Origin of the sequence: Mycobacterium scrofulaceum, assembly GCF_002086735.1 — a bacterium.
Lineage (GTDB): Bacteria > Actinomycetota > Actinomycetes > Mycobacteriales > Mycobacteriaceae > Mycobacterium > Mycobacterium scrofulaceum.
Genome location: NZ_MVIJ01000038.1, coordinates 1 through 55,388, shown reverse-complemented (window position 1 = coordinate 55,388; position 55,388 = coordinate 1). Strand labels below are relative to the sequence as shown.

Below are 55,388 nucleotides of genomic sequence, written 5' to 3'. Positions count from 1 at the left end.
GGCAACGACACACCCGGCAAAGGCCCGGCACCGTCACACCCCGATTCCGAAACCCCACCACCCCAGGGGACTTACCCCCCTCGGTGGGTTCCGCAATTGATGAACCGTGAAGCCGTAGCTCTCGAGAGGTTGAAACACCGCCGGTGCTCCTGCAATGGGCAGCGTTATGAACACGACCACCTCGGAGCCGGTGTTACCTTCGGCATACGTGCCGGTCATGTAAGGGTTCAGGTCATTCTCCAGAGAAGGTTCGGAAGGGTACGTACCGATGTAGATCGGAATTTCGCTCCCGGCCCCCGGCGCAGCGCCACGGCAGACCACCGGCTGGGTCATGCTGTTGCCGAGCATGCGTCCCCTTTTCACGGGCAGAGGGCCGTTCGTTGTGCAGACCGCATTAACCCAGTCATTCATGGTTCCCTTCAGGCGCTTCAGTGTCGTGGGTGACGATTCGGGTGACGACGACGAACAGCTCGCCAATATTGCAATGGCGAAGATGGCCACCAGGCTAAGCGCCTTGTTCACAGGTACCGCCTCCTCGTGCTTGTCGGGAGGCGTCAGCACCTGACCAAGACCATCGGCGTCTCGACTAGGTGCGGCTCAGCCGTCCTGCCGCACACATTGCTCTTGCACCCAACCGACCTGCAGAGGACTTTGGCCTTCCCGCAGCACGCCGTTGTGCTCAAATTGGCGCGGGGGATTGACTCACCCCCGCATCGACGGTGTGCTCCGCTGCATGAATGGCTGTTGGATCGTCCGGCTGCCGCCCTACGACGCCCAGATGCGTAAGGATGGCTGGCTGCGGACATGCCCAGCCACCCTGGCCGCGCCCACTCCCCGGCCGCCGGCCGCCAGCACTTGCGAGAGCGGCAACCGCGGAGAAAATCGCTCCGAGGAACCGAAGGTCGTATCTGGTCCTTCGGGTTCGGGGCATATCAGCAGCGCCCGATCACGGAGGCCGGAGCCCGCATGCCTCCAGCTGGCGACAGCAGAAGTACGCACGTATCTCAGATGGCAGAGTGGGCACCCATGGAACTTTGGCCACTGCTGACCGAGGATCTGTTGACCGGCGTGTACTCGGTGCGACGCCAATTGCGTCCCAGAATCAGGGCGGTCGTGGTCCGAGCTGACTCGGTTCAAGATTTCCGAGATGTAATCAACACGCTTTGCACCCGATGGGGCGGTGGGTTTTCACCGCTGGTCCCGCTCGATCCAGATGCCGCCGAGCTAGATGATCGGGTCGCAACGGTGTTGCTCAGCAGCAATATCGACGGGCTGGAGTGTCGCACGCTCCTTCCAAATGAGCTTGAGCGGCGCTACTCGGACCGATGGGCCGACGCTGCTCGATGGCTGTTGCGCCAGGTCGCTTATTTAAAGGATCGGCCCCGAGTTCAAACATGTCGTGGCGTAGCAGTGAGCAGTGCGTGGTATCCGGCTTATGTAGCGCTGTTCGGTGACGTACCCGATGTTCCGGACCAACAGCAAAACAGGCGGGAGGGCCTCCGGGACGACTTAGTGTTTGGCGATCTAGTGGACATCAGATCAGTAGACGGAGAACCCTCGCTACAAGACCTAATCTCCAGAATCCTCGATCTGCAATGGATCTCGGCAGTTGAATTGACGGCAGTTCGGCTGCCCATCCGGGTCATCGGCGGATACAACAAAGGATTGCCATCCACATCTAGATTCAGCTGGGGACAGTCATCCGCACTGGCCCGGTATGGCCCCAACGTTCTTATCGTTTACGGGCCCGACAGCACTCGGGACCTGACTCTACTTTGGAACCTGCGGGCGCGCTTCGCCCATCCCAATGCGCTTCCGCTCGCTATACCCCTGACCGATTCCACCCACGAAGACATCGTCGCGCTCGATCAGACACCCCAGGTGCAGCACTTCTTCGGCTTCGGTCACAACCTTGGTGTTACGTCGTTCTCACTGTCGCGAGGCGAGTTGCAAAAGCTCTGCGAAGGAACGGGATTCGAGGCCGTTGACCCATGGGATGTAGTCGGCGAAGTGTACGGTTGCTGCGTCGCTTCAACGGAAATGGCACAGTTTGCGGACGGAATAGCGAAGGTGCCCAGCTTCTCGCCGACAGACATCGAAACGCTCGGACAAGACTTCTTGGGAAGTAGCGAAGCCACCTGGCTGACACTTACCGCCATCGTATCGGAGAAGCGTCTACCTCCAAGCCCCACCATGAGGCGAACCCAGTGGCAGGAACCCGGGTATCTCCACGGCAAGATTGTTCACGTCGGGGAACTCGACAAGTTCGCAACCCTCCGACAACCAGCAGGACTGGAAGTACTCAGGGCGCTGGCACTCGATCACTCCTTGCAGGCACGAATAAGCACCCCGGGCAAGGCCGCCGAAAACCTCATACGCGCAGCTGAAGCCGATCTCTCGATGTTTGCGTACCCGGGCGTGACTGAATTGCTCGAACAGCTAGTCAGGCGAGGCCACGCGAGTTTAGTGAAGCGCCGCCTCAACCAGTTTCTCGAAGGCAGCGACGTCATCGCCGGATCTGAGAAGTACGAAGTCTTGATGTCGCGGTTGGATGAGGCTTTGGGTGCGCCCGACGTTGACGAAATCGATCACATCAACTTCAACAAGATCCGCGAAATTCTGGGACTTAACGTCAAGGCGCTCAACGCCAAGCAGACAGCAGTATGGATTGACTGGGCGGTGCGCCGTCGCCTGATCCTCCGAGGCGTACGAGCCACATGTCGGAACTGCAAGCACATTCAATGGCGGCCGCTGGGAGATGTGGTACCTGAGTTGCAGTGTCACGGCTGTGGCCTTCCGATCGACCCCCCCTTCGGCTCGCAGAAGATCGACTATCAATACCGCGCGAGCGAGATCCTGCTCAGGGCGGTCGAGCATGATGTGCTCCCGAGTGTGCTGGCGATCCGGCACATCAGCCGAATTCTGGATCAGGATGCCGTGTTCGGCGCGTACCCTGGCGTTGAGCTGCTCGAACTCGGTGCGGCGGACGTGGTCGCCGAACTCGACGTGGTCATCCTTCTCTCCAACGGACAATGGATTGTCGGGGAGTGCAAAGCCAGACAGCGCGGCCTCAACGACTCTGAGCTGCAAAAGCTCTGGACGGCAGCCGACCGCATCGAGGCTACGGCAACCTTCGCCGCCACGCTAGATGCCGGATCTGCATGCGCCGACTTATGGCGCGAGACTACCGGCCCTAACGGAAGACCGCATTTCGCATTGACCGCTGGACATTTATACGACCTTCCTGCCTATCCCACCGCATATGGGAACGACCTCTTCGGGTGGAGAGATGGCCTGGTCCAGCTAGCGCCTGACGCTCAGATGACCCAGGAAGAGTTCGTACGCAACGCATTCGGCGATTACCTGTTGCGTAGAACGGATGATCCCGGCAAGCGCGATCGTGCGCCTTGGGACATCGACCAGTCGTAACTCACTGCGGCCTTCCGGTGTCTCAAAATAGAGCACATTTGCGACACGCATCAATCCCGTCGAGGCGGCGGATGATTCCGCAGGTGGCGATGTCGCAGAAGTTCGTCTCAAAACCATGTGTCTCGTTACGGCCCTTAAGCACTAGCGAGACGCCTGCAGAGATCAACTGGTAGTGAGGTCGCCGCAACGGCATGGCTCGGCCAACGCCCATATATGCCATTCGCAGCTACCCCGTTTTCGCTCTGGCACGGTATCCCGCTTGGGTTGATGAATTTTGAGATTGACATCCCCCTCGATAGCCCCCCGGCAGTTTCGAATCGCCCTCTGCGGCGAAGGTCGTGGCCTCGTCAGACAAGCCGGCGACCGGCTTGCGGTCGTAATGGCAGCATTGGCGATAGTCGGCATCGCCGCGCCCCACCTGGCCGCACGGCTCGGCAATCGCCTTGCCTGGGCCGCGCCGTCGGCCGTCAGTCGCGGACTATGCACAGGGAGTCTTGTCGGTCGCGCCGTCGAAGAGGACTTCGGCCCAGGTGCCTCCGATTTGGGAGCGGAAGATACGCCTGACGGTGCCGACCGCCGAATTCGTGGTGGTCGTGCGCCAGCGTTCCCCGACCACCACCCTGTCACCGACCGTGCAGTAAGCGTCATTCGTCACGTTCTCCTCGTTCGACAGTGTATGAACCGATACGGGAGTCCCGGGAACGACGCGCTTATTAGCCCGGCATGAGACCTGCTGCGGCGGTTGATAATTCACGTTATGCACAAGTATTGCAAACATGAAAGGGAGGAGTCACCGTCCTGCTGTGAACAACGTCGGATCGGCCAGGACCACGCCTGGCGGGACATCACCAACCCGAGTAGCTACCAACGGCGTCGCCCACGCCGCTCCTTGATCGCCGCACTCGCTGGCCAACGCGGTTTGGGTCCCGACGCCTCGAAATGTGCCGTCGGGTTGAGGATCCCATGACCACGACAGTGTCGAATTCGCGGTGGGGCAATGACCGGGCGGCTGGAGGGTAGGCGATTGCCGCCAATGGCCGTCGACGAAACGAAGAACCCATTCAGCCCCTATGGACTTTTGGTGGTCAACAGCATCCAGCGTCACGCCGGTGGCTACGCATCCCTCCGCTGTACACAAGGAATGGAACGCCAACCAAACAGTCTTGTTTTTTGGAGGGTTGGTAATTGTTTGACCGTTCACCGTCTGGTTAACGAAATCGATGGTCATGCGATAGGTGCCGTCAAGGGTAGGCCCTGTAACCGTTGGGTTCGGCTTGTTTGGCGTCACGGTCATGGGGTTATCCACGGGAACGCTGGGTGGCACATCACCCGTCCGTCTCGCAATCCCCAACACTTGCATCACCCGTCCTTGGTCGCCGCAGTCCGGGGTCAGAATGGTCGCGGTCTCGACAACTCGCAGGGCACCGTCTGGTTCGGGTTCCATTGACCACGAAAGGCTTTGGGTGTCAGCGGATGCGCCGACCGTCCCGTCTGTGCCGAGGCACCGCTCGTGCCGCACTTGGAACTGTTGAGGCGTGGTCTGCCAATTGCTGCCAATAAAGTTGGCTTCGACGGTGCGCCCATCTGCTGACATCGCGGCGTGGTTATTTTCGTCCAACATGCGGCCTGTCGCGACGCACCCCGTTGGGCGACACGCTGAGCGGAACACGTACCAAGCGTCGGTGGCGTCATTGCTAGGGCGCGGGTCCGGCGCTCCGTTAATCGTCTCCTTTGCGAAATCGAACGTGAAGTGGTAAGCGCCGTCGAGCACAGCGATGGGTAAAGCTGTGGGCGAGGTGCCCGGCATCGAGTGCTTGTGGTTTAAACCCAGCCCGATCACCGCGCCGGACGTCGCAGTAGCGACACAAATAACTATCGCGGCCCAACGGACCACCGAACGCCACGACCGCTTATCGGCAACCGGCTCCTCTTCAGCCTCGGCATACGCCAACGGCGTAGCGTCAGAAGCTGGCTTTCCCGGCAAGATACCCGTATCGGCGGATGCAAGAACTGAACCGGTCTCTTCAGGAGCCGCGCCCGTGTCGGTGTCCGACAACGGAGAAAGTTCGGTGTCGTCTGTCGACATTGAAGGTCTGGCGGCCGAGGAGCCGACCGCGTCATCGTCAATATTCACCACAGCCTCCAATCCATCGGAACAACCGATCAGATCTAACAACGATCCTGAGCGGCGCGCAGCGCGTCGGAGATCACGTCCTTGGAGTGGTCTACCCCTGCGTCGGGACGGCAGCGAAGCTGTTGAACGGTTGGCCCATGTAAGTCCACTGAACGCCGTTGGAGGTTGAAGCCGCCGAGATTATCGGGGCGCGCGAGTAGGCAGACGGATGGGCGTTTACTGAAGGCGCACGCCGAGGCGACGCGGGGTGGACAGCACGATTCGCCGTCACCACTGAAGTCGACATCGCGTTCGTGGGGACCGCGTTAGTCGCCTTTGAGCACACGAAGGTGCTGCGGCTTCTCGGTCAGGTCTGGGTATCGTCCGAGGGCCGCATCCTCGATATTGCTGTGGACGCAGCCGAAGCTCTACCCGATGATTCGATGCGTGACCGCTGGAGAAGACGAGCGACGCGGTCCCCCCTCGGCGAAACCGAGCTGTCCAACATCGCGCAGCTACTCAAGGTCCAGCAAGAAAGCCAGGTCAAATTGGTCCGCGACGCCCTGCCTACGTTTACCGGCCTCGCTGAGATGCTCAAGGCAGAAGACGAGAAGCGGGCCAAGCTCATCCGAGACGCCATCCCCACCTTCACCGCCCTCGGTGACATCCTCAAGAACCAGCAGGACGAATGGGCGAAGTCCATCCGCAAAGCGACCGATGTGTCTGCTCTTGCCGACGTCCTGAAGGTTCAGCAAGAAGAGCAGGCCAAGATGATTCGCGACGCCGTGCCCGGTCTACGTGGAATCGCCGACATCCTCAAAGACCATCAGGCTCAGTGGACGAAGGTGGTACGCGATCCCATGCCTTCTTTCACAGCTCTCGCCGAGCGCCTCAAGACCCAGCAAGCCCATTGGGCCAAGGTGATCCGCGAAGCCACGTCCGGTCGCACCGGGATCGGCGACATCCTCAAGAAGCAACAGGGCTCTGTGTCTAGAACCGATAACGTCGCCGATGACGACCACGAGACAGTCACGGACTCGGATGGCAACGCGGACACGGATCGCGAGGAGGAACCCGGAACTGGCGACGGGGCTCGATGACGATGGGTTGTTGCGACTGCGGCACCTTATGGGCCACTAGTTGGCATCCAGGTCCTACCGAGTGTGGCGTTGTCTTGAAAACCTGTCTGAACACCCGGTGTCGGACGGGACTATGAGACAAGGGGCGGGTCGGTAGTGGCGATTATCGGATACGCATCGAATCGACCAGCGACCAGAACCCGTAGCTGCAACTCGACGCACTTGAGGCAGCCGGTGCGACACGCACCTTCACTGACCACGTGTCAGCGGCTCCACGGCTATTGGCGATACCGGATCGCCGCTCCGTCAAAGCATGAGGACTCGGGCACCATCACCCACTGGTGTCATCGGACGGCAAGCTTGCCCACTCTTGCCACCCAAGCTGAAGGATACGGAATACTGGTCACGAACCGGCGGACCCATAGGAGCCCGGTCCGCAGCAATCACGGGAGGCAGTTTCGATCGTGCTGGATGCCGTCCGAGCGCAGTGTCGCAAGCGGTATGCGAAAGAGGCAGCAAATTCTAGCGTCAACGACGCTGACCCGTTGGAAACGCATACTCAAGCCGAACGCAACGAACGACGATTGCAGGACGCGGTTGCCATCGTGATTTTGAGCGAGGTAAACAGATGGAATCGGCGACTCACGGAGACGCTAAGCCCGCATCATAGTCATCTCGCGCGGCGCGTGAAACATGAGATCCGAATCCCAACTGCAACAGATTTGGCGCATGCGGTGTTGCCAAGTCATGCGTTGCCAGCACCCGGCGAAAAATGTCGTCTTGTGATCCCAATCGCATTCCGGGAAAAGAATAAACTACTTTCGGGATTTACTATATCAAGCTCGCACGAGCCGATAAGCGTACTCAATTTTGGCGATGGCGAAGATTTTACAGGACGAATCCTTACGGCACTGCTCACAACTGCCGATCAAGGAGATAGAGCTTACCTACACGATGTCTCTTGGCGGCTTGCACGTGTTCTGAAGGACCGATACATACAGTACGTCGAGTTGGAAGCAACTCTGGGAGAGGTCGTTGCAATCGAATACGAAGTCCGTTTCCGCCACCATGAGGGTGTCCGGGACGAAGTGGCCGCTTGGCGACTAGCATTCGGTTGGAGACAGAACCGATTCTTATTTAAGAGCGATTTGCACCAGTACGCAGCTAGTTACCACTTTCACTTTGAAGTCCCCGACGGATACATACTTAAGAACATCACACTGGGACCGGATGATAAAAAATCCGTCCAAAATCACGTTTTCAGTGGAGCGGGGACTCCTGTAGGCCATATGTACGTTCCGACGCGAACGGGGCGAGACGGCTTAGACCCAGAACCGATCGACATATTCGTTGACTGCTTCGAGGCACCGCCTGGTAGCCAAGGCTATACCGCCATCATCGGAATGGTTATGACAGTGATACTTTTCGCCCTGATGGCTGCTCTAGAATACGGCTGGTTGCTAGATGCCCAAGGTAAATTTCAGGCTACCGGCGCGATTGCGCTTATTGCCGGAGGTCCCGCCGTCGTAGCTTCGCTGCTTCCACTGCGGGCAGAGCCTACATCCGCGATACGTACGCCCCTGACCGCCAGATTGGCACTATGGGCCAGCTTTGCAATGTCGGCCTTCGTGGCCCTAGCGTTGGCAACTCAAGGTTTCGGGTTAAACCTGCAATCCTTTAAGGATACAGGTATTGGTTTCACGTTTATAAGAGGTGCATTAATAACCGTATTCGTGTGCATTACCATAATACTTGCGATGCGCGGTTTCGCCGTAAAAAACTTCCGCGCGGGGATAACCTGGTCGGCCCTCTTGGCTACTATCCTCGGCTTCCTCATATTGCAACCAGAAGCCCCATCGTCCGAGGATGTGTTCTTCAGCGCATTTATACCGATATATATTCTTATATGGCTTCGATGCCTAGTTGGCTGGATCAAGTCCGTCTATCTCACTTCCGGGGCAAGCATCCGCTACATGAACCAAAGCGTGGTACAGTGAAAGCGCGCCACTAGAAGCATACAGATGGCATTTATGCGCATCTGGGAATGGGAGACGATGCCTGAGCTGGCTGGCAATCTCTTCGACTATCTCATGAGAAAGCTAGTCGAATCGCTCGACAGTGTCGTGGAGAGCCCGCCCCCAGACGAGCACGACACTGTCGTCGTCGTGACGGAGAAGATGCCCTCCCTCAACGTGCCGATTCCGGATGATCCAAGTCTCCGTATGGCGTTTTACGACGCTCTGGGTAGGAGTGTGGATCAGGGCCGAGTCCACGAGTTCCTTAACATGGTTTGGAACCACGACGCTCAACCAGAAACACCTGACCGCTCTGCGGCAGAGTTGGGGTCGACGTCCCGCTCGTCCGCTTCTGCCTAAGTCTCCCGCTTCTTTGTGCACGTACCAGCTGTCGCTTCGTCGTCCGCATGGGCTGTTGACGCTGGTCGCGCCGTTTACTGCGATTGCGTCCAGTGGGCGGGACCAAGCACGTAGTAAGGCAAGCTCTGGCAATGCGCCAGGCATTTTCAGCTGAGTTTTCGTTAGCCCCGCCTACTATCGCGGCATGACCGCGCCAGCTTGGAGCCTGCAACCCGGCGAGACCGTCATCCGAGAACAAATCCATGGTCAATATGGCGGCAATCCCCAAGCCGGAATTTCGAGATCGAGCTCGACGCCCAACGTGCTCGTCTACTCGGATCACGCCAAAGCGGCTGTCCACGGCTATGACTTCACGGGTGGGACTCTGAGAAGCGGATCTTCTACTACACCGGTGAAGGCCAGATAGGCAACCAGGTGATGATGCGCGGCAATCGCGCTATCGCCGAACACGACGTCGACGGCCATGCGTTGCGGCTTTTTGTTGCAGTTGGCAATCAACCCGGCTCCGGCATCCGCATCCACAGGTACGTCGGACAATTCAGCCTCGACCCCGACCTCCCTTATATCGTGCGGACTGCACCCGGTAGTGACGGTGTGCCGCGGCAGGTCTTCGTGTTCCGTCTACTGCCAGTCGGCGCAGTAGCTCAAGATGGTGGGCCCACCAGCACGATTTCGGGCGCTGGAGAGGCCGCGTCCGTTATGGCGGTGACCGTCGATGCCGTGCCACTTCAGGCCATCAACGCTGAGTCAGCCGAGGTGGAGAAGGTCGTCAGCGGCCCAATCATCCAAAAGGAAGTCCAACTGGTAGACCGCTTCCAGCAGTACCTAGAAAGTCACGATCGCGAGGTGAAGCGGTACAGGATCATTCCGGTCGGCTCAGCGCCGCTCTACAGCGATTTGGCGGATGTCACCACAAACATCCTGTATGAAGCCAAAGGGTCTGCCGACCGCATGAGTGTTCGGCTCGCGCTTGGTCAGGTACTGGACTATGGACGCTTCGTGAAGGGATCGCGCCTGGCCGTGCTCCTTCCGGCGACGCCGCCCGCCGATCTGGTTGAACTGCTCGAAAGCCACGATGTGGGTTGCATCGTCGAGACGACGCCGAGCAACTTCCTGGACATGACCAAACATGGTCGGTGTCCATAGCCAACATCGGGCCCCTCGACGAGTTGTCCATGCTTGGACAAGCGTGTTCTGGATCCCGTTGCCTTGCGCGGGGATGATTTTCCATATGCCCGCTCTGGCCCGCCACGGTACCGAAGTGAGATCGGTTTTCAGCCTGGTCGGATACGACGAGAACGATTTGACCGCTGCACTCGGTTTTGCGTTCGCGCGCTGCCCCTCGTTGCGGGAAGCCGTGTTGACGCGGGTGTGGCCAGCGGCGTTGATGGGTGCGCCGGAAGATCTCGGCCTAGCCCTAGAGGTCCGTGACGAAAATGGGCGGACAGATTTGGAAGTGCGGTCACCGAACGGATTGGTCATCTTTGAAGCAAAGCGTGGCTGGCTACTCCCGACGGTGTCGCAGCTCAAGAAGTACGCGGGCCGGATCTCTCGGCACCACAATGGCGGTGTTTTGGTCACCCTCTCCCAAGCATCGCATGCCTTGGCGAAGGCGAACCTACCCTCGCACGTTGACGGCATCCCGGTTATTCATCTGCCGTGGCGTGACGTTCTGGTCGACGTCGCGGGCGCGCGTCGCGCTTGTCGAGGACAAGAGAGGTTGTGGCTCAATGAATTACATGCGTATTTGAGGGGAGTGATACGAGTGCGCCCGGTGACCGATTGTCTGACTTACTGTGTCGTATTGAACAACGCCAAACCCGGGGACGGCGGTGCTCACACTTACCTTGAGTTCGTTACTGAGGAGCATTGCTACTTTCATCCCTACGGCGAGGGAGGCTGGCCGACCGACCCTCCAAATTTCATGGCTTTCCGGTGGGCCGGAGCGGTGCGGCGCATCCATCGCGTATGTAACGCGGAGGTCGTTCCGTCGCTACTTGATCGGTGGCCGGACATTCCTGCGACACCTCTCACCGCGCGACCGCATGCCGTCTACGACCTGGGGCCGCGGATACCGCCGTTCGATCCGATTCCAAACGGAGCGCAGTACCGTGCTTCTCGGCTGTGGGTCTTGCTCGACCAATTACAAACGTCGCCAACGCTTTCGGAAGCGATGAAGGGCACCAAGGCGCTGAGGGGTTAGGCACCGCCACCGCGCATCGGTATGCACCGAATGGCCCAACTGTCGCCGACTTCAGAAGATATGACCAACCACCGTCGGTCTGCCACGGACCGATCACTCCTAATTAGGGTTGATTCATGGGTGGCGAGTTCATCGAGATCCGGGTAACCCACCCCAGGGAACTCATCCAGCCAGCGCCTGAAGTCCTCCGCCCGCGGCTGCTGGACTGGCAGGTTGACGCCAAGGGTAGACACGTCGCCTGGCGTTACCGCATAACCCGCTACGAGCAAGATGGCCAACCGAGGTGGTGGTTGGACGGGACCGGCCAGCACCCCTGGACCAGCGACGACGTCGAGTACCTGAAGGACGTGGCAGAGGAGCACGCCGGTCGACTATTGCGCAGGCAGCGATGGCGGCCCAAGAGCATGTACAACGGCCAGGAGCCACCGCTGTGGATAGTTGGTCGAGGGTGGTCTTCATGACTCCCACCCTCACGAACATTTGGCGGCCGATACCACGCACGAGCCTCGTCATTGTCTTCGATTCGGCCTACCTGACCATTCCCCACCGCACCCGATCGCCTGGACCGACCATTGCTCAGCCCTACCGGCTCTTACCACCCGGAGATACCTGGCTATCCCACCATTGCCGCAGGTTTGCCCACCATGCCCGCACGTCTTCCCCGACCTGACCCAACGGTGTAGCACCCAGGCCCTGGGTCGGCTGAGCCTCTGCGGCGTGGTGGTCAGCAACGTACTTGCACTGCCAGCATTCAAAGGTCGGAGCCCCGACCGGGACATTCTGTACCGCGTTGCACCGAGGACAGGCGACGGCTTCTGTGCCCTCCGGTGGTGCTGGGAACGGTTGTGCCGATGGTTGGGCGCTGCGGGCCGCCATTGCCAGAGCTACCACCCAGCCAATGAACGTCCAACCCAAGAATAGGTTGACGATGAACACCGAGCCGAAGCTCGGCACCTTCCGCATCTTGGCGACGATCGAGGGTATGAAGTAGCCCAGTAGCAGCACCAGCATCAATCCGGTGAGTCCGTGGCTGTTGCCGTTGCCGTTGCCGTTGTCGGTGCGTGCGTCAGCCAGCGCGATAGGCGCGGTGACCGCCAAAACAAGCGCCAACACCGCAGATGAACCGGCGATGATCTTAGTTGGCGCGAGCATAAGCGAGAGGTTATGTCGCTGAGCCCAGCACCCTAAGGTGCACAAGTCCCCGAGTTGGCTGACCTAAGTCCTAGGTTCGCTGGCGCGGCCTGAGCGCGCGGACTTGGGGGCGTCAACCCCGCTGGCCGGGCGGGGTTTCGCGATCATCTCGATCGAGTAACCGGACGCAGAAAGTCGGAACGTCGAGGAGAAAGCAATGTGAACGCGCCTGACGATGCGCCACAAACTCACATTCCGGCGAGTTCCTGTGCCCGAGCTTTTGCAATCTGTCCAATCTTAAACGCAGTAACCGCGCCGTTGTAGATGTTCACAGCATTTCCTGCTAATTGCCGTTGCAAGCGATCTACGCCGACCTCGGTCTTCGTCTTTGCGCCCACGCGAGTCGCCCAAGTGCAATTGTGAACGAATCCACTCATCAAGCGGTACTGAAGCTCGACCTCAGTTGGATGGCTGAACTGGCCACGTTCGTGCATCATCACGCTAGCGCAAGAAATTATCTCGGTCTCATTGATGTTGCCGAACCCGTCGGGCTTGGGCAGCTTGGTTTTGCCAGTGCTGGCGAACATTCGGCAATATTCCTTGAAGATCATGTCGAGTCGGGCCGGAGCACTGGCGATCAGTTCCTCTGTCTTGTGCAGGGATTCCGCTCGCTCTGCTTCTTGCATCGCCGGATTGGCTGCGTACAGTTTTCCGAATGTCAGCTCTTGTTTCAGGTCGTAAAACGCCAACCGAAGCGCACGCATGCGTCGTGTTACTTCATCGCCACAAACCAGCCAATGAGTGGTGGACGCGCCAGCCAACGCCGAGCGAAGCAAAGAAAATTGCGAGAAAATCATTGGCCCATTCATTGATTCCAGGGTCCATGTGGCAAGCTGCAAGTGATCGAAAGTGCTGAATAGCCGGTTGACCACTAACTCCTGAAACGACGCGCCGAATCCAATCAAGTAGCGGTTGTCAGCGTCAAGCGCCGAGCCGCTCGTGGGCCATATGTCTTGCGTTTCTTGAAGCTCCTGCTGTACGCGGGTTCGCAAGCTGTAGTACTCGAACCGCTGCCAAGCCTGGCGGTCGACTGTGAAGGTGACCTCCCTCGCAGGCTCGCGGGGGTTTAGTGGCGATTCATCGTCGGCTGAGTGGTTGCCATTGTCAGCGGTTCGGGTCACCCATCCACGGTAATTCGACCCACTGACATTCCCACCGACAAAGACAGAGTGAGTGACTTAGCCGCCCTGCGCGCACCCAGTTGGACCCTCCATTCTGCTCTTGACGCCGTCAAGGCTCGAGAACGAAACCGCAGGTAACGAACGGGACCGAGCCGGAACGAGACGGAGCGAACATGCAGCTAGACCGGTATTTTGCCTGGTCCACGCAGGGGTTCGAGTCCCCTTAGCTCCACCGGGGACGTCTTACCCTAAGCGCTGTTCTCCTCGCGCGAGGCTTGCATAGCCAAGTTGTTGATCAACTGCCGGCCCTCGGCGGTGCGTAACACGGGCAGCATTGCGGAGACGACACCTGCGGCGGTGAGCGCAAGACGCACCAGACCGTCGGGCGCCGTGTCTGCTTCGCTGAGCACCTCGTACTCCGCGCTGGGATCTCGCGAGTGTTGTGCCATGGCCATCCGGGCCACGAGCCGGTTGTCGCGGTCGAGGCCGATCTCCTCGTCGGTGGCCGCCAAGGTGAAGGTTTCGCCGATCTCGGCGACTTCATCCGGTTCGCAGAGCTGAGCCACCAGTTGCCACAAGATCGAGATGGTGGCGCGGATCAGCTGTGGCAGCCGGTTGGCCGGGATGACTTCGTCGTCGACGATGACGCGCATGCCCGCTTCGTCGCCGCGCTCACCGTGCTGAATGAGTGCCAATGCGCGACGGAAGTCTGCCGCACCCACACTGTCGTCACCGCTCATGCTGTCTATCCTGCCGAATGGCTGCGAGCGCACCGAATGTGGTCAATTCACGGATGCAGGTTCCACTGGCCGCAATCGCCGGCGAGGACGTCGTTGACGTCGACTTGCAGCCCCCCGACTACCGGGCCAGGATTCGACGGCGTGCTCACCACGCGTTGGTAGAGAACTGCCGCAGGGTCGACCTTGCCGCCGGACCACGCCTTGGTTTGCCAGGCCCACCGGTGGCCGGGGGTACGTGAATTGCCGATCACGCCGTCGGCGGCGGCCCATCGGCACACGTCGATCCCGCCGTAGACGCCGGTGCGCTGCACTCCCAGTACCGAATTGATTCCGCGAAACCACTTGAGCGCCAAATTATTCCAGGTGTCGCGGTTGATGTCCTCGTCGACGCTGAAGAAGATCGGGGCGCTGTGACCGCCGCCCGCGGCGGTATGCAGCGCCCAGGCGGTGCGGGCGTCGGCTACGCCGCCCTCGAATCCGCGCCTGAAATCCGATGGCGCCGTCCCGCCCGGCTTGCCGTATTGGTAATTGCTGACGATCACGAGCCCGGCGGCGGTCAGCTGCTCGGCGTAAGGCCGCGTGATCGGCTTGGCGCCCATGGACGAGCCGGGCCGCGAGAGCGAGACGTAATTGACGACCCCGGAGTAGCCGGCGGCTCGAATGTGGTCCGCTGGAATTTGGCGCATGGCGAAATCGATCAGTTTGGGGGTCGCGCCGGCCGCGGTAGGGATGGCAGCCGCCGTCGGGACGGCAACGCTGGTCGATGCCGCATACAGCCCCGGTAGTGCGGGCATGGCAATCGCGTAGCGCAATAAGTCGCGCCGGGGAATGGGGCGCGGCCGACGCACATTCGCCGGCAAGTTCTGCATCGCGTGATGTTAAATTTGTGACTTTTGTCAACAGAAGTGGCGCGTAGCAGTCGATATCAAATCGGTTTCTGCGGTTGATCGTGTCGAGTCCATGGCTGAAGCGCCGGCGACGAGCGGCGAAATCTCAGAAACCTCGTACCGCCGGTACGCATAACCGGCGACCAGGGTGGGTACGCGGCCGAGTGAACGGTTGTTCGCAGCGAGTCGCGAGGGAGCTTTCGATGCCCGAGGTCCAACTTCATCACGATGGACACCCACGATATCGCCGGATGGTGCGATTTGACTGGTCCGAGACGCCACTGCACTGGGTGCCCGACGACCCTTTCGCAACGCACATGATGAACGTTCTGCATCTGCTGCTCCCCGAGGGCGAGCGGCACTTCATCAAGGCCGTCCTGGAAGCGTCGTCGCTGGTTGACGACCCCGAGCTGGAGGCGGCGATCAAACCGTTTATCCAACAGGAGTCCTGGCACGCGTGGGCGCACCAAGTGGTGCTCGACCACCTGGCCGAACAGGGCATCGACACCAAGCCGTACACCTCCCGGCTCCGGAAGATGCTGTCGGTTGCGCTGGGTGATCCGCCGAAATTTTTCCCGCCGGCGATGAAGCGCTGGTGGTTGTATCGCCGGTTGGCGGACGTCGCGGCGCTGGAGCATTACACCGCGATGTTGGGGCAATGGGTGCTACAGAACCGAGGGCTGGATTATGCGGGCACTGACCCGATGATGCTGGATCTGCTGCGCTGGCACGGCGCCGAGGAGGTCGAACATCGCTCGCTGGTGTTCGACGTCTACCAGCATGTGTGTGGCAACTACTTCATCAGGGCCTTCTCGATGGTGATGACCACCCCGCTGTTTTACGGGTGGTGGATCGCCGGAGCCAAATACCTGATGGCTCATGACCCGACCATCGATCAGAAATGGCGCTGGCGCGATTGGCTTCGTGCGGCCCGCGAGTACAAGTTGCCCGGTCCCTGGCAGCTGATGGTGACGCAACCCGCCAGGTACATGCGACCCCATCATCACCCGGGTCCCGAAGCGGTCACGGAGATGGCGGTCGAATACATCAAGAAGTCGCCGGCGGCAAAGGCCGCCCGCGAACGGGCCCAGCTAGAAGGAAAGGCCGCGGTTCGATGAAGGTTTCGGTCGACCTCGACACCTGCGACGGCAACGGCGTCTGTATGAGCCTGTGCCACGACGTTTTTGATGTGCGCGAGGATGGGTTGCACTTGCTCCAAGACGAGCCGCGACGGGAGCTACGCGGACCGTTGAAGGCTGCCGAAGTGTCCTGCCCCACCGGGGCGATCGTGGTGGAGGACTGACGCGATGCCCGGGCAACTGAACCAGGTCGTCGTCGTCGGTGCCGGCGTGGCCGGGATGGGTGCGGCGGAGACGCTACGACGGGACGGCTTTGACGGTGCCCTGACGATTGTCGGCGCCGAACGGCACGCCCCCTACCATCGACCGCCGCTGTCGAAGAAGTTGCTCAGCGGGCAGGTGCACCGAGCCGGCATCGACATGGCGCCGCAGTTCGACATGGATGCGCGGGTACTTCGAGGTGCCACGGCGGTCGGGCTCGACCTATCCGCGCGCACCGTCCGGGTCCGCGACGAGGGTCAGACCCTGTCCCTGGACTTCGACGGCGTCGTCATCGCCAGTGGCGCCGAGCCACGCCAGTGGCCCGGCCGAGCTCCCGAAGGCGTGTTCCTGCTGCGGACGGTCGAGGACTGTCTGAAGATTCGGGAACGACTCGGCTCGCGTCCCCGTGTCGTGGTGGTCGGAGGCGGATTCATCGGTAGTGAGGTCGCCGCGACCTGCCGATTGCTGGGGTTGGATGTGGTGCTCGTCGAGAAGGCATCCGGGCCGCTGGTTCAAGCATTGGGCGCGGAGCTCGCGCCGTGCTGGGCGAAATTGCATCGAGAGCACGGTGTGGACCTGCGCGTCGGCGTGGGCGTCGACGGATTCGTCGGCAACGGGCACGTGGAGGCCGTCCGACTCACCGACGGTTCCCAGGTGCCGGCCGATGTGGTCATCGTCGGCCTGGGCGTCACACCCGCCACCGGCTGGTTGGAAGGCTCGGGACTGCGCTTGGATGACGGAGTGGTCTGCGATGCGAAAGGTGTCGCCGAGGGCAACGACGGCGATGGCATTGTCGTCGCGGCCGGTGACGTCGCGCGCTGGTGGCACCCGCTGTACGAACGGCACCTGCGTACCGAGCACTGGGACGACGCGGGCCGTCAGGGCGCGGCCGCGGCGCGCACCCTGCTGGCCGAGCCCGAGCGCGCCGAAGTTTTCGACGAAGTGCCGTACTTCTGGTCCGACCACTACGACGTCAAGCTGCAGATGCTGGGCGTGCCGACCGATTACGACGCCGTTGAGGTCGTCGAGGGCGACCAGAACTCAGGGGAGTTCGTCGCCGCCTACGGGCGCGGCGGTCGCACGATCGCGGTGCTCGGGACGATGCCCGGTCGGGTGCATGCCTATCGCGAGGCCATAGAGAAGCGCGCCGAGTTTCCGCCGGGCCGACCGGATTAGGAAGTCCCGCCGGCGGGTGGCCGGCGGGACAAGTGGTGGACGGCGAAAGTCACTGTCCAGGAACGAGAATCGTCTTCCCCGGCAGCCGATTGGCGTCCGAGTCGTCGTGCACGGCGGCCACGTCGGTCAGCGGGCGGCGATCGGCGACGTCGATCACCAGCCGTCCGGCATCGACGCGGCTGACGAGTCCGGCCAATTCGCCGGCGTCGCTGCGGACGAACACGCGCTGCGCGCGCACCCGCCGTGCCGGGTCCTCCTCGCCCGACGTCATCGTGCCGACGTAGAACCCACCGTCGGCGACGAGGCCGACCAGGGCCGCGGTCTGCTCCGGCACGGTGCTGACCAGGTTGAACACCACGTCGAACGGCTGTCCGGCCACGGCGAGCGGGGTGGCCGCGTAGTCGATGTAGTCGATGATCCGGTCGGCGCCATGGCGGCGCAGCCGGGTCTCGCTTCGGGCCGAGGCGGTCGCGGTGACGACGGCTCCGGCCTGCTTGGCCAGCTGAACCGCGTAGCCGCCGACCGCTCCGCCGGCGCCGTTGATCAAAATGGACTGTCCCGCAGCCAGTTCGGCAACCTCGAACAGGGCCTGCCAGGCCGTCAAACCGACGGTCGGCAGCGCGGCGGCGTCGGCCAGCGGCACCGCCCTCGGCGCGGCGGTGAGCGCTGCGGCCGGCGCGAGCGCGTACTCGGCGGCGGCGCCGGGAGCGTCCAGCGGAAGCAACCCGACCACGGCGTCGCCGACTTTCCAGCCGCTCGTCTCAGGGCCGACTTCGGCGATCGTTCCCGCGACGTCGATTCCCGGCGTGTGCGGGAAGGAGATCGCGTACACCTCGGACAGGTAGCCGCCACGGATGCCCGCATCGACCGGGTTGAACGAGGTTCCGGCCACCTTCACCAAGACCTGGCCCGGGCCGGGCGCCGGCCGGCGGACCTCTTCGTACTGCAGCACGTCGCTGCCGCCGTAACGGTGGTATTGCACAGCCTTCATGATCTTCTCCGTTCGGTAAGTGCTTCGAGATCGAAGCAGTTGCGGTCGGTACAACTTGCTTCGAATTCGAAGTGATTCCGCTGCGCGGAGTGACAACCGCCACATTGCTTCGATGTCGAAGCTTATGATCGGGGCATGGCCGAAACCCTCCAGCCGCAGCAGATGCGCGCCTACTTCGCCCTGATGGAGGCGGTCAGCCTGCTGCAGTACGCCGTGCAACGGCAGCTACGGACCGAGGGCGATCTCAGCTACGTGCAGTTCGAGATCCTGGCCAAACTCGCCGATGCCCAGCGCGAATTGACCATGACCGAGCTGGCCGACGGCGTGGTGTACAGCCGCAGTGGCCTGACGCATCAGGCAGGTCTGCTGGAGGGGGCGGGCCTCATCGCCCGCGAGGCCAGCGACGCCGACCAGCGCGCCACGGTCGTTCGCATCACGGAAGCCGGCCACGCGCGTCTCGCCAAGGTCTTGCCCGGCCACATCCGTGTGGTGGGCGACCAACTGTTCGACGCACTCTCGGCCGAGGACGTGCGCGCGCTCGGCGACATCATGAGTCGGGCGCGCGACCACATGCGCGCCGGGCCGGCCCGCTCGGCGGCCCCCCGCAAGCGTGACCGCTCTATCGCAGTCGAGCCCAAACATTAAGCCCCGGCAACGACTTGGTGGAGACTGGGCAGCGGGCATGCGTCGATGTACCCGCCGATTAGGTTTTCGCCTGAACGCGCATTACTCTTGCCCGCGGTTCTGATTGCGACTCTCCGAAAGCAGCCATGCCCATCCAGCCCACCCTGCTGCGCCGACAATCGCTGCGCAGCGCCCGCGCCTCGCGGGTCGCTCCCGGCGTGAAGTGCCCGATTGTCGGTCAGTGCTTCGATATCGAGGTCACTCGCGACGCCGACGGCTGGCTGATCAAGATCCCGGAGATCGGCAGGGTCACCCGCGCCGGCCGCCGGAACGCGGTGGAGCTGATGGCACGCGAATGCATCGCCACCTGGACCGGCATCCCGATCGGGTATGTCGCCGTCTATGTCGTGAGCGAGAACGTATAACGCGCCTTGCCCCGCGTAAGTGGCCAAGGTGTGTCCCGCGCGTGACCTCGGCGCGACGATGACACGAAACGCTCAACACCATGACGATGCTGGCGGCCGTCGCGGCCCTCGCGATGGCAATGGGCGTCGGGTACTACTTCGGCCGGCGAGCGGGATCGACGCCACAAAGCTGGAAGCGACGAACGAGCCGTGTCGCCCTCGGGCGGCTCGCGATCAGTCTGCTCGTGTTGTTCACCGCGCGCCGTGCGATGACGCTGTGGGCGCCGAGGTTTGTCGCACCGCTGGGCCTGCTGCGCGGTAGCGTGGCGCGGATTCGCCCCTACTGACCACGAGGACCGGCATGTCAGCACTGCAGGGCAAGGTCGCGTTCGTGACCGGAGCGTCGTCAGGTCTCGGCGCTGAGACGGCCCGGCTCTTTTCCCGCCAGGGCGCAACGGTCTTCGGGATCGGTCGCGACACCGCACGCCTGGGCGAGGTGTTCGCCGATGTGCAAAAGGGTTCGTACGCATCGGTGGACGTCGCTTCCGCGCAGGCGTGTCGCGACGCGGTCGAGCGGTGTGTGCGCGAATTGGGCGGACTCGACATCCTGGTCAACGTTGCCGGCCGGCACCAGATGCGTCGGACGGAGTCGATGACCGACGAGGATTGGGCGCACGATCTCGCGGTCAACCTCAACGGGCCGTTCTATCTCTGTCGGGCCGCGCTGCCCCGGCTGCTGGAGCGGGGCGGCAACATCGTCAACGTCGCCTCCATCGCCGGGGTCGAGGGCCAGGCGTATTCGGCCGGCTACTGCGCCGCCAAGCACGGGCTGATCGGGCTCACCCGCGCCCTGGCGGTGGAGTACACCGCGGATCGGTTGCGCGTCAACGCCGTCTGCCCGGGCGGCATGCTCACACCGCAGATCGAACACTTCAGCGCACCGGAGGACCCCAACTACGACCTGATCATGCGGACGGCCTCGCCGCGCGGCATGATGCAGCCCCTTGACGTCGCCAACGTGATCGCCTTCCTGGCCAGCGATGCCGCCGCCGCCGTGCACGGGGCCGTCTACCGCGTCGACAACGGCAAGGGCGCCGGCTAGCTCGTCATGCCTGCCGCAGCGGGCGGGCGCGCACCAGGGTCGGCCACCAGAACCACGGCCCCAGGATGCGCAGGATGCACGGCACGACGAACGAACGGACGATCAGCGTGTCGAGCAGCAGGCCGATGCACACCGTGGAACCCACCTGGCCGATGGTGCGCAGGTCGCTGGTGAGCATCGCCAGCATGGTGAAGGCGAAGACCAAACCGGCCGACGTCACGACGCCGCCCGTGCTGCCGAGCGCGCGGATCAGACCGGTGTGGATTCCGCCGTGCAACTCTTCTTTTACCCTGTTGATCAGCAGCAGGTTGTAGTCCGACCCGACGGCCACCAGGATGATGAACGTCAGCGGCAGGACGAGCCAGTGCAGATGCAGGCCGATCAGGTGTTGCCAGACGAGGATGGACAGGCCGAACGCGCCGGCGTAGGAGAAGGCCACCGTTCCGGGAATCACCAAGGCGGCCACCAGGCTTCGCGTGATGAACATCATGATCAGGAAGATCAGCACGAAGGCGGCGATCGCCGCGATCATGAGATCGGACATCGCGTATTCTTTGATGTCCTTGTCGTTGGACCCCGATCCGCCGATGTAGATCCGCGCGCCGGCAAGCGAGGTCTCTTTGAGGATCGTCTTGATGGCGTCGGGGAACTGCTCGACGTGTTCGACGCCTTCGGGGCCCATCGCGTCGCCCTCGTGGGTGACGATGAACCGGGCGGCCTTGCCGTCCGGTGACATCATCAGTTTCATGCCCGTCTTGACGTCGTCGTTGTCGAAACCCTCGTGCGGGATGTAGAAGTAGTCATCGCTGCGGGATTTGTCGAAGTCGTTGCCCACGTTGATCAGATCATCGAAGGTCTGCTCGGTCTGGATGGTCTGCAGATCGGCGGACCCGTAGCTGTTGACCAACTTCTTCTGCAACGCTTCGGTGTCGTCGGCGGTGGCCTTCAGCTGGGCGATGATCTGCGGGAATGCCTTGTCCACCTCTTCGAGTGAGACCTTCGCGTCCGCGATGTCGTCGGCCAGCTTGTCGATTTGATCGATCGTCTCGAACAGCGAACGAAACGTCCAGCAAATTGGGATGTCGAAACAGTGCCTCTCCCAATAGAAGTAGCTCTTGATCGGCCGGAAGAAATCGTCGACGTTGGAGACCTCGTCCCTGATGTCGTCGCTGACCCTTTGCAGGTCTTCGACGGTGAGCACGGTCTGGTGCAGCTCGTCGGACACCTTCTGGAAAAAGCCGATCTCTTTGCGCAACACCTCGACCGAGTGCGCCTGGATGTCGGCCTGCGCATCGGTGTTGGAGTTCTGCTCCCGGCTGAACGGGAGTTGCTGTCCGTTGCCGCTGCCCTGCGTGGTGAACAAGTAGGGAATGCTGGCGTGCTCGAGCGCCCGGCCCAGGGGTCTTGTCATCCCTTGCACCATCGCCACACCGTGCAGGCGAATCAGCGCTTTGGCGACCCGGTCCAGCGAGATGAAGTCGGCCGAGTTGCGCATGTCGTGATCGGTTTCGACCATGAGCATCTCGGAGAAGAGCTTGCTCTTGGGGAAGTGCCGGTCGGCCGCCTGGAACCCCAGGTTCGCGGGCGCACTGGCCGGCTGGTACTGCCTGTCGTCGTAGTTCTGCCGGTAGGTGGGAACGAAGATCGCCCCGAGCATGACGACGGCCGAACTGGCCACCAGGATCGGCACCGGCCACCGCACCACGCTCGCCCCGATGCGCCGATACAGGTAGCCCTTGGCGTTGGTCCTCGGGTCGAACATCCCGAACAGACTGCCGACGGTCAGCGCCGCGGGGCCCAGCGTCATCGCCGCGGCGATGGTGAACAGCATGGTGATCGCCACGGCCGGCCCCATGGTGTGGAAGTAGTTCAGGCGCGCGAACGTCAAGCAGTAACACGCGCCGGCGATCGTCAGCCCGGAGCCGATGATGATGGGCGCGACGCCCTTGTAGGCGATGTAGAAACTGTCCTCCCGGCTTTCGCCGGCCTGGCGGGCCTCGTGATAGCGGCCCATCAGGAAGATGCCGTAATCCGTTCCCGCGCCCAGGGTCAGCGCGATGACGATGTTCACGGCGAACGACGAGAGTTCGATGTATCCGTAGTGCCCGAGCGTCGAGATGACCCCTTTCGCCACGAGCATCTCGATGAGCACGCCGAGCAAAGGCACCAAGAGGGTGGAGGGGGCGCGGTAGACCAGCAGCAGCATCACGACGATGAGGCAGATCGTGACGATCGTGACGTTGTTCAGGCTCGCGTTCGCGATGGCCAGCGTGTCCGAGGCCAGCGGGGCCGCGCCGCTGACGTAGACCTTGAGGCCGGGCGGTGGTGTGTCATTCTTGACGATGTCGCGGACGGCCGCCACGGATTCGTTGGCCTGGATCTGCCCGATGTCGCCGGCGAGGCGCAACAGCACGTAGGTGCACTTGCCATCCACGCTCTGGGCTCCCGCCGCGGTGAATGGCTTGCCCCACAGGTCCATCACGTATTGCACGTGCCGGGTGTCGTGCTGCAGGCGGCGCATCAGATCGTCGTAGTACCGGTGATCCTGGTCGCCCAGCGGCCGGTTCGCCTCGAAAACCACCATCGTCAGGTTGGTCGAGTTGGATTCGTGGAACTTCTCGCCGATGTGCAGCAGCGCCCGCTGCGAGGGCGCGTAGTGCGGGACCATCGGTCCCGCGAGCTCTTCTGCGACCCGTTCCACTTGGGGCATAAAGGTATTCGTGGTGACCGCGAGCAGTCCCCAGAAGAAGATGATCGGGATCGCGAAGGCCCGCACCATCCGGGGGATGAACGGGCGTTTGACCCGGGGCTCGTCGAGGCGATGCTCGGTCATGCCGATTTCACCCTGCACTCGACGTCGGCGTCCGGATGGTCGTCCGATTGCTCGTCGCGGACGACGCCGTCCACCAGCATCCGGCAACTCACCTGACCGCTACGCACATGAACCGAGATGCTTCCGGACGCGACCGAGAGCGTGGTGGTCTCCGTGTGGGACCACGGCAGGGAGGTGATCTCGACCTGATGCGGGTGACCGTCGATGTCGATGTAGACGAGCTTGCCCCCGTTGCCGGCGTCGCCGAACACCTCGTAGGTGATCCGTTTGAGATTGAACTGCTCGGGTGCCTGTGGACCGTTGACGGTGATGACCGGCTCCGGTTCGGAGAACTGGTGCACCTTGTACATGCACAGCAGGCCCACGCCGACGGCGACCACGGTGACCAACGGCATCCAGCCTCGCTGCAAGGCAGTCCTGGCGAATGAACGACGGCTCACTCGATCACCTTTCGCGCCCCGGTCCTAGTTACCTTCTCGCTTCGCCTCCGCCCACATCGGGACGGCCAAGCCCCCGGCATATATCAAGCAGGTTGACATATGCCGGTAAAAAGATTACTGCAACCGGTCCACCGGCGCGATCCGGGTGGGCCCAACCGCGGTCGCGGACCTTTCATGACGCGACGGGCGCGCTGCGCAGACGCCTCTTGAGCCGCGCACTACTACGCAGCCGGAGAGCGAGATTCGAGGAGGTGAACATCGGGATCAACCCGAGAAATGTGCGCTCGGAGGGCGTGGCTCCGTGCAGGTGATAAAGACTGCCGAAGACGTAGAAGCAGCCCAGCATGAACAGGGCGCCCGGGATGCAAAGCGCCATGAAGGAGCCACGGTCGGCGACGATCTGCCGTGCGTAATCCAGCTCGTCCGGAGACATCGGCTCGCGTTTGCGCAGTTTGCGGACGACCGTTTTGGCGCTGCCGATTTCCTCGCTGAGCGGGCTCGTTGTCCGCCTCTCCATCCGTCTGACGTATACGGCGGCAACGGCGGCGAGCGCCAATGCAAGTCCCAGGCTGATCACGGTCAGCAGGCCGAACACACCCTCAGTCACTGTCGCACTCCTTCGGGTCACCGATTCCGGTCGTGGACCACCTCGCGGACGATGGGCCTGATCCGGCCGGTGCTCATTTAGGCAACCTTACTTCTCGGAGATCAGAACCCGAAGTCGCCGCCGCCCGAATCCGAGCCTCCGCCGAAGTCCGAGCCTCCGCCGAAGTCCGCTCCACCGGAGTCCCAGCCGCCGCCGAAGTCGACGTCACCGCCGCCTGAGTCGTAGCCGCCGCCGAACCCGACGTCGCCCTGCGGGCTGTCGTAGCCGGCGCTCTGGCCACCGTCATAGCCGGTATCCGCATACGCCGAGTCGCGGCCGGCCTCGAACCCTCGCTCGTACCCGCCGCCGCCCCAATGGTCGTCCAGCAGCGCATCCATCAGCAGCACGTCCGTGAGCGCCCAGCCCCAACCCGGACCCCAGAAGGCGTACGGGTAGTAGCCCGGAGAGAAGAACATCCCGTTGTAGTAGCCGCCCCCGTAGTAGTGCGGATAGCCGGGCTGCGGGGTGGTGCTGTAGTTGGTGTTGTTGATCGTCACGTACTCACCGGTGTCGGGGTTCTTCGTCCGCACCGAAGCCTGCCTGCGCTCGTCCTCCGGCACCGCGCCGTCGGCTGTGACGTTGCCCGCCGCGCGCCCCGGGTACAGCTTCTGGTTGGCTCTGGCCACCGTCGACTCCACCACCCGCAGGTGCGCGCGCGCCGCGCCGTAGTCACCGGTCTCGTAGGCCTTCCGGGCGTCGTACAGGCCGGCGTTGGCCTTCGTCGACTCGGCGCTGACGTCCGTTTCGCTGTTGGTCAGCACCGCGTTGTCGAGGTCGCCGACGTCCGACGTCGCGGCGATCAGCTCCTGCTTGATCTGCTCGCGCGCCTCGGCGTCCTTGCGGCGCTTACGGTTTCGGCTGACACCGAACCAGAGCAAGGCGACCACGCTCAACGCGACCGCGAGGAAGACCAGCAGGCTCCACAGCCATGCCCAGCGGTCGGGGTTCTGGTGCACGGCAGGTGAGGTGGTGGCCGCCGGCCCCGCGGTGGATACGTCCACCCTGGCCAATTTGCTGACGAATTCACTCGTCGCGCCCTGCGGGTCGTTGCGGTGGGCCCTGGCCGACTGGCTCATCAACGGGTCGACGCTGTCCGCGATCGCCTTGGGCACGTTATAGGCGCGCACGTGATAACCCCTGGCGTCGATCACCAGAATGATCCCGCTGAATGCGGGGTCGCGCCCGAGGATGACGTTGTGGATGGCGTCCGGGGTGGTCACCCCGGTCTGGCCGGGGGCCACCGCCGCCACCCAGATCGGCGGCGCGGAACTCCACGTCCAGCGGCTGGCCAGGATCTGGTCGTTCAGCCTGTCCGGGTCCGGCAACGGCGGCCTCGCCCCCGGATCGGCCACCACGTGCGTCTGGGCGTTGAATTTGCCCACCAGTTGATCGGTGTAGGTGTCGGCCGAAGCGGCCGGCGCGAGCAACATCGCCAGAGCCACGGTCAACGGGGCCAGCACAAGCCCACGGAATCGTCGGGTCACTTTCCTCCTGCCAGGGGTCGCAATGCTGATCCTTGCTGCGGACCGTGAAAACGTCCACTGTCGTCCGACGGCCGCCCGTCGTAACCTGAACGGCGTGAGCGCCCGGCGCAGCCCGTTTCGGCCCGATCTGCTGGCAGGCAAGGTGGCGTTGGTCACCGGCGGCGCCACCGGCCTGGGCCTGGAAACCGCCCGGGTGCTCGGCAGCCACGGCGCCCGGATCGCCGTCTGCAGCCGCAAGGAGGCCAACCTGCAGGCGGCCGTTGCGGTGTTGAAAGACGCGGGGATAGAAGCCATTTACGGTGTCTGCGACGTCCGTCAACATCAGGACGTGACGTCCGTCGTCGGGGAGGTGATACGCGCGTTCGGCCGGCTCGACGTTGTCGTCAACAACGCCGCCGGGAACTTTCCCGTGCCGATCAGCGGCCTGAGCGCGGGTGGATTCAAGGCGGTGGTCGACATCGACCTGCTGGGGACGTTCAACGTGTCGAAGGCGGCCTACGAGCTTTGGCTGCGCGATCACGGCGGATCGGTGGTGAACATCAGCGCGGCGACCCAGTACCGCGGGATGGCGTTGCAGTCCCACGTCGTGTCGGCCAAGGCCGGCATCGACGCGTTCACCCGTGCCTGCGCCATCGAGTGGGGTCCCGACGGCGTCCGGGTCAATGTCGTTGCGCCCGGGGCGATGTCAGGGACCGAGGGGGTGAAGAGGATCGCCGGCGACGACGCGCACCGCACGACGCAGAATCCCTTGCGGCGGCCGGGCTCGACGACCGAGGTCGCCGAGGCGGTGCTCTTCCTCGCCGGCGACGCGGCGTCGTACGTCACCGGGGCGACGCTCGTCGTCGACGGCGGCGGATGGCTGACCGCCAGCGGAGTGCCGGACCTGCCGGGCTACCGCTAGATCTTGACGGTCAGCGGCCACACGTTCCAGATGTCGTCGCAGTACTCGGTGATGGCCCGATCCGACGAGAATTTGCCGCTGCGAGCCGTATTGAGAATCGACATCTTCGTCCACGACTCCGTGTCCTGCCAGGCGGCACTCACCTGCTCCTGGCAGTTCACGTAGGACGCGTAGTCGGCGCACACCAGGAAGGGGTCGTCATGGCGCAGGTTGTCCACCAGCGGCCGGAACACCTCGGTGTCGCCGCGGGAGAACGTGCCGTCGGCAATGAGTTCCAGGACCGCGCGCAGCTCGTCGTTTCGATCGATGTACTCGGCCGGACGGTATCCCCCCGCCTTGACGGTTTCGACCTCCTGCTCGGTCAGTCCGAACAGGAAAAAGTTCTCCGGGCCCACCTCGTCGCGCATCTCCACATTCGCGCCGTCGAGGGTGCCGACGGTCAGGGCGCCGTTGATCATGAACTTCATGTTCCCGGTGCCCGACGCTTCCTTGCCCGCGGTGGAGATCTGCTCGGACAGGTCGGCGGCCGGGTAGATCATGTGGGCGTTCTGCACGTTGAAGTTGGGCACGAACGCCACCTTCAGGAACCGGTTGACGTCCGGGTCGGCGTTGACGGTTTCCCCGACCGCGTTGATCAGCTTGATGATTCGTTTTGCCATGAAGTACCCGGGCGCGGCCTTGCCGCCGAAGATGAAGGCGCGCTGGGGAATCGACAGCCCGGGGGTCTGCTTGATCCGGTGGTACAGGGTCACGACGTGCAGGACGTTGAGGTGCTGACGCTTGTACTCGTGGATGCGCTTGACCTGGACGTCGAACATCCAGTCGGGGTTCAGCTCGACGCCGGCCACCGAGCGGATGTACTTGGCCAGGCGCGCCTTGTTGTTGCGTTTGATGTCGCGCCATTCCCGGCGGAAGGCGGCGTCCTCGACGAACGGCTCGAGTCCCCGCAGGCGGCCCAAATCGGTCAGCCAGCCGTCGCCGACGGTGCGGTCCAACAGTTCCCGCAGCCCCGGGTTGGCCAGTGCCAAGAAGCGGCGCGGCGTCACCCCGTTGGTCTTGTTGCTGAACCGCTCCGGCCACATCTCGTAAAAGTCCTTGAGCACACTGCTTTTCAGCAGCTCCGAGTGCAGCGCGGCGACGCCGTTGATGGCGTGGCTGCCGACGGTGGCCAGGTGCGCCATCCGGATGCTCTTGCCGCCGTTTTCGCCGATGAGCGACATCCTGCTGACCCGCTCGTCGTCACCGGGGAACCGGGCGCGCACCTCGTCGAGGAAGCGCCGGTTGATTTCGTAGATGATCTCGAGGTGGCGCGGTAGCGACTCGGCGAAGAGCTCCAGCGGCCAGGTCTCCAGCGCCTCGGGCAGCAGCGTGTGGTTGGTGTAGCCGAACGTCGCGACGGTGATCTCCCACGCCTCGTCCCAGTCCAGCCGCCGTTCGTCGACCAGCAACCGCATGAGCTCGGCCACGCCGATCGATGGATGGGTGTCGTTGAGCTGCAGGGCGAAACGCTGGGGCAGTTCCTTGACCGAAACGTCGGCGAGGTCGTCCATGATGTGCAGGACGTGCTGCAGGGAGCACGACACGAAGAAGTACTGCTGCAGCAGGCGCAGCTGCTTGCCCGCCTCCGGCTCGTCGTTCGGGTAGAGCACCTTGGTGACCGTCTCCGACATCACCTCGTCCTCGACCGCCCCGTAATAGTCACCGGTGTTGAAGGCATCCAGGGCGAACGACTTGACGGCGCGGGCGCTCCACAACGTCAGCACGTTGCAGGTGTTGACGCCGTAACCCTGGATCGGCGTGTCATAGGCGACGCCCTTCAGCACCCGGCCCGGCACCCACCGCACGCGGTCATGGCCGTCGTCGTCGGTGTGGTGCGCGGCATAGCCGCCCCATTTGACCAAATAGTTGACGTCGGGTTTGGCGATCTCCCAAGGGTTCCCGTGGTCCAGCCAGTTGTCGGTCTGCTCGACCTGCCAGCCGTCGTGGATCTCCTGGTCGAAAATGCCGAACTCGTAGCGGATTCCGTAACCGATCGCCGGCCGCTCCAGGGTAGCCAGCGAGTCCAGGTAACACGCGGCCAGCCGGCCGAGGCCGCCGTTGCCCAGTCCCGGCTCCTCCTCGCACGCCAGCACCGTGTCCAAATTCTGGCCCATCGCCGCCAGCGCTTCGCGGGCCGCCCGTTCCATGCCGAGGTTCAGCAGGTTGTTGCCCAGTTGCGGGCCCATCAGGAATTCGGCCGACAGGTAGCAGGTCACCTTGCGGCCCAGATCGAGTGAGGTCTGCGTGGACACGACGCGGCGGTCCTGCATGCGGTCGCGCACGGCCAGTGCGAGCGCACGATAGTAGTGCTCGGGCCTCCGCGCGGCGGCCGGGCGGCCGATCGAGTAGCGCAGGTGGTCGTTGATCGCCCGCTGCAGCGCGGCCGCGCCCATCCCGGTGCGGGAGTGCTCAACCAGATCGGCCCTGGCGGGGCTGGAGGGAGAGAGACCGTCCGGAGGCGTGCGATCGACATCGGTCATGGTGAGTCCTGCTCCCTAGAGGTTGCCGCAATTCAACCGAGCCGCCCGCGGGCGACAGAGCGTCAGTCTGGCAGCGATGTTTGCACATCAGGCGCGCAGTTGAAGGCCGTTACGTAAACACCGGCTCACGGGCCGGCGACGAAACGGCGCTGATGGCGGTCAGTGCGCACCGGACAGGTTCAGCGTGACCACGCCGGCGATGATCAACGCGATCCCCACCACCTTGGCGACGGTTATGGTCGAGCCCAGGAACAGCACGGCGATCAGCACGATGAGGGCTGTGCCGATCGCCGACCACAAGGCGTAGGCCACGTCGGTCTGCATGCCCCGTGAGATCGACAGCGCCAGCAGCGCGAAGGAGATCGCATAACCGGTCAGGCAGATGACGGTCGGCCACAGCCGGGTGAAGCCTTCCGTGCTCTTGAGCAGGCTGGTCGCGATCACCTCCACGAAGATTGCGCAGAAGAGAAGCAGATAGGTCACGACGCCTCCTTGCGGCCGGAAGTACAGGTAACTGTGTACAGGACACGCTGCGGAAGGATCGCGCCGTATGAGCTTTGCGGCGTGCCCATTGACGTTCGACGTGGGCGACGTGGTCGGCGAGCAAGCGTCCCTGGCGGGGACTTACTATCCCGCGCGCACCGGCACGCAGGCGCGGGGACGCGTTGTCGACGTGTCACCGGATCCCGCGCCGAGGCCGGCCTGTTATCGCAGCTGCCCGGACATCACCACCCTCGTCCTGGCCGACAGCGGGCACTGCCACAACATGGCGTCGACTCGGTATCGGCTTTGGCGACGCCTGCTGGACTGGACCGCGTCCGTAACCTGTGCAGCGTGACAAAAGATTTGGACCTGCGATTGGGACGCCACACCCCGGCCGTGCTGAGCGTGTTTCGTTGCGTCTACGGTTTGCTGTTCGCCGCATACGGCTCGAGGAGTCTGTTCGACTTTCCCGTTGCCTCGCCCGTCCGCGTCGAGTTCGGGTCGTGGCCCGGCTGGTACGCCGGGTTGATCGAAGTCGTCGCGGGCCTGCTCATCGCCTCCGGGCTGTTCACGCGCCCCGTCGCCTTCGTGGCCTCGGGGCAGATGGCGGTCGCCTATTTCTGGATCCATCAACCCCAGGCGCTCTGGCCGGTCGCCGATCCGCCCGCGGGCAACGGCGGCGCGTTGGCGATCCTGTTCTGTTTCGCGTTCCTCCTGCTGGTCTTCACCGGCGGCGGGAGCTGCTCGATCGACGCGCTGCGGGGGAGGGCCCTTCCCCCGCACCGGTGATAATGGCATTCTCTGATACGGAGAAGCTATTTCCGTAGGAGGTCCAGGATGGGCGCTGACCCGAGGTGTGACGGGATGGTGGCCCTGGTCACCGGAAGCAGCCGTGGGCTGGGTAAGGCGATCGCCGCCCGACTGGCCGCGCGCGGCGCCACCGTCGCGCTGACCGCCCGCACGATGGAGCCGGATCCCAAATACCAAGGCTCGCTGAGCCAGACGCGGGACGAGATCATCGCGGCCGGCGGCAAGGCCGTGGCGATCCCGGCCGATCTGTCCCAATCCGGAGAAAGGGAAAGGCTTTTCGCCGACGTGGTCGACGCCGTCGGCGCACCGGAAATCCTGGTCAACAACGCCGCGGTCACCTTCCTGCGGCCCCTCGACGGGTTTCCGGAACGGCGGGTCCGCCTGATGCTGGAGATGCATGTTCTCGGCCCGCTGCAATTGAGCCAGCTGGCGATCCCGGCGATGCGCGAGCGTGGGCGGGGCTGGATCCTGAACCTCACCTCGGTCGGCGGCGATCTGCCGCCGGGCCCCCCGTTCTCGGAATTCGACCGCACCGCGGGCTTCGGCATCTACGGGACGGTCAAGGCCGCACTCAACCGGCTGACGAAAAGCCTTGCGGCCGAGTTGTACGACGACGGGATCGCCGTCAACGCCGCCGCACCCAGCAATCCGGTGGCCACGCCGGGAGCCGGCACGCTCGACCTGGCCAAGACCGACACCGAGGACATCGAACTGATCACCGAGACCGCCTTTCGGCTGTGCACCGGCGATCCGAAGATCCTGACCGGGCGCATCGCGCACACCCAAGACTTCCTCGCCGAGGTCGGCTGGACCGACCCCGTCGGCTGAATGACCGAGCTCGACTCGCAGGAGATGAGGCGCCGGCTGGAGGTCGCCGGGGTCACCGGCATCGCCCCCCTGTCCGGGGGCGCCTCCAGCCTCACGTTCGAAGGCGCCCTCGGTGGCCGGCCGGTGGTGATCAAGGTCGCCCCGCCGGGTGTCGAGCCGGTCGGTCATCGCGACGTGCTGCGCCAGGCACGCGTCATCAAAGCTCTTGCGGCAACCGAGGTTCCCGTGCCGGAGGTGTTGTGGGAGGACCAAGGGGACCCACCGGCGAGGCCGGCCCTGTTCGTGATGTCACGCGCCGAAGGCGACTGTGTGGAACCGCTTTTCGACGGTTGCGCCGCTGCTCCCGAGCTCGCCGAACGCTACCGCAACGCGTGCCGGGCCATGGCCGCGCTGCACAGGCTGTCCCCGGCCGAGATCGGCCTGGGTGATGAACCGATTGTCGACGCGGTCGCCGAGGTCCGGCGATGGTCTCAGACGCTGGAGACGGTCGACGCGGCGCTGGTGCCCGGTTGGACGCGAGTGCGTGACGCGCTGTTGGGTTGCGCGCCAACGGCAATGGCGCCGAGCGTGGTGCACGGTGATTTCCGGCTGGGCAACCTGCTGGCCGCCGGATCGCGCGTCAACGCCGTGATCGATTGGGAGATCTGGTCGGTGGGGGATCCGCGCATCGACGCGGGCTGGTTCCTGATCAATTGCGACCCGGACACCTACCGGCGCGTGTCGGGCGCGACGGGCATGGCGCCGCCGGTGGCGGAGCTGGCCGAGATCTACCAAGGGCAGCTCGGCCGTCAGGCCACCGACCTGGGCTGGTTCCGCGCGCTGGCGTGCTTCAAGTCGGCGGCGACGTGGTCGCTGATCGTCAAGCACAACCGGCGCAGGCGTGCACCGCGGGCGGAATGGGAGGCCATGGTGGCAACGCTTCCGGGGTTGCTGGACCGGGCTCGATCACTGCTGGATCAACGGCGCGGCTGATCAGCTGCAGTTGGCGCGGAGATTCTGGCACCACATTCCGACGCCGCCCCAGTCACCCGCCGGGCCACTCTCGTCGAGGGGGTTCGTCAGCATGGTGGGGTACTGAATCTCCCATTCGTCGATCGCGTCCGAGATGTCGGGCTGCTGTGCAGGATCCGGAGATGCGAGCGCCCTTCCGGCCGTAAACCCGGCGCCGCCCGTCAAAGCCGCGGCGACCACCGCGCCCGCCACAAGCAGACCTGCGAACCTGCTGATCATCATCGCGGCCTTTCCGTCGGCTGCCCGAACTGCCAATTCTACCTTCGCTGTCTACATCGCATAAGAGTTACAAACGGACAACGACTTTGATCGGTCGCCCAGCAAATTTCGCGACCCGAAACGGCGGGTGCGTACGTTGTCGTGCGTGAGGCCGATAGCCATGGTCGTTCGTCGCGCCCTGGTGGTCGCCGTCTGCCTCGTCATGTCCGTGATCACCGCGCCGGCGACGGCCGCGGATCCCGAGGTCGAACCCGCCGGGGCGGCCGCGGTGCCGCCGCCCGACGGAGCGGTGCCCTCGAATCCACCCGTCATCCTCAACACCCCGGACGGCTGGACGCTGGGGCTGGGCGCCAAGGACGAGGCGCAGGTTCCCGTGGCCCCGTTGACCACCTCGATGGCGTCCCGCGAATACGTGGCCAGCGGGATCTTCGTCGGCTCGCTGAAAGGATCGGAGGAGCCCCACGGCGTCCTGGAAGTCGGCTACCAGATCGGCTGCGGGATCGACATGAGTACGTCCAATGGTGTGATCATGGAGGGCGGCGCCGGCCTCATCCCGGGCGTCAGCCCGACCTTCGACACCACCGGCACGCTGCCGCCCCTGCTGCCGTACATTTCCGCGCCCGTCAACGGCGCGATGAGCGTCGGGATGAAGCCCGGCCTCGTCATCACGGTGCCGGTGATCAAGAAGCAATTCAAGGGTGCCAACCCCTGGGTCATGATCAGCAACTTCCACATCAAGATCGACGGGTGCGTGGGCCAGTCGTTCATCCGCTCGTACGCGGTGCTGACGAGAATGACCGACCTGTCCGACGTGGTGCTGTCCTACGTCGGTGTCACCAAATCCGTCTAAGGCCGATGGTGGCGACCCGCTTCGCCCGGCTCCGCCGCACCGGCGATCGCCACGCCCCGCGGGATCCCGGCCAGCCTGTCGGCGAACTTCGCCTCCGCCGCGGCGCGCAAACGCAGCAGGTGTTCGGACGGGAAGAGATCGGGCGCCGGCTCGCGGTCCTTCAACAGCAAGCGGGCCAGCGTGACCTTGTGCACCTCGGTCGGGCCGTCGGCCAGCCCCAGCACGAACGACTCCACCAGGTACTGCACGAACGGCATCTCGTGCGTGGTGCCCAGTGATCCGTGCAGTTGCAGCGCCCGCGACGACACGTCGTGCAGCACCTTCTGCATCATCGCCTTGACCGCCGAGATGTCCGCCCGCACCGCCCGGTAATCGTTGAATTGGTCGATCTTCCAAGCGGTTTGCAGCGTCAGCAGCCGGAACGCCTCGATCTCCATCCACGAGTCGGCGATCATCTCCTGGACGAGTTGCTTATTCGACAGCACCTCGCCCTGGGTGTACCGCGACACCGCCCGCTCGCAGAGCATGTCGAAGATCCGGCGGACCAGCCCTACGGTGCGCATCGCGTGGTGGATCCGGCCGCCACCCAGGCGGGTCTGTGCGACCACGAAGGCCCCGCCCCGCGGGCCCAGCATGTGATCGGCCGGCACGCGGACGTTCTCGTAGCGGACGTAACCCTCGCGCCCCCCGCCGAGCGGCTGGTAGCCCAGGCCGACGTCGCGCAGCACGTTGATGCCGGGAGTGTCGCCGGGCACGACGAACATCGAATAACGCTGATAGGGCGGCGCGTCCGGGTCGGTCATCGCCATCACGATGATGAACGACGCCATCGAGGCGAACGAGGAGAACCACTTCTCGCCGTTGATGATCCAGTGGTCGCCGTCGGGCACCGCGGTGGTGCGGAACACCTTCGGGTCGGCACCGCCCTGCGGCTCGGTCATCGAAAAGCAGGAGACGATCCGGTTGTCGAGCAGCGGCTCGAGGTAGCGGGCCTTGAGCTCCGGCGTGCCGTAGTGCGCGAGGATTTCGCTGTTGCCCGAGTCGGGCGCCTGGGAGCCGAAGACGATCGGCGCGCACTCCGAGCGGCCCAGGATCTCGTTGAGCAGCGCCAGTTTCACCTGACCGTAGCCCGGGCCGCCCAGATGCGGACCGAGGTGGGTGGCCCACAGGCCGCGGTCCTTGACGATCTCCTGCAACGGCGGGATGAGCGCCTGGCGCACGGGGTCGTTCAGGTCGTGCGATTCCTTGACGATCAAGTCGATCGGCTCGCATTCCTCGCGCACGAAATCCTCGACCCACTCGAGCTGCTGCGCCCACTCGGGGTCGGTGGAGAAGTCCCACGACATCTAGCGTCCCTCCCGGTTGCTCTGGGCCACCACGCCCGCTTGGACGAGCTCGGTGACGCTTCGTGCGTCCATCCCCAGTTCGCGCAGCACCGTGCGGGTGTGATCGCCCGGCAGCGACGGCGAGGTGGGGGTCCGCGGCCGGGTCCGGGAGAACCGGGGCGCCGGGGCCGGTTGGGGAATGCCGTCGACCTCGACGAACGTTTCCCGCGCGGCCAGGTGCGGGTGCCCCGGCGCCTCGGTCAGCGAAAGGACCGGCGTCGCACAGCATCCCGGGGAATCGAGGATCCGTTCCCACTCGTCACGCGATTTCTCCGCGAAGCGGGCGGCTAGTTCGGCGCGGTGCGCGGCCCAGGTCCCCGGCGCGTCATCGTCGTGCGGCACTTCGACACCCAGCCGCTCGCACAGCTCCGCGTAGAACTTCGGCTCCATCGCGCCGACGGCGAAATGGCCGCCGTCGGCCGTGGCGTACACGCCGTAGAAGTGGGCCGCGCCGTCGAGCAGATTGTCGTGGCGCCGGTCGCGCCAGGTGCCGGCCGGCACCATCCCGAAATACGGCGCCAACAAGGTGGCGACGCCGTCGACCATGGCGACGTCGAGCACCTGACCGGCACCCGAGGCCCGGGCCTCGAGGATGGCGCTGAGCAGGCCGACGGCCAACAACATCCCGCCGCCGCCGTAGTCACCGACCAGATTCAGCGGCGGCACCGGGGACTGCGCGGTGCCGATGCCATGCAGGGCACCGGTCAGGGCGATGTAGTTGATGTCGTGACCGGCGTGGCCGGCCAGGGGACCGTCCTGGCCGTACCCGGTCATGCGGGCATACACCAGGCGGGGATTGCGCTCGAGGAGTTCGTCCGGCCCGATGCCCAGGCGCTCGGCCACCCCGGGCCGGTACACGTCGACGAAGGCGTCCGCCCCGGCCGCCAGGCGCAGGACCAGGTCCCTGCCGCGGGGATCCTTCACGTCGGCGGCCAGCGACCGCTGGCTGCGACGCACCGCGTAATCGATGGGCGGGGGGCCGTCGACAGCGGCGAGACCGTCGACACGGATGACGTCGGCGCCCAAGTCGCCCAACAACATCCCGCAGAACGGGCCGGGCCCCAGGCCGCCCATCATCACGATCCGCACCCCGCGCAGCGGGCCCGTCACGACGACCACTTCCTGCGGCGCTCGGCCGCCTCGTCCGTGGCGTGCGAGAGCACCTGGTTGCGGTTCTCCAGCTCCAGCGCCGCCGACAGACTCGCGGCGTCGGTGTTGACCTGCAGTGCGCGCTTGGTCAGTTGCGCGCCCAGCGGGGAATGGCTCGCGATCAGCGTCGCCAACTCGACGGCCCGGTCCGCCAACCGGTCCGGCTCGACCACCTCGCTGACCAGGCCGCGCCGATCGGCTTCGCCGGGAGAAACCGTGCGGCCGGTCAGCATCCAGTCGGCGGCCACGCCGGCGCCGACGATGCGCGGCAGGTGGTAGCTCATGCCCATCTCGGCTCCGGAGAGGCCGAGCAGGATGGCGGCATTGGCGAAGGAGGCAGTCTGCGAACAGATTCGGATGTCGGCCGCCAGGCACAGCGCGAGCCCGGCCCCGACACACGGGCCGTTGACCGCGGCGACGACGGGCTGGGGCAGTGCGCGGACGGCTTCGGCCAGGGCGGCCATCCGCTCCTGGAATCGCATCCGGTCCAGCGCGGGCGCGCCGGCGTCCAGCATCGAAGGGCCGAAGTCGCGCACGTCGATCCCGGCGCAGAAGCCGCGCCCGGCGCCGGTCAGCACGAGGGCGCGCACCGAGCGGTCGGTGGCCAGATCGGCCAGGGCACGGCGCAATTCGGTTTGCATCGCTTCATTGATGGCGTTGAGTTGCTTCGGGCGGTTCAGGCGCAGCACGGCGAGCCCGTCGCCCGGCCGCTCGATTTCCAGTGTGTCGGGCACGGTCAAACCCGCTCGATGACGGTCGCCGTACCCATGCCGCCGCCGGTGCACATGGTCACCAATCCCGTTGTCAGATCACGGCGCTCGAGCTCGTCCAGGAGGGTGCCGATGAGCATCGCACCGGTGGCGCCGATGGGGTGGCCGAGGGCGATGGCGCCGCCGTTGACGTTGACCGCCTCGGGGTCGATGCCGAGGTCGCGCATCGCCTTGAGCGGGACCGCGGCGAAGGCCTCGTTGATCTCCCACAGGTCGATGTCCGCCACCGTCATGCCCGCGCGTTCCAGGCAGAGTTGGGCCGCCGGTCCGGGCGCGGTCAGCATGATGATCGGTTCGCTGCCGACCGCCGCGGTGGCGCGGACCTGCGCGCGCGGGGTGACGCCCTCGGCGCGCATCCAGTTGGAGGAGGCGACCAGCACGGCGGCCGCGCCGTCGACCACCCCCGACGAATTGCCCGCATGGTGCACGTGATCGATCCGGTCGATGCCGGGGTAGCGCCGCAGGCAGATCTCGTCGAACGTGAATCGCTCACCGGCGGGGCGTGTTTCGCCCATCGCGGCGAAGGCGGGCTTGAGGCCCCCCAACGTCTCGGTGGTGGTGCCCGGGCGCGGATGCTCGTCGCGGCCGAACGGTCCGGCGGGGGTCGGGACGTCGACCAGCGAACGCACGAACCTTCCCTCGTCGACCGCCGCGGCGGCGCGGCTCTGGCTCCGCGCGGCGTACTCGTCGACGGTCTCGCGGGTGAAGCCCTCCAGCGTCGCGATGAGGTCGGCCGAAATGCCCTGGGGGACCGTGGGGTACCGAGCCCGGAAATCGGGGTTTCGGCCGTCGATCGTCGGGGCGCCCACGGTGACGTCCCAGCGGGACATCGATTCGACTCCGCCCGCGATCACCAGATCGTCGCTGCCGGCGGCGATCGACGACGCGGCGACGGTGACGGCTTGTTGGCCAGACCCGCAGAACCGGTTCAGCGTCATCCCCGGCACCGTTTCGGGCCAGCCGGCGAGCAGAACCGACAGGCGCGCGATGTCGTCGCCGTGGTCGCCGCCCAGGATTCCGTTGCCGGCGATCACGTCGTCGACGTCGGCGGGCTCGAAGCCGATCCGCTCACGGAGCGCGGTGAGGCAACGGGCGAACAGGGCCTGCGGATGAACGGCGTGCAGCCCGCCGTCGGGGCGGCCCCGGCCGCGGGGCGTGCGCACCGCATCGAGGATCCAGGCGTCGATGACGGACTCCCATCGTCGGGGGCGGGGTCTCACGGATCACCGGTATCGTAATTCGTCTCTCGGCTGTGGAGAACCATATTCTTCCGAATCGACGGAGCGGTTCTCACACCCGTCCGCGGCGGCGCGCCCGCACCATCGGCGAACGCGGCGCCCCACAGTCATCCGCATAAGGTTTGATGACGATGCGGCGTCGGGGGGTGTTGAGGCGGATGAGGACTGCGGGCAAGCGGCAAGCGCTGGCGCTCCTGACGCTTTGCGCGCTGACGGCGGGATGCACCGTCACCACCGGCGGAAGGGTGGTTGCGGCTCCGACGATCGGTCACGCCCCGCAACCGCTGGCGCCCGGTGCGCTGTCCGGCTTGCTGCTCGACAACGGCGATATCGGCGTCATCATGGGCGCTCACATGGAGGTCGTCTCCTCGGCCGACTCGATGTACACCAACCGTCCCCTCGACGATGGCTGCCTGGTGTGGGCCGAAGCGCAGGAATACTCCTACGACGGCAGCGGCTGGACAGCTGTGCGCGTGCAGGAACTCAAGGACCACCCCGATCGTGCGGACCACATCGCCTACCAGGCGGTGGTGGCGTTCCCCGGGGCAACCGCCGCGCACGACTTCTATGCCGGCCAGGTGACCGCCTGGGCCAATTGCGACAACCGGCGAGTCGATCTCCACGACCCGGGCGACCCGAACGCCCATTACTGGGCACTGAGCAAGGCCACCGTCGACGACGGCGTCCTGTCGATAACCCGGATCCAAGAGGAAGGCGCCGAGGCCTGGGCGTGCCAACGAGCGCTGACAACGGCCAATAACGTCGTCGTCGATGTCAGCGCCTGCGCCGACCACGTCGGCGCTCGCGGTGCTCAGATCGCCAGGCGGATCGCAAAGAAGATCCCGTAGCGGGCCCCCGAGTCTTCCGTTTTACAGCACGTCCGGACTCGGAGCCGAAAGTGGCCGGAACAAGCCGGTTTTGGGCGGGCGGGCGCCGCGTTGCCGCGAAGACCGTGCATAATGCGCCGCACACGGGGTAGTCCGCCGCCATGACCAAGATCGGATACTTCCTGTCCTGCGAGCAGTACAGTCCCAAGGAGCTCGTGGACCAGGCCAAGCGTGCGGAGGCGGCGGGGTTCGACGCGTTGTGGATCTCCGACCACTTCCACCCGTGGAACGACGAGCAGGGCCAGAGCCCGTTCGTGTGGGGCGTGATCGGCGCGCTGTCGGAGGCGACGTCGCTGCCCGTCAGCACGGCCGTCACCTGCCCGACGATTCGCACGCACCCGGCGATCATCGCGCAAGCCTCCGCCACCGCGGCCGTGCAGCTCGATGGCCGCTTCGTGTTGGGGGTGGGCAGCGGTGAGGCGCTGAACGAGCACATCCTCGGGGATCCTTGGCCGTCGGTGGGAGTGCGTCAGGAAATGCTGGAGGAGGCGGTCGACGTCATCCGTCTGCTGCACCGCGGCGACGAGGTGAGCCACCACGGCAAGCACTACGAGGTGCAGGAGGCGCGCATCTACACCCGGCCCGAGCGGCCGGTGCCCATCTACGTCTCCGGCTTCGGGCCCCAGGGTGCGGAGCTGGCCGGTCGCATCGGGGACGGCTTCGTCCTGGTGATGCCGGAAGCCGAGCTGGTGAAGACGTTCCGCGACTCCGGCGGCGGTGACAAGCCGGTTCAGGCGGGCACCAAGGTCTGCTGGGACAAGGACGCCGGGGCGGCCCTCGAGGTGGCGCACCGGCTGTGGGGCAACGACGCGCTGCCCGGGCAGACGGCGCAAACCCTGCCGCGGCCCAAGGACTTCGCGGCGCTGATGCCGCTGGTGACGCCCGACCAGGTCGCCGAAGCCGTGACCTGCGGACCCGACGCCGACACCCACGCAGCGAAGGTGCGCGAGTACATCGACGCCGACATCGACGAGGTGTACGTGCAGCAGATCGGCCCGGACATGGACGGGTTCTTCGCCACCTACGAGCGGGACGTGCTGCCTCAGCTGCGCGGCTGAGCAACTTCCGCTTCGCCGTAGAAGCCCGCGCGCAGCAGAGCGGTGATCTCGCTGACCAACGGCATCCGCGGATTCGTGCGGTTGCTGAGGTCCTCGAACGCCGTCATCGCCAACGCGGGCAGCGTCGCCAGGAACTCCTGCTCGTCGACGCCGTGATCCCGCAGCGATCGCGGCATCCGCAGTCGTTTCAGCAGATCGTCGACCCCATCAAACAGCCGGCCGCGGCAGTCGTCGGGCTCGTGGCCGCCGAAGATCAACTGGCCGAGCTGCGCGTATTTGTCCGGCGCCACGTAGGCGGAATATCCCGGCGCGGGCATGAACTTGCTCGGCAGGCTTGTGTTGTAGCGCAGCACGTGTGGCAGGAAAATGCCGTTCGCCCGGCCGTGCGCGATGCCGAACTTCGCGCCGACGGCATGGGCGAGCGCGTGGTTGGTCCCGACGAAAGCGTTCGAAAACGCCAGCCCGGCAAGGGTCGCCGCATTGGACATGTCGGTCCGCGCGGACAGGTCGTCGGGGTCGTCGTATGCCCTTGGCAAGGCGTCGAAGATCAGTCGTGCCGCCTGGGCGCACAACGCATCCGTGTACGGCGACGCGAAGATCGAGACGATCGCTTCGAGCGCGTGGGTGAGCGCGTCCACGCCGGTGTCGGCCGTCAGATTCGGTGGCATCGACGAGGTCAGGACGGGGTCGACGATCGCGAGGTCGGGCACCAGGCTGTAGTCGACGAGCGTCTCCTTCTTCCCCCGCACGGTCAGCACCGCCGCCGGCGAGACTTCCGATCCGGTTCCCGAAGTCGTTGGCACGGCGACCAATTGGACGCGATGCCGGTCGGTCGGATAGTCGGCCACGCGCTTGCGGGGGTCGAGGAACGGCATCGTCAACTCGTCGAGGCTCTTCTCCGGGTGCTCGTAGAACAGCCGAATCGCCTTGCCCGCGTCCAGGACCGAGCCACCCCCTACGGCGATCAGCAGATCGGGTTGGACCCGCTGCAGCAGCGCGACACCGCGGCGGATGGTCGCCTCGTCGGGTTCCGGCGTCACCTCGCTGAACGCCTGCACGTGTTGGGCGCGCAACTTGGCGCGCAGCGCCTCGACCACACCGCGCTCCTCGGTCAGCGCGTCGGTGATCACCACGACGGTTTCGCAATCGAGTTCGCGCAAGTTGTCCAGCGCGCCTTCGTTGAAGTAGGTGTTGGACGGGACGCGGAACCACTGCGGCGGGGTGCGCCGGCGCGAGACGGTCTTGATGTTCAGCAGTTGGCGGTAGTTGACGTTCTCCGTCGTGCTCGACCCGCCCCACGTGCCGCAACCCAACGAGAACGTGGGTGTCAGGTTGTTGTAGACCCCACCGAGGGCCCCGACCGCAGTCGGGGCGTTGACCAGGATGCGACCCGTGCGAACCGCCAGGCCGTATGCGTCGATGACTTCCTCGTCGTTGGCGTACACGGCGGAGGTGTGACCCAGACCCCCGTGCTCGGTGACCAGGACGGCCACGTCGATGGCGTGCTGGACGCTGCTTGCGCGCACCACCCCGAGCACCGGCATCAGCTTCTCGGCCAGCAGCGGATGCGAAGCGAGCTCGTCCAGATCGGCGGGAAGCTGTGCCAGCAGCACCTTCACGGTCGGTGACACGCTGAACCCGGCCCGGGCGGCCAGCTCCGACGCCCTCTGCCCGACCGCCTCGAGCGAGATCTTGTCGCCGCAGCCGAACGCGAACTCCGCCACCGCGTCGGCCTGGTCGGGGGTGAGCAGTCGGGCGCCCATCCGCTCGAACTCGGCCAGCACCTCGTCGTAGACCTCGTCGTCGATGATGCAGGTTTGTTCGGCCGGGCAAATGACCGACGAGTCAAAAGTTTTCGAGATCAGGATGTCGACGACCGCGCCCTTGAGGTCCGCCGTCTTGTGCACGTAGATGGGCGCGTTGCCGGGGCCCACGGACAGCCCCGGCTTGCCGGCCGAATTCGCCAGCGCGACGATCTTCGGTCCGCCCGTCACCCAGATGAAGTCGACTCCCGGGTGCTTGAACAGGTAGTGCGTCACCTCGTGCGCGGCGTCGGGGATGACCTGCAGCGCCCCGGGTGGCATCCCGGCCGCCTCGGCCGCCGCGCGGAGGATCTCGAGGCTGCGTTCGCAGCAGCGCACCGCGTACGGTGACGGCCGGAAGAGGATCGCGTTGCGGGTCTTGGCCGCCACGATCGCCTTGAACAACACCGTCGAGGTCGGATTGGTCACCGGGGTGATGCCCAGCACCACCCCGATCGGCTCGGCCACGTAGGCGATGTTGTGTTCGACGTCCTCGTCGATGACGCCCACCGATTTCTTGTCACGCAGGTAGTCGTGCAGGAACTCGGTGGCCACGTAGTTCTTGACCACCTTGTCCTCGAAGACGCCGAACCCCGTCTCCTCGATCGCGACACCCGCCAGTTCGCCCGCGGCGCGTACCCCGGCGCGGACCATCGCCTCGACGATCGCGTCGACCTGCGGCTGGTCGAGCTGGCGGAACGCCCGGGCCGCCCTGTCGACGATCGCGTCGACTTCCTCTCTGCGCTGCTCGGTGATCGCGGCCGTTTCGAGCGAGGAGGCGGGCGGGGTGTGTGTGGTGGTCATGATCGCGTTCTCGACTCTGGCAGGGACAACGGGGGTCTCCAGGATGAGCAGATGCTACGACGCCCACCTCGCGGCAAAGTAGGGCTGAAAGGCCCACGACGAGCTGGCCCGGAGGGGCCACATCTGGCGCATGCGGACCACTTGCGGCGCGCGTCCGGCGCCGACACTGGGCCGCATGCGCATCGCCGTCGACTACGACTTGTGTGAGGGGCACGGGCAGTGCCTGATGGCCGCCCCGGACGTGTTCGACATTCCCGACGGTGCCGGACAAGTGGTGCTGGTCGAGCCGGAGCCGCCCGAAGCCGACCGCGAACGCGTGATTCGTGCGGCCGCAATGTGCCCCGCGCAGGCGATCCGAATCCTCAACTGAGCCGGTTGGTTTCGGCCACGTCGTCGAGCAATCGGTAGCGGCCGGCCAACGCGGCGGCCGCGACGCGGTTGCCGACGCCGAGTTTGTGCAGCAGCGCGGCCACCATGCGTTTGGCGGTGCGCTCGGACACCAGCATCCGGCGGGCGATGTCGACGGTCTCCATGCCGGTCGCCAGCAGGGTCCACAGCTGGAGATCCTGGGCGGACAGGCTGTCCAGCAGTTCCGACGGCGGCTTGCGGGTGTTGCTCAACAGCGCGTCGAGTAGCGCGCCGTCGACGACCCGCAGGCCCTCCGCGATCGTCCACAGCGGACCCGCCAGCGCCTCTGGCCGCGCGGTTTTCGGCAGAAACCCGTCGGCGCCGGCCCGCAACGCCTCTTCGGCCAGCGCCAGGTCATCGGTCCCCGACAGCGCCAGGATCCGGGTTTTCGGGTGGCGCGCCTTGATGTGCCGGATCGCGGCGACCCCGCCCAGCGGGGGCATCGACAGGTCGATGATCGCGACGTCGGCGTCGCAGCGGGCCACCAGGTCGGCGGCCTCTTCGACGTAGGTCGTCTGCCCGCCGACGGTGAACGATTCGCCCCATTCGCGGGTGAGCAACAGGGCCAGGCCCTGCGCGAACAGCTCATGGTCGTCCACGATCACCACGACGTACGGCGAGCGGGTCATTGCCGCGATGCTAGCCCCAACCCTATGGTCAGCTGGGTGAGACCGCTCGATCAGCTCAGAACCATGGCGGACTTCGACGGCGAGGACTACGGGCTGGCCCGCACCGTGGTCGCGGTCCGGGTCGCCGTGGTCATCTCGATCGGGGTGCTGCTGGCGATCGGACCCCAGTGGGTCCGTCAGCACACGGTGGCCACCGTGGCGGTGCTGGCCGCCGCGATGCTCTACGCGGCCGTCGTGATGGCCTACCCGCAGCTGGAGGTCCGGCGCACCCGGTACGCCTGGCTGGTCACCGGTTTCGACTCGGCGTTCACGCTGGCCCTCATCGCCCTGAGCGGAGGCGTATACAGCCCGGTGGTCGCCGTGTTGGCGCTGGCGGTCATCGCGTCGGCGGCGCGGCTCTCCTTCCGCGAAACCCTGCTCGTCGCGCTGGCTTTGGGCACCGCCTACATCCCCGTGGCGCTGATGTCGTCGCCGCGACTTCCGGTCACCGCGGCCCCGGCGCTACAGGCCGGTTGGTCGGCGGTCTATCTGATCTTCGTCGCGATCATCACCGCGGGGCTCTCCGCGCTCGCCGAGCGCGAACACCGCTCGCGGCTGCGGGCGCTGGTGGAGGCCGAGGCCGAGCACGCCGCCGCCGAAGAGGAACGGGACCTGCGGGCGCGCCTGCTGCGGTCCTACCAGTCGCAACAGGACGGACTCCAGGTGCTGGTGCACGAATTCCGCACCCCCGTCACGTCTTTGGAGGCGCTCACCGAGGCGCTGACGTCGACACAGCCGATGTCGCGGGCCGACCGGGACACCAGTCTTGCGCTGGTGGCCCGGCACGTGCACCACCTGACCGACATGCTCGACGCGCTCTCCGACGTCGCGCTGAGTCGCCGCCCGACGTTCTCGGCGGGCCGGGTCCGCCGGGTCGACGTGGCCGACCTCGTCGTCGGGGCCGCCGACGCGGTGGGGCTGGCGCCGCCGCGGTTGCGGCTGAGCGTCAGCGGCGAACTCGGCGCCGTGGCCGTGAACGCCCAAGGGTTGCGCCGGGTGCTGACCAACCTGTTGGAGAACGCCTCTCGGCACGGCCGGCGCGAACCGGTCGACGTCACGTGCTCGCGGGAGGGCGACGAGCTGGTCTGCGCGGTGGCCGATCGGGGACCGGGCATCCCGGCCGACAGCCTCGGCGAGCTGACGACCAAATACGTCAGCGTCGGCGGACAACGGGGGACCGCGGGCCTCGGCCTGTGGATCGTGCAGCAGATCGCCGAATCGATGGGTGGCCGGGTCGACTTCGCCGCGCGCGACGGCGGCGGGCTGGTCGCCACCTTCCGGGCACCCGTCACCTGATCGCCGGTTCGATCCGCTGGCCCGTGCAGGCCAGCAATTGGCACGTGCGTCTGTGCCGCGCCGTGGTCGCGCTGACCAGCATGGGTGCGAAGCCGCGGTGACGTGCACCACTGCGCACCGCCAGAAAGGGCCCCCGATGACCGCACCCACGACCGCGCCCACCCATAACGGCATCGATCTGAGCGCCCGCGAGTTCTGGGCGAAACCTCCAGAGGAGCGGGACGCCGCCTTCGCCGTCCTGCGCGCGGAAAACCCCGTGCCATGGAGCCGCCCCGCGGAATCCGACCTGCTGCCCCCCGAGCTCAACACCAGGGGGTTCTGGTCGCTGACCAAGCAGGACGACATCCGGATGGCCAGCCGCCACCCGGAGATCTTCTCCTCCGCGCAGGGCATCACGATGGAGGACTTCGCCCCCGAGGCGGTGGAGATCGCGCAGTCGTTCATCGCCATGGACGCTCCGCGCCACACCCAGCTGCGCGGCATCACCACGGAAGCGTTCAAGCCCAAGAACGTGCGCCGCCTGGAGGGCTGGATCCGCGGCCACGCCCACGACCTGGTCAGCGAGATGGCGCACCTCGGCGAGGGCGACTTCGTCCAACTCGTGTCCGTCAAGCTGCCCGGCCGCATCTTCGGCAGCTTCTTCGGGCTGCCAGAAGGCGAACTGCGCGACAAGGCCGTCACCGCCGCCCAGCGGCTGGTGGGCTGGACCGACCCGAACATCCGCGGCGAGCAGAGCGAACTCGAACTGTTCATGGGCGCGGTGATGGATTTGCACGAGGTCGCAACGGAGCTGATCCCGCAGCGGCGGGCCCACCCCGGCGACGACCTGCTGACCTGGATGGTGCAGGCCGAGTTCGACGGCAAGAAGATGACCGACGACGAGCTGAAGGCCTTCTTCGTGCTGATGGGCGTCGCGTCCAACGACACCACGCGGCACGCCTCCGCCCACGCCATCGCCGCCCTCTCCAAGTTTCCCGACCAGCGCGCGCTGCTCGTCGAGGACGTCGAGGGCCGGGTCGGCACCGCCGTCGAGGAGGTGCTGCGCTGGGGATCGCCGCTGCTGCACATGCGCCGCACCGCCACCCGGGACGTCACCGTGCGGGGCTCGGAGATCAAGGCCGGCGACAAGGTCGTGCTGTGGTACTACTCGGGCAACCGCGACGAGGACGTCTTCGAAGACCCCCATTCGTTCAACATCCTGCGAAACCCCAACCTGCACATCGCCTTCGGTGGCGGCGGCCCGCACTTCTGCCTGGGCGCGGCCCTGGCCCGCACCATGCTGAAGGCGTTGCTCACCGAGGTCTACACCCGCATCCCGGACATCTCGGCACCGCAGCCCAACTACGCCCTGGCCAACTTCATCAACGGCGTCAACAGCCTGCCGGCGACCTGGACGCCGGAACGATGAAAACCAAAGCGGCGGTGCTGTGGGGCCTGCACCAGAAGTGGGAGGTCGAAGAGGTCGACCTCGACGGGCCCAGGCAGAACGAGGTGCTCATCAAGGTGGCGGCCGCCGGCCTGTGCCACTCCGACGACCACCTGATCACCGGCGACATGCCGATGCAGCTGCCGGTGGTCGGCGGGCACGAGGGCGCGGGCGTCGTCGTCGACGTCGGCCCCGGCGTCACCGAAGTCGCCGAGGGCGACTCCGTGGCGCTGAGCTTCATCCCGGCCTGCGGTCGCTGCGAGCCCTGTTCGCGGGGGATGAGCAATCTGTGCGTGCTCGGCGCCGCCATCATCGCCGGACCGCAACTCGACGGCACCTTCCGGTTCCACGCGAAAGGCCAGGCACTGGGCCAGATGTGCGTGCTGGGAACGTTCTCCGAATACACGGTGGTGCCGCTGGCCTCGGTGATCAAGGTGGACCCGGCCACCGCGCTCGACACCGCCGCCCTGGTCGGGTGCGGGGTCACCACCGGCTACGGCAGCATGGTGCGCACCGGCGAAGCGCGCGACGGCGACGCCGTGGTGGTCATGGGCGTGGGCGGGATCGGGGTGAACGCGGTGCAGGGCGCCCGGATCGCGGGCGCCCGCGTCATCGTCGCCCTCGATCCCGTCGAGTACAAGCGCAGCCGGGCGCTCGAGTTCGGCGCCACGCACACCGCGGCGACGGTCGACGAGGCCCGAGCGCTGATCACCGACCTGACGCGCGGCCAGCTGGCCGACGTGTGCGTGGTCAGCACCGACTCGGCCGAGGGAAGCTATGTCGCGCAGGCCCTGAGCCTGGTCGGCAAGCGCGGCAGGGTGGTGATGACCGCGATCCCGCATCCGACCGACACCCGTGTCGACATGTCGCTGTTCGATCTGACGCTGTACGAGAAGCAGGTCCGTGGCTCGCTTTTCGGCTCGTCCAATCCCCGCCACGACATCCCCCGGATGCTCGATTTGTACCGCGCCGGCCGGCTGAAGCTCGACGAGCTCGTCACCCGCGAATACACCCTCGAGGAGATCAACACCGGCTACGCCGATCTGCACGCCGGGGTGAATCTGCGTGGGCTGATCCGGTTCTGAACCCGGGCCGTTACGGCGCGAAGTCAGTGCCGCCCGTCAGCTCTTCCCATTTCGCGATCTCGCCGGCCCGCGCGTTCGCGACATAGCGGTAGATGGCCAGCGCGTCGGGGCCGAGCAGCAGAAATCCCGGGGGCTCGCTCGACTCGACCGCCGCGATGATCGCGGTGGCCGCCTTGGCGGGGTCGCCGGCCTGGTTGCCGTGCATGGTGTCGTTCTCCTTGCGCCGCTGCCCGGCGGTGGCGGCGTAGTCGTCGATCACGGTGTTCGACTGGACGAGTGAGCGGCCGGCGAAGTCGGTGCGGAACGCGCCCGGCTCGACGACGGTCACCGAAATGCCCAGCGGCGCAAGCTCACCGCGCAGCGCACCGCTCATCCCTTCGATGGCGGCCTTGGCCGCCGCGTAGTAGCCCGACCCCACCGGGATCACGGTGGCGCCGATCGAGGAGACGTTCACGATCGCGCCGCGGCGGCGGCCCCGCATCCCGGGCAGGACGGACTTGATCATCGCGACGGTGCCGAAGAAGTGCGTCTCGAACAGTGCCCGCACCTCGGCGTCGTCGCCCTCCTCGACCGCGGCTCGGTAGCCGTAGCCGGCGTTGTTCACCAGCACGTCGACGCCGCCGAACCGGTCGCGGGCCTGCCGCACGGCCGAGGTGACCTGCGCCGGGTCGGTGACGTCGAGCGCAACGGCAAGCACCCGATCCGGTGTGGCCTCGGCGAGGTCGGCGACCTTCGCGACGTCGCGTGCCGTGACGACGGCGTTGTGGCCGGCCGCGATGACGGCCTCGGCGAGCGCGCGGCCGAGTCCGGTCGAGCAGCCGGTGATGAGCCACGTGGCCATGCGAACGCCCGCCTCAGCCTTCGAATCCGGGGCCGTCGAAACGGTCGCGAGTGATGAATTCCGCGACCGGGCGCCGGCGCAGCTTGGTGAACTGGTGCACCGGCTTGCCGAGGGGCACAACGGCGGCGACCGCGTGCAGTTCGGGGATGCCCAGCAGGCGGCGGAGCCGGTCCTCCGCCGCGACGGCCATGGTGGTGAAGGTGCCGCCGTAACCCTCGTTGCTGGCGGCCAGCAGCATGTTCCAGACCAGCGGGTACACCGATGCGCCGCCGGCCAGCCCGACCCGGTCCAGGTCCTGATCCACCGAGGCGACGACCGTCAAATCGACCGAAACGACAAGGACCACGGGCGCTTTGGCGATCGGCGCGACGAACGTGTCGGGGATCTCGGTGTGGTCGATGACGTCCTGCGGCACCGCGGTCGGATGGATTGAGTTCCAAGGGTTTTCACCCGCCTGGAGCTGGGCGAAGTAGCGGCGGGCCGCGGGCGCGCCCAGCTCGGCGATTCGGCGGCGGGTATCCGGGTCGCGGACCACGGTGACGTGGGCGCCTTGCCGGTTGCCGCCGCTGGGGGCGAACCGGGCGTTGTCGAAGATGCGCCACAACACCTCGTCGGGCAGCGGGTCGTCGGTGAATTCGCGCGCCGCGAACGTCGTTCGCATGACGTCGTACAGTTCCATGGCCGCGTCACGCGCTCGCGGGGGCGCGGCGCTCCAGGCGGAAGGTGCGGTGGAATCCCGCCGGCTGCGTCGTCAGGGTCACTTCCACCGCCCCGCTGGGGGCGATGACGTAGCGCTCCTCGACGTCGGGCCCGTCGCGCCACCGGCCGACGGGCTGACGCCCGAGGTCGTCGCGGTCGCGCAGGGCGGGGTCGAAGGGGAACAGGACGGGATCGTAGGGCGTGACGTCGCCGTCGGGCCGGCCGTTGACCAGGCGGCTGCATTCCACGAACCGGAAGTGCCCGATGTTGTGCGCCGCGCGGTAGGTCCGCTTGACCACCAGCGGGGTGTGCCCATCGGCGGGCAGCGAGGCGTCCTTGCACACGATCGGGTCGAAGACGACGCCGGCGCCGGCCTCCGCCTCACGGAAGACACCGAAGTTGCGCGAGAAGCGTTCGGAGAGCGCGAAATCGGATTCCTTGTCGAGGAACACCGCCAAGCCGATGGCGGTGGCCGCGAACGGGTGCGGCGAGCGTTTCACCCGCTTGTCGCCGAACGTGGTGCGCAGCATCCGCGAGACCAGCGGGAAGCTGCCGGCGCCGCCCACGACGTAGATGCCGGCGACCTCCGACCACGTCACGTCGCGGCCGCCGTCCCGGTTGTGCAGCACCCGGTCGAGGAGGTCCATCGTCTTGTCGACGAGCGGTGCGCAGGCCGCGTAGATGTCGTCGACCGGGCAGGAGAAGGGTGGCCGGTCGCCGTCGACTCCGGTGAGGTCCACCAGGAAGCGGCGCGTCTGCGGCCCGACGGCCTCCTTGCGGGCGGCGCACTCCTCCCGCAACAGGTCGCGGGCGGCGGGGCCCACCCCCGCCAGCCCCGCGCGCGCCAGGACGAGCTCGACGATCGCCTCGTCGAAGTCGTCACCGCCGAGGCGCTGGATGCCCTCGCTGACGACGACCTCGTTCGCGTGCCCGGTCATCTTGAGCAGCGACGCGTCGAAGGTGCCGCCGCCCAGGTCGTAGATGAGGACGTACTCCCGCTTGGCGGTGATGGTGGAGCGGTACCGGTGCGCGTATTCCAGGCTCGCGGCCGACGGCTCGTTGAGCAGCGCGACGACGTGGAAGCCCGCGGCGACGAAGGCGTCGAGCGTCAGGAGGCGTTGGGCGCTCGAGGCGTTGGCCGGCACGCTGATCGCCGCCTCGATCGTTTCGCCCGCGGCGAGGCTGGCGTTGGAGCGACCCAGCAGGTCCGTTTTCAGCTGGGCCAGGAAGCCGGTGAGCAGGTCGGCCAGTCGATGGCTGCGGCCGGCCAGGCTCACCTCGGTCTGGGGCCCGGCCTCGTTGAGTAGACGCTTGAACGACCGCAACACCGACCACCCCGGGTCGTGGCGCACGGCGGCGGCCTCCGCGCCGAACCGCAGTTCCCCCGCGGCGTTGGCGGCGACGATCGACGGCCACGCGTCCTCGCCGTCGAAGGAGATGACGGGGTAGTTGCCTCGATCGACGGCCGCGACGACGGTGTGTGTGGTGCCAAAGTCGATGCCGACTCTCATCGCGCAAGTTTAGGACCGCGCCGGGGGCTTGGAACAAGCTTTTTGCCCGGCGCGCCGCGGCCCGACCGGTCCTCGGGTTAACGGCCACCGGTCGCTTCTTCCGATGACTTTGGCCCCTAGGCCGGCCGCCCACGACGCGGAGACGATGACCGGATCGACAGCAATTGCGTTCGTTTCAGGAGGCCGCGTGATCGAGATGCTCAATGGCTTTCCCGACGATGTGGCCGCGTTCGCCATTCATGGGCACGTGACCAAGGCCGATTACGACACGGTGCTGATACCGGGCTTCGAAGACAAGCGGAGTCGCCACAAAAAGGTCCAGATATATTGCGAAATCGCCCCGGATTTAACCGTTCTCGGGCCGGGCGCGATATGGGCGGATTCGAAATTCGGTGTGGACCACTACTTCGACTGGGACCGGTGCGCAATCGTCAGCGACGTGCCATGGGTGAAGCACGTAGCGAAACTCAGCGAGCTCCTGGGGTTCCTGTGGCCCGGACGGTACCGCACGTTTTCGCAGGCGGATGCCGACGAGGCGCGCGAATGGATTTCCGGACCCGGCGGTAGACGCGGGGCGGCATGAACGGGCGCGACGCCGTCCGTCGCTGCACCGTTCTCCTCGGCGGTGCGGCGCTCACCTGCGCGCCGGCCAACGCGGACAACAAGCGGCTCAACGACGGGGTCGTCGCCAACGTCTACACCGTCCAGCACAACGCCGGCTGCACCAACGACGTGCGGATCAACCCGCAACTGCAACTGGCGGCGCAATCGCACACCGACGATGTGCTCGTCAACCGCTCGCTCGACGATGACATCGGCTCCGACGGCTCGACGCCGCAGGACCGGGCGAACGCCGCGGGGTACGCGGGCAGCGCGGCCGAGACCGTGGCGATCAACCCGGCGCTGGCGATCAGCGGGCTGGAGGTGATCAAGCAGTGGTACGACAACCCCGGCTACCTCGCGATCATGCGGAACTGTGCCTACACGCAGATGGGGGTGTGGTCCGAGAACAGCCTGGACCGCAGCGTGGTCGTCGCCATGTATGGCGCGCCCGGCGCCGGGGCGCCGAGATGAATATCCCGCAGCTGACCGGTCCGGCTGCGGTCGCGGCGGTCCTGCTGTGCCCGGTGCCGCCCGCCGCGCGGGCTGATGCGGTCGCCTACCTCGTCAACGTGACGGTGCGCCCGGGCTACAACTTCCCCGACGCGGACGCCGCCCTGGCGTACGGGAACGGCATCTGCGACAAGGTGCGGTCGGGGGAGCGCTATGCGCAGATCGTCACGGAGGTCAAGGAGGACTTCGACAACTCCGACGAGCATCAGGCGTCGTATCTGATAAGCCAGGCCGTCGGTGAATTGTGCCCCGCCCAGATCTGGCAGCTACGGCAATCGGCCGCCGGATATGTCGCGCCCACTCCGGCCGTGCCGCGATGACAACACCAACGGCATTCCCCAGCCCCTCAGATAACCGCGGATCGTGTTTGATCGGAGCGAATTTCGCGCGCGGACGGCAAATACCGCGAATTCGACCGTGCGGGTTAAAGGTGTGTTGTGCGGTTCCCGGCCGGCGAACCCGATTTCGGAACACACGGCTCGCGACGGCGCTGATAATTCCGGGTCGCGGGCGGGGGCTGTGATGATTTCCTCGGAGTCCGTCACCAGGCCCCTCCGCTCGGCCGGTGAATTCTTCGCCATGTCGCTCGACACCTTCGTGGCGATGTTCAAGCTGCCCTTTCCGTGGCGCGAGTTTCTGTTGCAAACCTGGTTCGTCGCACGGGTGTCGATCGTTCCGACGTTGTTGTTGACCATCCCGTTCACCGTGCTCGTCGTGTTCACCATGAACATCCTGTTGGTCGAGTTCGGGGCCGCCGACTTCTCCGGCACGGGCGCCGCGACGGCATCGGTCACCCAGATCGGACCCGTGGTGACCGTTCTCGTCGTAGCCGGGACCGGAGCCACGGCGATGTGCGCCGACCTGGGAGCGCGTGCCATCCACGACGAACTCGACGCGTTACGGGTGATGGGCGTCGATCCGGTACGCCGGCTGGCCGCGCCGCGGGTGCTGGCGGCCACCGTCGTCGCGGTGTCATTGGTGTCGCTGGTGACCTTGGTGGGGTTGGGCGGGTCGTTCTTCTTCTCGGTTTTCATCCAGCACGTCACCCCCGGCGCCTTCGCGGCGGGTCTGACCCTGCTCACCCACCTGCCGGACCTCATCCTCGGACTGGTCAAAGGGGCGCTGTTCGGGATGGCGGCCGCTCTGATCGCTTGCTACAAGGGCATTTCCGTGGGCGGGGGCCCGCAAGGCGTCGGTAACGCCGTCAACGAAACCGTCGTCTACTCGTTCATCGCCCTCTTCGTCATCAACATCGTGGCGACTGCTGTCTACTACACGGGCCCGCAATGACCGCGGACGACGCGGCCCGGCGACGCTCATGGCCGGCGGAGGCGGCCGACCACGTCGCCGCGGGGTGGAATCGCGTTGGCGCGCAGGTGAAGTTCTATTCGACGGCGGTCAGCGAGATGCGGACGGCCTTCCTCCGGTACGGCAAGGAGATCATCCGGCTCGTCGCCCAGATGAGCCTGGGCACCGGCGCGCTGGCGGTGATCGGCGGCACCGTGGTGATCGTCGGCTTCCTCACCCTGTCGACCGGCGCGGTCATCGCGGTACAGGGCTATAACCAGCTGTCCGGCATCGGGGTCGAGGCGATGACCGGGTTCATCTCCGCCTACGTCAACGTACGCATCATTTCCCCGGCGGTCGCCGGAGTCGGCCTTGCCGCGACCATCGGCGCCGGCGCCACCGCGCAATTGGGTGCGATGCGGATCGCCGACGAGATCGACGCGCTGGAGGTGATGGCCGTGCGGTCCGTCGCCTACCTCGTCTCCACCCGGGTCGTCGCGGGCGTCGTCGTGGTCATCCCGCTGTACTGCGTGGCGGTGGTGTGCGCTTTCCAGGCGGCGAGGTTCGGCACGACGGGTATCTACGGCCAGTCCACCGGGGTCTACGACCACTACTTCCGCACGTTCCTCAATTCGACCGACCTGCTCTGGTCGTTCGTCACGGTGATCACCGCGGCGATCGCCGTCATGCTCGTGCATACCTATTACGGCTACAACGCCTCGGGCGGCCCCGCCGGCGTCGGCCGGGCCGTCGGTCACTCGGTCCGCACGTCGCTCATCGTGTTGACGCTCATCGTGCTGGCGATCTCCCTTTCCGTACACGGCCAGTCCGGCCACTTCAATCTGTCGGGGTAGGGAGATGTCGGAATCGCGTTCGGAGGGCCTGCATCCCGCGTGGTGGACGCTGATCCTGGTCGTCGTCACCCTCGGCACCATCGTGCTGACGTCCGCCTTCTTCTCCGGGTCGTTCAAGTCGTACGTGCCGGTGACGGTGATATCCGATCGGGCCGGCCTGGTGATGGACCGCGGCGGCAAGGTCAAGATGCGTGGCGTCCAGGTCGGCCGGGTCGCCGAGATCACCAGCGGGAAAGACCGGGTGACCCTCAGGCTCGACCTCTACCCCGATGAGGTCAAATACATCCCCGCGAACGTGCACGCCCGCATCAGGGCCACCACGTTCTTCAGCGCCAAATACGTCGACCTCGTCTACCCGAGCCGGCCCAGCCCCAGGCGCCTGGGGGCCGGGGCGGTGATCCGGGTCGATTACGTGGGGACCGAGGTCAACACGCTGTTCGCCAACCTCGTCAAGGTGCTCGACGAGATCGACCCGGCGAAGCTTCAAAGCGTCCTGTCCGCGGTCGCGGAAGGTCTGCGCGGGCGCGGCGCGGCCATCGGTCAGGGCATCACCGACGCCAACGAGGTGCTGCGTGCGGTCAATCCGCGTGCCGACACCGTCGGGGCGGACATTCGGGCCGTCAAGCGTGTCGGCGACACCTACGGCCCTGCCGCACAAGACATCCTGCGGACGCTCGATGCGGCCAGCGTCACCGGCGGCGCCATCACCGATGACTCGACCGCCCTGGACTCGTTGCTCACCGGTGTCATCGGCCTCTCGCGCAGCGGCATCAACCTCGTCGGCCCCAACACGGACAACCTCGTCAGGGCGGTGAATCTGCTCGAACCGACGACCAGCCTGCTGATGAAATACCGCCCGGAGCTGACGTGCATGCTGGTCGGTGCCAAGACCGCCCTCGATACCGGGTACCGGGACGCGATGGGCGGCGCCAACGGGTACTCGCTGATCATCGACAGCACACCGCTGTTCGGCGCGGACCAGTACCGGTACCCGCAAAACCTCCCGATCGTCGGCGCCAAGGGCGGCCCCGGCGGCAAGCCGGGCTGCGGATCACTGCCGGATGTCGCCGCGAACTGGCCACTGCGCCAACTGATCACGAACACCGGCTGGGGAACCGGCCTGGACATCCGGCCCAACCCCGGGATCGCGTTCCCGGGATACGCCGACTACCTGCCCGTCACCCGGGGAATCCCCGAACCGCCCAGCATCCGCTATCCGGGCGGTCCCGCGCCCGGGCCGATCCCGTACCCGGGAGCGCCACCCTACGGCGCCCCCCAATACGCCCCCGACGGAACGCCCCTGTACCC

At 65.6% G+C, this 55,388-nt stretch carries 55 protein-coding genes and 1 pseudogene; 32 read left to right on the top strand and 24 right to left on the bottom strand.

Going from position 1 to position 55,388, the window contains the following annotated elements:
- Positions 1-33 precede the first annotated feature (33 nt).
- Positions 34-561 (bottom strand): hypothetical protein, encoded by a 528-nt coding sequence (locus tag BST44_RS29685; RefSeq protein ID WP_142274622.1) that lies wholly within the window; start codon positions 559-561, stop codon positions 34-36.
- 465 nt (positions 562-1,026) lie between these two features.
- Here BST44_RS29685 and BST44_RS29680 point away from each other — a divergent pair, with 465 nt between their 5' ends.
- On the top strand, positions 1,027-3,429 hold the full coding sequence (locus tag BST44_RS29680) for a hypothetical protein (protein WP_142274621.1): 2,403 nt from the start codon (positions 1,027-1,029) through the stop codon (positions 3,427-3,429).
- 478 nt (positions 3,430-3,907) lie between these two features.
- On the opposite strand, the gene BST44_RS30165 is transcribed toward BST44_RS29680, so the two are convergent.
- Together BST44_RS30165 and BST44_RS29675 are read right to left on the bottom strand one after the other, a co-directional pair.
- Complete coding sequence (locus tag BST44_RS30165; RefSeq protein WP_158086670.1) at positions 3,908-4,084, bottom strand: hypothetical protein; 177 nt, start codon at positions 4,082-4,084, stop codon at positions 3,908-3,910.
- 135 nt (positions 4,085-4,219) lie between these two features.
- Positions 4,220-5,605 (bottom strand): Rv2253/PknI dimerization domain-containing protein, encoded by a 1,386-nt coding sequence (locus tag BST44_RS29675; RefSeq protein ID WP_142274620.1) that lies wholly within the window; start codon positions 5,603-5,605, stop codon positions 4,220-4,222.
- Between the two features lie 251 nt (positions 5,606-5,856).
- Here BST44_RS29675 and BST44_RS21310 point away from each other — a divergent pair, with 251 nt between their 5' ends.
- The 6 genes from BST44_RS21310 to BST44_RS21290 all read left to right on the top strand — a co-directional run bounded on the left by BST44_RS21310 (position 5,857) and on the right by BST44_RS21290 (position 11,660).
- The gene (locus BST44_RS21310) at positions 5,857-6,642 is read left to right on the top strand and encodes a hypothetical protein (protein WP_083179077.1); all 786 of its coding nucleotides are present in this window, start codon (positions 5,857-5,859) and stop codon (positions 6,640-6,642) included.
- 443 nt (positions 6,643-7,085) lie between these two features.
- Positions 7,086-8,618, top strand: coding sequence for a hypothetical protein (locus BST44_RS29670; protein ID WP_142274619.1), 1,533 nt, complete (start codon positions 7,086-7,088; stop codon positions 8,616-8,618).
- Positions 8,619-8,675: 57 nt separating this feature from the next.
- Positions 8,676-8,996 (top strand): hypothetical protein, encoded by a 321-nt coding sequence (locus BST44_RS21305; RefSeq protein ID WP_158086669.1) that lies wholly within the window; start codon positions 8,676-8,678, stop codon positions 8,994-8,996.
- A 375-nt stretch (positions 8,997-9,371) separates the two neighbouring features.
- Positions 9,372-10,142: an SRA domain-containing endonuclease gene (locus tag BST44_RS21300; protein ID WP_500684510.1), complete on the top strand. Its 771-nt coding sequence runs from the start codon at positions 9,372-9,374 to the stop codon at positions 10,140-10,142.
- Positions 10,143-10,227: 85 nt separating this feature from the next.
- Positions 10,228-11,199: a hypothetical protein gene (locus tag BST44_RS21295; protein ID WP_083179086.1), complete on the top strand. Its 972-nt coding sequence runs from the start codon at positions 10,228-10,230 to the stop codon at positions 11,197-11,199.
- Between the two features lie 116 nt (positions 11,200-11,315).
- Entirely contained in the window at positions 11,316-11,660 is a 345-nt protein-coding gene (locus BST44_RS21290) for a hypothetical protein (RefSeq protein WP_083179074.1), read from the top strand.
- 121 nt (positions 11,661-11,781) lie between these two features.
- Here BST44_RS21290 and BST44_RS30690 read toward each other — a convergent pair whose 3' ends face one another.
- The 4 genes from BST44_RS30690 to BST44_RS21270 all read right to left on the bottom strand — a co-directional run bounded on the left by BST44_RS30690 (position 11,782) and on the right by BST44_RS21270 (position 15,120).
- Positions 11,782-12,351, bottom strand: a complete 570-nt coding sequence (locus BST44_RS30690) for a superinfection immunity protein (RefSeq protein WP_208619860.1) — start codon at positions 12,349-12,351, stop codon at positions 11,782-11,784.
- A gap of 227 nt (positions 12,352-12,578) precedes the next feature.
- Positions 12,579-13,511, bottom strand: coding sequence for a hypothetical protein (locus BST44_RS21280; RefSeq protein ID WP_083179073.1), 933 nt, complete (start codon positions 13,509-13,511; stop codon positions 12,579-12,581).
- A 248-nt stretch (positions 13,512-13,759) separates the two neighbouring features.
- Positions 13,760-14,251 (bottom strand): hypothetical protein, encoded by a 492-nt coding sequence (locus tag BST44_RS21275; RefSeq protein WP_083179072.1) that lies wholly within the window; start codon positions 14,249-14,251, stop codon positions 13,760-13,762.
- Between the two features lie 47 nt (positions 14,252-14,298).
- On the bottom strand, positions 14,299-15,120 hold the full coding sequence (locus BST44_RS21270) for a DUF1906 domain-containing protein (protein ID WP_083179071.1): 822 nt from the start codon (positions 15,118-15,120) through the stop codon (positions 14,299-14,301).
- Positions 15,121-15,341: 221 nt separating this feature from the next.
- On the opposite strand from BST44_RS21270, the gene BST44_RS21265 reads away from it, so the two are divergent.
- From BST44_RS21265 to BST44_RS21255, 3 genes are read left to right on the top strand one after another with little or no spacing between them, the layout of a single operon-like run.
- Positions 15,342-16,256, top strand: a complete 915-nt coding sequence (locus tag BST44_RS21265; RefSeq protein ID WP_065517749.1) for a metal-dependent hydrolase — start codon at positions 15,342-15,344, stop codon at positions 16,254-16,256.
- Complete coding sequence (locus BST44_RS21260; RefSeq protein ID WP_083179070.1) at positions 16,253-16,441, top strand: ferredoxin; 189 nt, start codon at positions 16,253-16,255, stop codon at positions 16,439-16,441. The genes BST44_RS21265 and BST44_RS21260 overlap by 4 nt, the downstream gene beginning before the upstream one ends.
- Before the next feature lie 4 nt (positions 16,442-16,445).
- Positions 16,446-17,654, top strand: a complete 1,209-nt coding sequence (locus tag BST44_RS21255; RefSeq protein ID WP_083179069.1) for an NAD(P)/FAD-dependent oxidoreductase — start codon at positions 16,446-16,448, stop codon at positions 17,652-17,654.
- Between the two features lie 49 nt (positions 17,655-17,703).
- Here BST44_RS21255 and BST44_RS21250 read toward each other — a convergent pair whose 3' ends face one another.
- A complete protein-coding gene (locus tag BST44_RS21250; RefSeq protein ID WP_083179068.1) occupies positions 17,704-18,645 on the bottom strand; it encodes an NADP-dependent oxidoreductase in 942 nt (313 codons plus the stop codon).
- 135 nt (positions 18,646-18,780) lie between these two features.
- On the opposite strand from BST44_RS21250, the gene BST44_RS21245 reads away from it, so the two are divergent.
- The 4 genes from BST44_RS21245 (at position 18,781) to BST44_RS21230 (ending at position 20,775) form a co-directional block, all read left to right on the top strand.
- Positions 18,781-19,290 carry a MarR family winged helix-turn-helix transcriptional regulator gene (locus tag BST44_RS21245; protein ID WP_083179067.1) on the top strand — a complete coding sequence of 170 codons (510 nt, stop codon included), beginning with the start codon at positions 18,781-18,783 and terminating at the stop codon, positions 19,288-19,290.
- A 209-nt stretch (positions 19,291-19,499) separates the two neighbouring features.
- On the top strand, positions 19,500-19,694 hold the full coding sequence (locus BST44_RS21240) for a long chain fatty acid-CoA synthetase Faa4p (protein WP_083179084.1): 195 nt from the start codon (positions 19,500-19,502) through the stop codon (positions 19,692-19,694).
- Positions 19,695-19,774: 80 nt separating this feature from the next.
- Entirely contained in the window at positions 19,775-20,020 is a 246-nt protein-coding gene (locus BST44_RS21235; RefSeq protein WP_083179066.1) for a hypothetical protein, read from the top strand.
- 14 nt (positions 20,021-20,034) lie between these two features.
- Entirely contained in the window at positions 20,035-20,775 is a 741-nt protein-coding gene (locus BST44_RS21230) for an SDR family NAD(P)-dependent oxidoreductase (protein ID WP_083179065.1), read from the top strand.
- Positions 20,776-20,779: 4 nt separating this feature from the next.
- Here BST44_RS21230 and BST44_RS21225 read toward each other — a convergent pair whose 3' ends face one another.
- The 4 genes from BST44_RS21225 to BST44_RS21210 form a co-directional block, all read right to left on the bottom strand.
- Entirely contained in the window at positions 20,780-23,608 is a 2,829-nt protein-coding gene (locus tag BST44_RS21225) for an MMPL/RND family transporter (RefSeq protein ID WP_083179064.1), read from the bottom strand.
- The gene (locus BST44_RS21220) at positions 23,605-24,003 is read right to left on the bottom strand and encodes an MmpS family transport accessory protein (RefSeq protein ID WP_007171174.1); all 399 of its coding nucleotides are present in this window, start codon (positions 24,001-24,003) and stop codon (positions 23,605-23,607) included. Before BST44_RS21220 ends, BST44_RS21225 begins: the two co-directional genes overlap by 4 nt.
- A 217-nt stretch (positions 24,004-24,220) precedes the next feature.
- Positions 24,221-24,655 (bottom strand): hypothetical protein, encoded by a 435-nt coding sequence (locus BST44_RS21215; RefSeq protein WP_083179063.1) that lies wholly within the window; start codon positions 24,653-24,655, stop codon positions 24,221-24,223.
- A gap of 101 nt (positions 24,656-24,756) precedes the next feature.
- Positions 24,757-26,178 (bottom strand): hypothetical protein, encoded by a 1,422-nt coding sequence (locus tag BST44_RS21210; protein ID WP_083179062.1) that lies wholly within the window; start codon positions 26,176-26,178, stop codon positions 24,757-24,759.
- A 94-nt stretch (positions 26,179-26,272) separates the two neighbouring features.
- On the opposite strand from BST44_RS21210, the gene BST44_RS21205 reads away from it, so the two are divergent.
- A complete protein-coding gene (locus BST44_RS21205) occupies positions 26,273-27,079 on the top strand; it encodes an SDR family oxidoreductase (RefSeq protein ID WP_208619859.1) in 807 nt (268 codons plus the stop codon).
- Here the strand turns inward: BST44_RS21205 and BST44_RS21200 are convergent.
- Positions 27,076-29,511: a glycogen/starch/alpha-glucan phosphorylase gene (locus tag BST44_RS21200; RefSeq protein ID WP_083179060.1), complete on the bottom strand. Its 2,436-nt coding sequence runs from the start codon at positions 29,509-29,511 to the stop codon at positions 27,076-27,078. The two genes, BST44_RS21205 and BST44_RS21200, sit on opposite strands and share 4 nt — an antisense overlap.
- Positions 29,512-29,757: 246 nt before the next feature.
- On the bottom strand, positions 29,758-30,081 hold the full coding sequence (locus BST44_RS21195; RefSeq protein ID WP_083179059.1) for a DMT family transporter: 324 nt from the start codon (positions 30,079-30,081) through the stop codon (positions 29,758-29,760).
- A 181-nt stretch (positions 30,082-30,262) separates the two neighbouring features.
- Here BST44_RS21195 and BST44_RS21190 point away from each other — a divergent pair.
- From BST44_RS21190 to BST44_RS21175, 4 genes and pseudogenes are all read left to right on the top strand, one after another.
- Positions 30,263-30,436 (top strand): annotated as a pseudogene (locus tag BST44_RS21190) (alpha/beta hydrolase); the annotation flags it as partial.
- The gene (locus BST44_RS21185; RefSeq protein WP_083179058.1) at positions 30,433-30,870 is read left to right on the top strand and encodes a DoxX family protein; all 438 of its coding nucleotides are present in this window, start codon (positions 30,433-30,435) and stop codon (positions 30,868-30,870) included. The pseudogene BST44_RS21190 and the gene BST44_RS21185, both read left to right, overlap by 4 nt.
- A gap of 48 nt (positions 30,871-30,918) precedes the next feature.
- On the top strand, positions 30,919-31,719 hold the full coding sequence (locus BST44_RS21180; RefSeq protein ID WP_083179057.1) for an SDR family NAD(P)-dependent oxidoreductase: 801 nt from the start codon (positions 30,919-30,921) through the stop codon (positions 31,717-31,719).
- Complete coding sequence (locus BST44_RS21175) at positions 31,720-32,691, top strand: phosphotransferase family protein (protein ID WP_083179056.1); 972 nt, start codon at positions 31,720-31,722, stop codon at positions 32,689-32,691.
- On the opposite strand, the gene BST44_RS21170 is transcribed toward BST44_RS21175, so the two are convergent.
- A complete protein-coding gene (locus tag BST44_RS21170; protein WP_244184889.1) occupies positions 32,692-32,949 on the bottom strand; it encodes a hypothetical protein in 258 nt (85 codons plus the stop codon). It lies immediately after the preceding gene.
- Between the two features lie 160 nt (positions 32,950-33,109).
- Between BST44_RS21170 and BST44_RS21165 the strand changes: the two genes are divergently transcribed.
- A complete protein-coding gene (locus BST44_RS21165; RefSeq protein ID WP_167380238.1) occupies positions 33,110-33,799 on the top strand; it encodes an MspA family porin in 690 nt (229 codons plus the stop codon).
- On the opposite strand, the gene BST44_RS21160 is transcribed toward BST44_RS21165, so the two are convergent.
- From BST44_RS21160 to BST44_RS21145, 4 genes are read right to left on the bottom strand one after another with little or no spacing between them, the layout of a single operon-like run.
- Positions 33,796-35,145, bottom strand: a complete 1,350-nt coding sequence (locus tag BST44_RS21160; RefSeq protein ID WP_083179054.1) for an acyl-CoA dehydrogenase family protein — start codon at positions 35,143-35,145, stop codon at positions 33,796-33,798. The two genes, BST44_RS21165 and BST44_RS21160, sit on opposite strands and share 4 nt — an antisense overlap.
- Positions 35,146-36,294, bottom strand: a complete 1,149-nt coding sequence (locus BST44_RS21155) for a CaiB/BaiF CoA transferase family protein (protein WP_083179082.1) — start codon at positions 36,292-36,294, stop codon at positions 35,146-35,148.
- Positions 36,291-37,073: an enoyl-CoA hydratase/isomerase family protein gene (locus tag BST44_RS21150; protein ID WP_083179053.1), complete on the bottom strand. Its 783-nt coding sequence runs from the start codon at positions 37,071-37,073 to the stop codon at positions 36,291-36,293. The genes BST44_RS21155 and BST44_RS21150 overlap by 4 nt, the downstream gene beginning before the upstream one ends.
- Positions 37,070-38,266: an acetyl-CoA C-acetyltransferase gene (locus BST44_RS21145; RefSeq protein WP_244184892.1), complete on the bottom strand. Its 1,197-nt coding sequence runs from the start codon at positions 38,264-38,266 to the stop codon at positions 37,070-37,072. Before BST44_RS21145 ends, BST44_RS21150 begins: the two co-directional genes overlap by 4 nt.
- A gap of 233 nt (positions 38,267-38,499) precedes the next feature.
- Between BST44_RS21145 and BST44_RS21140 the strand changes: the two genes are divergently transcribed.
- Both BST44_RS21140 and BST44_RS21135 read left to right on the top strand, forming a co-directional pair.
- Positions 38,500-39,189: a sensor domain-containing protein gene (locus BST44_RS21140; protein ID WP_083179052.1), complete on the top strand. Its 690-nt coding sequence runs from the start codon at positions 38,500-38,502 to the stop codon at positions 39,187-39,189.
- 140 nt (positions 39,190-39,329) lie between these two features.
- Positions 39,330-40,286 (top strand): LLM class F420-dependent oxidoreductase, encoded by a 957-nt coding sequence (locus BST44_RS21135; protein WP_083179051.1) that lies wholly within the window; start codon positions 39,330-39,332, stop codon positions 40,284-40,286.
- On the opposite strand, the gene adhE is transcribed toward BST44_RS21135, so the two are convergent.
- Positions 40,271-42,892 carry a bifunctional acetaldehyde-CoA/alcohol dehydrogenase gene (adhE, locus tag BST44_RS21130; protein WP_083179050.1) on the bottom strand — a complete coding sequence of 874 codons (2,622 nt, stop codon included), beginning with the start codon at positions 42,890-42,892 and terminating at the stop codon, positions 40,271-40,273. The two genes, BST44_RS21135 and adhE, sit on opposite strands and share 16 nt — an antisense overlap.
- Before the next feature lie 175 nt (positions 42,893-43,067).
- On the opposite strand from adhE, the gene BST44_RS21125 reads away from it, so the two are divergent.
- Positions 43,068-43,262 (top strand): ferredoxin, encoded by a 195-nt coding sequence (locus BST44_RS21125; RefSeq protein ID WP_083179049.1) that lies wholly within the window; start codon positions 43,068-43,070, stop codon positions 43,260-43,262.
- Here BST44_RS21125 and BST44_RS21120 read toward each other — a convergent pair.
- The gene (locus tag BST44_RS21120) at positions 43,255-43,929 is read right to left on the bottom strand and encodes a response regulator transcription factor (protein WP_208619858.1); all 675 of its coding nucleotides are present in this window, start codon (positions 43,927-43,929) and stop codon (positions 43,255-43,257) included. The two genes, BST44_RS21125 and BST44_RS21120, sit on opposite strands and share 8 nt — an antisense overlap.
- A gap of 36 nt (positions 43,930-43,965) precedes the next feature.
- Between BST44_RS21120 and BST44_RS21115 the strand changes: the two genes are divergently transcribed.
- The 3 genes from BST44_RS21115 (at position 43,966) to BST44_RS21105 (ending at position 47,775) form a co-directional block, all read left to right on the top strand.
- Entirely contained in the window at positions 43,966-45,264 is a 1,299-nt protein-coding gene (locus BST44_RS21115) for a sensor histidine kinase (RefSeq protein WP_244184888.1), read from the top strand.
- Positions 45,265-45,400: 136 nt separating this feature from the next.
- The gene (locus tag BST44_RS21110; RefSeq protein ID WP_083179047.1) at positions 45,401-46,672 is read left to right on the top strand and encodes a cytochrome P450; all 1,272 of its coding nucleotides are present in this window, start codon (positions 45,401-45,403) and stop codon (positions 46,670-46,672) included.
- On the top strand, positions 46,669-47,775 hold the full coding sequence (locus BST44_RS21105) for an NDMA-dependent alcohol dehydrogenase (RefSeq protein WP_083179046.1): 1,107 nt from the start codon (positions 46,669-46,671) through the stop codon (positions 47,773-47,775). The genes BST44_RS21110 and BST44_RS21105 overlap by 4 nt, the downstream gene beginning before the upstream one ends.
- 10 nt (positions 47,776-47,785) lie before the next feature.
- Here the strand turns inward: BST44_RS21105 and BST44_RS21100 are convergent, their stop codons facing one another.
- The 3 genes from BST44_RS21100 to BST44_RS21090 are packed head-to-tail and all read right to left on the bottom strand — an operon-like array spanning position 47,786 to position 50,826.
- Positions 47,786-48,616, bottom strand: a complete 831-nt coding sequence (locus tag BST44_RS21100) for an oxidoreductase (RefSeq protein ID WP_083179045.1) — start codon at positions 48,614-48,616, stop codon at positions 47,786-47,788.
- 13 nt (positions 48,617-48,629) lie between these two features.
- Positions 48,630-49,295, bottom strand: coding sequence for a nitroreductase family protein (locus BST44_RS21095; protein WP_083179044.1), 666 nt, complete (start codon positions 49,293-49,295; stop codon positions 48,630-48,632).
- A gap of 7 nt (positions 49,296-49,302) precedes the next feature.
- On the bottom strand, positions 49,303-50,826 hold the full coding sequence (locus BST44_RS21090) for an Hsp70 family protein (RefSeq protein WP_083179043.1): 1,524 nt from the start codon (positions 50,824-50,826) through the stop codon (positions 49,303-49,305).
- Between the two features lie 196 nt (positions 50,827-51,022).
- On the opposite strand from BST44_RS21090, the gene BST44_RS21085 reads away from it, so the two are divergent.
- From BST44_RS21085 to BST44_RS21060, 6 genes are all read left to right on the top strand, one after another.
- Positions 51,023-51,409: a SpoIIAA family protein gene (locus tag BST44_RS21085; RefSeq protein ID WP_244184891.1), complete on the top strand. Its 387-nt coding sequence runs from the start codon at positions 51,023-51,025 to the stop codon at positions 51,407-51,409.
- On the top strand, positions 51,406-51,900 hold the full coding sequence (locus BST44_RS21080) for a CAP domain-containing protein (RefSeq protein WP_083179041.1): 495 nt from the start codon (positions 51,406-51,408) through the stop codon (positions 51,898-51,900). The genes BST44_RS21085 and BST44_RS21080 overlap by 4 nt, the downstream gene beginning before the upstream one ends.
- Positions 51,897-52,259, top strand: coding sequence for a DUF732 domain-containing protein (locus BST44_RS21075; protein ID WP_083179040.1), 363 nt, complete (start codon positions 51,897-51,899; stop codon positions 52,257-52,259). Before BST44_RS21080 ends, BST44_RS21075 begins: the two co-directional genes overlap by 4 nt.
- Before the next feature lie 202 nt (positions 52,260-52,461).
- A complete protein-coding gene (locus tag BST44_RS21070; protein ID WP_083179039.1) occupies positions 52,462-53,229 on the top strand; it encodes an MlaE family ABC transporter permease in 768 nt (255 codons plus the stop codon).
- Complete coding sequence (locus tag BST44_RS21065; protein ID WP_083179038.1) at positions 53,226-54,080, top strand: ABC transporter permease; 855 nt, start codon at positions 53,226-53,228, stop codon at positions 54,078-54,080. Before BST44_RS21070 ends, BST44_RS21065 begins: the two co-directional genes overlap by 4 nt.
- A gap of 4 nt (positions 54,081-54,084) precedes the next feature.
- Positions 54,085-55,388 (top strand): MCE family protein (locus BST44_RS21060; protein WP_083179037.1); only part of this gene is annotated, 1,304 nt, incomplete at its 3' end.

Bases quoted from the DNA above. Each gene is read 5' to 3' on its own strand.
- BST44_RS29680 (WP_142274621.1), top strand. From the start codon at position 1,027: ATGGAACTTTGGCCACTGCTGACCGAGGATCTGTTGACCGGCGTGTAC.
- BST44_RS21305 (WP_158086669.1), top strand. From the start codon at position 8,676: ATGCCTGAGCTGGCTGGCAATCTCTTCGACTATCTCATGAGAAAGCTA.
- BST44_RS21295 (WP_083179086.1), top strand. From the start codon at position 10,228: ATGCCCGCTCTGGCCCGCCACGGTACCGAAGTGAGATCGGTTTTCAGC.
- BST44_RS21290 (WP_083179074.1), top strand. From the start codon at position 11,316: ATGGGTGGCGAGTTCATCGAGATCCGGGTAACCCACCCCAGGGAACTC.
- BST44_RS30690 (WP_208619860.1), bottom strand. From the start codon at position 12,351: ATGCTCGCGCCAACTAAGATCATCGCCGGTTCATCTGCGGTGTTGGCG.
- BST44_RS21275 (WP_083179072.1), bottom strand. From the start codon at position 14,251: ATGAGCGGTGACGACAGTGTGGGTGCGGCAGACTTCCGTCGCGCATTG.
- BST44_RS21270 (WP_083179071.1), bottom strand. From the start codon at position 15,120: ATGCAGAACTTGCCGGCGAATGTGCGTCGGCCGCGCCCCATTCCCCGG.
- BST44_RS21265 (WP_065517749.1), top strand. From the start codon at position 15,342: ATGCCCGAGGTCCAACTTCATCACGATGGACACCCACGATATCGCCGG.
- BST44_RS21260 (WP_083179070.1), top strand. From the start codon at position 16,253: ATGAAGGTTTCGGTCGACCTCGACACCTGCGACGGCAACGGCGTCTGT.
- BST44_RS21255 (WP_083179069.1), top strand. From the start codon at position 16,446: ATGCCCGGGCAACTGAACCAGGTCGTCGTCGTCGGTGCCGGCGTGGCC.
- BST44_RS21250 (WP_083179068.1), bottom strand. From the start codon at position 18,645: ATGAAGGCTGTGCAATACCACCGTTACGGCGGCAGCGACGTGCTGCAG.
- BST44_RS21245 (WP_083179067.1), top strand. From the start codon at position 18,781: ATGGCCGAAACCCTCCAGCCGCAGCAGATGCGCGCCTACTTCGCCCTG.
- BST44_RS21235 (WP_083179066.1), top strand. From the start codon at position 19,775: ATGACGATGCTGGCGGCCGTCGCGGCCCTCGCGATGGCAATGGGCGTC.
- BST44_RS21230 (WP_083179065.1), top strand. From the start codon at position 20,035: ATGTCAGCACTGCAGGGCAAGGTCGCGTTCGTGACCGGAGCGTCGTCA.
- BST44_RS21225 (WP_083179064.1), bottom strand. From the start codon at position 23,608: ATGACCGAGCATCGCCTCGACGAGCCCCGGGTCAAACGCCCGTTCATC.
- BST44_RS21220 (WP_007171174.1), bottom strand. From the start codon at position 24,003: ATGCCGTTGGTCACCGTGGTCGCCGTCGGCGTGGGCCTGCTGTGCATG.
- BST44_RS21200 (WP_083179060.1), bottom strand. From the start codon at position 29,511: ATGGGCGCGGCCGCGCTGCAGCGGGCGATCAACGACCACCTGCGCTAC.
- BST44_RS21180 (WP_083179057.1), top strand. From the start codon at position 30,919: ATGGGCGCTGACCCGAGGTGTGACGGGATGGTGGCCCTGGTCACCGGA.
- BST44_RS21175 (WP_083179056.1), top strand. From the start codon at position 31,720: ATGACCGAGCTCGACTCGCAGGAGATGAGGCGCCGGCTGGAGGTCGCC.
- BST44_RS21170 (WP_244184889.1), bottom strand. From the start codon at position 32,949: ATGATCAGCAGGTTCGCAGGTCTGCTTGTGGCGGGCGCGGTGGTCGCC.
- BST44_RS21165 (WP_167380238.1), top strand. From the start codon at position 33,110: ATGGTCGTTCGTCGCGCCCTGGTGGTCGCCGTCTGCCTCGTCATGTCC.
- BST44_RS21160 (WP_083179054.1), bottom strand. From the start codon at position 35,145: ATGTCGTGGGACTTCTCCACCGACCCCGAGTGGGCGCAGCAGCTCGAG.
- BST44_RS21140 (WP_083179052.1), top strand. From the start codon at position 38,500: ATGAGGACTGCGGGCAAGCGGCAAGCGCTGGCGCTCCTGACGCTTTGC.
- BST44_RS21135 (WP_083179051.1), top strand. From the start codon at position 39,330: ATGACCAAGATCGGATACTTCCTGTCCTGCGAGCAGTACAGTCCCAAG.
- adhE (WP_083179050.1), bottom strand. From the start codon at position 42,892: ATGACCACCACACACACCCCGCCCGCCTCCTCGCTCGAAACGGCCGCG.
- BST44_RS21125 (WP_083179049.1), top strand. From the start codon at position 43,068: ATGCGCATCGCCGTCGACTACGACTTGTGTGAGGGGCACGGGCAGTGC.
- BST44_RS21120 (WP_208619858.1), bottom strand. From the start codon at position 43,929: ATGACCCGCTCGCCGTACGTCGTGGTGATCGTGGACGACCATGAGCTG.
- BST44_RS21110 (WP_083179047.1), top strand. From the start codon at position 45,401: ATGACCGCACCCACGACCGCGCCCACCCATAACGGCATCGATCTGAGC.
- BST44_RS21105 (WP_083179046.1), top strand. From the start codon at position 46,669: ATGAAAACCAAAGCGGCGGTGCTGTGGGGCCTGCACCAGAAGTGGGAG.
- BST44_RS21100 (WP_083179045.1), bottom strand. From the start codon at position 48,616: ATGGCCACGTGGCTCATCACCGGCTGCTCGACCGGACTCGGCCGCGCG.
- BST44_RS21095 (WP_083179044.1), bottom strand. From the start codon at position 49,295: ATGGAACTGTACGACGTCATGCGAACGACGTTCGCGGCGCGCGAATTC.
- BST44_RS21090 (WP_083179043.1), bottom strand. From the start codon at position 50,826: ATGAGAGTCGGCATCGACTTTGGCACCACACACACCGTCGTCGCGGCC.
- BST44_RS21085 (WP_244184891.1), top strand. From the start codon at position 51,023: ATGCTCAATGGCTTTCCCGACGATGTGGCCGCGTTCGCCATTCATGGG.
- BST44_RS21080 (WP_083179041.1), top strand. From the start codon at position 51,406: ATGAACGGGCGCGACGCCGTCCGTCGCTGCACCGTTCTCCTCGGCGGT.
- BST44_RS21075 (WP_083179040.1), top strand. From the start codon at position 51,897: ATGAATATCCCGCAGCTGACCGGTCCGGCTGCGGTCGCGGCGGTCCTG.
- BST44_RS21070 (WP_083179039.1), top strand. From the start codon at position 52,462: ATGATTTCCTCGGAGTCCGTCACCAGGCCCCTCCGCTCGGCCGGTGAA.
- BST44_RS21065 (WP_083179038.1), top strand. From the start codon at position 53,226: ATGACCGCGGACGACGCGGCCCGGCGACGCTCATGGCCGGCGGAGGCG.